Source organism: Catellatospora sp. TT07R-123 (assembly GCF_018327705.1).
Lineage (GTDB): Bacteria > Actinomycetota > Actinomycetes > Mycobacteriales > Micromonosporaceae > Catellatospora.
The window spans coordinates 230,687-288,357 of sequence record NZ_BNEM01000001.1 but is presented as its reverse complement, the minus strand read 5'-3'; the positions used below and the strand labels follow the sequence as shown (position 1 = coordinate 288,357).

44 protein-coding genes and 3 rRNA genes (2 of these 47 running past the window's edge) are annotated in these 57,671 nt (G+C 71.0%); 31 read left to right on the top strand and 16 right to left on the bottom strand.

Annotation, left to right across the window (positions count from 1 at the left end):
- From Cs7R123_RS01180 to Cs7R123_RS01115, 14 genes are all read left to right on the top strand, one after another.
- A protein-coding gene (locus Cs7R123_RS01180) for a phosphopantothenoylcysteine decarboxylase (protein ID WP_212822760.1) crosses the window boundary here: on the top strand, positions 1–502 show its 3' portion. 443 nt of this gene lie to the left of the window's left edge; 502 of the gene's 945 nt are visible here — the last part of the coding sequence; its start codon lies off the left edge, out of view; the stop codon is at positions 500–502.
- A gap of 82 nt (positions 503–584) precedes the next feature.
- A complete protein-coding gene (locus Cs7R123_RS01175; RefSeq protein ID WP_212822758.1) occupies positions 585–1,634 on the top strand; it encodes a hypothetical protein in 1,050 nt (349 codons plus the stop codon).
- On the top strand, positions 1,631–3,859 hold the full coding sequence (locus Cs7R123_RS01170; RefSeq protein WP_212822756.1) for a pyridoxal-phosphate dependent enzyme: 2,229 nt from the start codon (positions 1,631–1,633) through the stop codon (positions 3,857–3,859). Before Cs7R123_RS01175 ends, Cs7R123_RS01170 begins: the two co-directional genes overlap by 4 nt.
- Positions 3,856–5,481, top strand: a complete 1,626-nt coding sequence (locus tag Cs7R123_RS01165; RefSeq protein WP_212822755.1) for an FAD/NAD(P)-binding protein — start codon at positions 3,856–3,858, stop codon at positions 5,479–5,481. The genes Cs7R123_RS01170 and Cs7R123_RS01165 overlap by 4 nt, the downstream gene beginning before the upstream one ends.
- Positions 5,478–7,004, top strand: coding sequence for an amino acid adenylation domain-containing protein (locus Cs7R123_RS01160; RefSeq protein ID WP_212822754.1), 1,527 nt, complete (start codon positions 5,478–5,480; stop codon positions 7,002–7,004). Before Cs7R123_RS01165 ends, Cs7R123_RS01160 begins: the two co-directional genes overlap by 4 nt.
- Before the next feature lie 26 nt (positions 7,005–7,030).
- A complete protein-coding gene (locus tag Cs7R123_RS01155) occupies positions 7,031–8,398 on the top strand; it encodes a diaminobutyrate--2-oxoglutarate transaminase family protein (RefSeq protein WP_212822753.1) in 1,368 nt (455 codons plus the stop codon).
- A 30-nt stretch (positions 8,399–8,428) separates the two neighbouring features.
- Positions 8,429–8,833: an aspartate 1-decarboxylase gene (gene panD / locus Cs7R123_RS01150; protein WP_212822746.1), complete on the top strand. Its 405-nt coding sequence runs from the start codon at positions 8,429–8,431 to the stop codon at positions 8,831–8,833.
- Between the two features lie 2 nt (positions 8,834–8,835).
- Positions 8,836–9,609: a type III pantothenate kinase gene (locus tag Cs7R123_RS01145; RefSeq protein ID WP_212822744.1), complete on the top strand. Its 774-nt coding sequence runs from the start codon at positions 8,836–8,838 to the stop codon at positions 9,607–9,609.
- Entirely contained in the window at positions 9,609–10,667 is a 1,059-nt protein-coding gene (locus tag Cs7R123_RS01140; protein ID WP_212822742.1) for a thioesterase domain-containing protein, read from the top strand. Before Cs7R123_RS01145 ends, Cs7R123_RS01140 begins: the two co-directional genes overlap by 1 nt.
- On the top strand, positions 10,664–11,908 hold the full coding sequence (locus Cs7R123_RS01135; RefSeq protein ID WP_212822740.1) for an MFS transporter: 1,245 nt from the start codon (positions 10,664–10,666) through the stop codon (positions 11,906–11,908). The genes Cs7R123_RS01140 and Cs7R123_RS01135 overlap by 4 nt, the downstream gene beginning before the upstream one ends.
- A gap of 1 nt (position 11,909) precedes the next feature.
- Positions 11,910–12,743, top strand: a complete 834-nt coding sequence (gene panB / locus Cs7R123_RS01130) for a 3-methyl-2-oxobutanoate hydroxymethyltransferase (RefSeq protein WP_212822738.1) — start codon at positions 11,910–11,912, stop codon at positions 12,741–12,743.
- A 10-nt stretch (positions 12,744–12,753) separates the two neighbouring features.
- Entirely contained in the window at positions 12,754–13,983 is a 1,230-nt protein-coding gene (locus Cs7R123_RS01125) for an acetyl-CoA carboxylase biotin carboxylase subunit family protein (RefSeq protein ID WP_212822736.1), read from the top strand.
- Positions 13,958–14,755 (top strand): NRDE family protein, encoded by a 798-nt coding sequence (locus tag Cs7R123_RS01120; protein ID WP_212822734.1) that lies wholly within the window; start codon positions 13,958–13,960, stop codon positions 14,753–14,755. Before Cs7R123_RS01125 ends, Cs7R123_RS01120 begins: the two co-directional genes overlap by 26 nt.
- The gene (locus Cs7R123_RS01115) at positions 14,704–15,633 is read left to right on the top strand and encodes a Rossmann-like and DUF2520 domain-containing protein (protein WP_244871941.1); all 930 of its coding nucleotides are present in this window, start codon (positions 14,704–14,706) and stop codon (positions 15,631–15,633) included. Before Cs7R123_RS01120 ends, Cs7R123_RS01115 begins: the two co-directional genes overlap by 52 nt.
- A 10-nt stretch (positions 15,634–15,643) precedes the next feature.
- Here the strand turns inward: Cs7R123_RS01115 and Cs7R123_RS01110 are convergent, their stop codons facing one another.
- Positions 15,644–15,994: a hypothetical protein gene (locus Cs7R123_RS01110; protein ID WP_212822730.1), complete on the bottom strand. Its 351-nt coding sequence runs from the start codon at positions 15,992–15,994 to the stop codon at positions 15,644–15,646.
- A 60-nt stretch (positions 15,995–16,054) separates the two neighbouring features.
- On the opposite strand from Cs7R123_RS01110, the gene Cs7R123_RS01105 reads away from it, so the two are divergent.
- Positions 16,055–16,537: a nucleoside deaminase gene (locus Cs7R123_RS01105; RefSeq protein ID WP_212822728.1), complete on the top strand. Its 483-nt coding sequence runs from the start codon at positions 16,055–16,057 to the stop codon at positions 16,535–16,537.
- Positions 16,538–16,546: 9 nt separating this feature from the next.
- Here the strand turns inward: Cs7R123_RS01105 and Cs7R123_RS01100 are convergent, their stop codons facing one another.
- Entirely contained in the window at positions 16,547–16,918 is a 372-nt protein-coding gene (locus Cs7R123_RS01100) for a hypothetical protein (protein WP_212822726.1), read from the bottom strand.
- Positions 16,919–17,161: 243 nt separating this feature from the next.
- Here Cs7R123_RS01100 and Cs7R123_RS01095 point away from each other — a divergent pair, with 243 nt between their 5' ends.
- The 3 genes from Cs7R123_RS01095 (at position 17,162) to Cs7R123_RS01085 (ending at position 20,880) form a co-directional block, all read left to right on the top strand.
- A complete protein-coding gene (locus Cs7R123_RS01095) occupies positions 17,162–17,899 on the top strand; it encodes a hypothetical protein (protein ID WP_212822724.1) in 738 nt (245 codons plus the stop codon).
- Between the two features lie 109 nt (positions 17,900–18,008).
- A complete protein-coding gene (locus tag Cs7R123_RS01090; RefSeq protein ID WP_374706975.1) occupies positions 18,009–19,523 on the top strand; it encodes a ricin-type beta-trefoil lectin domain protein in 1,515 nt (504 codons plus the stop codon).
- Between the two features lie 220 nt (positions 19,524–19,743).
- Positions 19,744–20,880, top strand: coding sequence for a hypothetical protein (locus tag Cs7R123_RS01085; RefSeq protein ID WP_212822722.1), 1,137 nt, complete (start codon positions 19,744–19,746; stop codon positions 20,878–20,880).
- Between the two features lie 21 nt (positions 20,881–20,901).
- On the opposite strand, the gene Cs7R123_RS01080 is transcribed toward Cs7R123_RS01085, so the two are convergent.
- The 3 genes from Cs7R123_RS01080 to Cs7R123_RS01070 form a co-directional block, all read right to left on the bottom strand.
- Positions 20,902–22,920: a phage holin family protein gene (locus Cs7R123_RS01080; protein WP_212822720.1), complete on the bottom strand. Its 2,019-nt coding sequence runs from the start codon at positions 22,918–22,920 to the stop codon at positions 20,902–20,904.
- Entirely contained in the window at positions 22,917–23,675 is a 759-nt protein-coding gene (locus Cs7R123_RS01075; protein ID WP_244871536.1) for an MBL fold metallo-hydrolase, read from the bottom strand. Before Cs7R123_RS01075 ends, Cs7R123_RS01080 begins: the two co-directional genes overlap by 4 nt.
- Positions 23,676–23,846: 171 nt before the next feature.
- Positions 23,847–24,173: a hypothetical protein gene (locus Cs7R123_RS01070; RefSeq protein ID WP_212822714.1), complete on the bottom strand. Its 327-nt coding sequence runs from the start codon at positions 24,171–24,173 to the stop codon at positions 23,847–23,849.
- A 135-nt stretch (positions 24,174–24,308) separates the two neighbouring features.
- Between Cs7R123_RS01070 and Cs7R123_RS01065 the strand changes: the two genes are divergently transcribed.
- Positions 24,309–25,241: an aminoglycoside phosphotransferase family protein gene (locus Cs7R123_RS01065; RefSeq protein ID WP_212822712.1), complete on the top strand. Its 933-nt coding sequence runs from the start codon at positions 24,309–24,311 to the stop codon at positions 25,239–25,241.
- A gap of 51 nt (positions 25,242–25,292) precedes the next feature.
- Here the strand turns inward: Cs7R123_RS01065 and Cs7R123_RS01060 are convergent, their stop codons facing one another.
- Positions 25,293–26,018, bottom strand: coding sequence for a PIG-L deacetylase family protein (locus tag Cs7R123_RS01060; RefSeq protein ID WP_244871535.1), 726 nt, complete (start codon positions 26,016–26,018; stop codon positions 25,293–25,295).
- A gap of 90 nt (positions 26,019–26,108) precedes the next feature.
- Between Cs7R123_RS01060 and Cs7R123_RS01055 the strand changes: the two genes are divergently transcribed.
- Together Cs7R123_RS01055 and Cs7R123_RS01050 are read left to right on the top strand one after the other, a co-directional pair.
- Complete coding sequence (locus tag Cs7R123_RS01055; protein WP_212822711.1) at positions 26,109–26,669, top strand: DinB family protein; 561 nt, start codon at positions 26,109–26,111, stop codon at positions 26,667–26,669.
- Between the two features lie 22 nt (positions 26,670–26,691).
- A complete protein-coding gene (locus tag Cs7R123_RS01050; protein WP_212822709.1) occupies positions 26,692–27,762 on the top strand; it encodes a hypothetical protein in 1,071 nt (356 codons plus the stop codon).
- 8 nt (positions 27,763–27,770) lie between these two features.
- Here Cs7R123_RS01050 and Cs7R123_RS01045 read toward each other — a convergent pair whose 3' ends face one another.
- From Cs7R123_RS01045 to Cs7R123_RS01035, 3 genes are read right to left on the bottom strand one after another with little or no spacing between them, the layout of a single operon-like run.
- The gene (locus tag Cs7R123_RS01045) at positions 27,771–28,136 is read right to left on the bottom strand and encodes a hypothetical protein (RefSeq protein ID WP_212822707.1); all 366 of its coding nucleotides are present in this window, start codon (positions 28,134–28,136) and stop codon (positions 27,771–27,773) included.
- A 34-nt stretch (positions 28,137–28,170) separates the two neighbouring features.
- Positions 28,171–29,115 (bottom strand): acyltransferase domain-containing protein, encoded by a 945-nt coding sequence (locus Cs7R123_RS01040; protein ID WP_212822704.1) that lies wholly within the window; start codon positions 29,113–29,115, stop codon positions 28,171–28,173.
- 10 nt (positions 29,116–29,125) lie between these two features.
- Positions 29,126–29,647, bottom strand: coding sequence for a pyridoxamine 5'-phosphate oxidase family protein (locus Cs7R123_RS01035; RefSeq protein WP_212822702.1), 522 nt, complete (start codon positions 29,645–29,647; stop codon positions 29,126–29,128).
- Positions 29,648–29,783: 136 nt separating this feature from the next.
- On the opposite strand from Cs7R123_RS01035, the gene Cs7R123_RS01030 reads away from it, so the two are divergent.
- Together Cs7R123_RS01030 and Cs7R123_RS01025 are read left to right on the top strand one after the other, a co-directional pair.
- A complete protein-coding gene (locus Cs7R123_RS01030) occupies positions 29,784–31,232 on the top strand; it encodes a hypothetical protein (protein ID WP_212822700.1) in 1,449 nt (482 codons plus the stop codon).
- Between the two features lie 198 nt (positions 31,233–31,430).
- On the top strand, positions 31,431–32,984 hold the full coding sequence (locus tag Cs7R123_RS01025) for a hypothetical protein (RefSeq protein WP_212822698.1): 1,554 nt from the start codon (positions 31,431–31,433) through the stop codon (positions 32,982–32,984).
- An 18-nt stretch (positions 32,985–33,002) separates the two neighbouring features.
- Here the strand turns inward: Cs7R123_RS01025 and Cs7R123_RS01020 are convergent, their stop codons facing one another.
- On the bottom strand, positions 33,003–33,386 hold the full coding sequence (locus Cs7R123_RS01020; RefSeq protein WP_212822696.1) for a RidA family protein: 384 nt from the start codon (positions 33,384–33,386) through the stop codon (positions 33,003–33,005).
- Positions 33,387–33,875: 489 nt separating this feature from the next.
- Between Cs7R123_RS01020 and Cs7R123_RS01015 the strand changes: the two genes are divergently transcribed.
- The 4 genes from Cs7R123_RS01015 to Cs7R123_RS01000 all read left to right on the top strand — a co-directional run bounded on the left by Cs7R123_RS01015 (position 33,876) and on the right by Cs7R123_RS01000 (position 40,784).
- Positions 33,876–35,392, top strand: a 16S ribosomal RNA gene (locus Cs7R123_RS01015).
- Between the two features lie 351 nt (positions 35,393–35,743).
- Positions 35,744–38,856, top strand: a 23S ribosomal RNA gene (locus Cs7R123_RS01010).
- A gap of 115 nt (positions 38,857–38,971) precedes the next feature.
- Positions 38,972–39,088, top strand: a 5S ribosomal RNA gene (gene rrf, locus Cs7R123_RS01005).
- Together the 16S, 23S and 5S rRNA genes form the textbook arrangement of a ribosomal RNA operon.
- A gap of 913 nt (positions 39,089–40,001) precedes the next feature.
- Positions 40,002–40,784, top strand: coding sequence for a phosphotransferase (locus tag Cs7R123_RS01000; protein WP_212822694.1), 783 nt, complete (start codon positions 40,002–40,004; stop codon positions 40,782–40,784).
- 68 nt (positions 40,785–40,852) lie between these two features.
- Here the strand turns inward: Cs7R123_RS01000 and Cs7R123_RS00995 are convergent, their stop codons facing one another.
- The 6 genes from Cs7R123_RS00995 to Cs7R123_RS00970 all read right to left on the bottom strand — a co-directional run bounded on the left by Cs7R123_RS00995 (position 40,853) and on the right by Cs7R123_RS00970 (position 47,788).
- Entirely contained in the window at positions 40,853–41,590 is a 738-nt protein-coding gene (locus tag Cs7R123_RS00995; RefSeq protein WP_212822693.1) for a dienelactone hydrolase family protein, read from the bottom strand.
- Positions 41,591–41,738: 148 nt separating this feature from the next.
- On the bottom strand, positions 41,739–42,908 hold the full coding sequence (locus Cs7R123_RS00990; protein WP_212822691.1) for an ROK family transcriptional regulator: 1,170 nt from the start codon (positions 42,906–42,908) through the stop codon (positions 41,739–41,741).
- Positions 42,909–43,043: 135 nt separating this feature from the next.
- Positions 43,044–44,540 (bottom strand): glycoside hydrolase family 36 protein, encoded by a 1,497-nt coding sequence (locus Cs7R123_RS00985; RefSeq protein WP_212822689.1) that lies wholly within the window; start codon positions 44,538–44,540, stop codon positions 43,044–43,046.
- A 91-nt stretch (positions 44,541–44,631) separates the two neighbouring features.
- Complete coding sequence (locus tag Cs7R123_RS00980) at positions 44,632–45,975, bottom strand: sugar ABC transporter substrate-binding protein (RefSeq protein WP_212822687.1); 1,344 nt, start codon at positions 45,973–45,975, stop codon at positions 44,632–44,634.
- 32 nt (positions 45,976–46,007) lie between these two features.
- Positions 46,008–46,892, bottom strand: a complete 885-nt coding sequence (locus Cs7R123_RS00975; protein ID WP_244871534.1) for a carbohydrate ABC transporter permease — start codon at positions 46,890–46,892, stop codon at positions 46,008–46,010.
- A 14-nt stretch (positions 46,893–46,906) separates the two neighbouring features.
- The gene (locus tag Cs7R123_RS00970; protein WP_212822685.1) at positions 46,907–47,788 is read right to left on the bottom strand and encodes a carbohydrate ABC transporter permease; all 882 of its coding nucleotides are present in this window, start codon (positions 47,786–47,788) and stop codon (positions 46,907–46,909) included.
- 258 nt (positions 47,789–48,046) lie between these two features.
- Here Cs7R123_RS00970 and Cs7R123_RS40635 point away from each other — a divergent pair, with 258 nt between their 5' ends.
- The 4 genes from Cs7R123_RS40635 to Cs7R123_RS00950 all read left to right on the top strand — a co-directional run.
- Positions 48,047–50,926 (top strand): fibronectin type III domain-containing protein, encoded by a 2,880-nt coding sequence (locus tag Cs7R123_RS40635; RefSeq protein WP_212822683.1) that lies wholly within the window; start codon positions 48,047–48,049, stop codon positions 50,924–50,926.
- A 91-nt stretch (positions 50,927–51,017) separates the two neighbouring features.
- Entirely contained in the window at positions 51,018–52,370 is a 1,353-nt protein-coding gene (locus Cs7R123_RS00960; RefSeq protein WP_244871533.1) for a DUF4832 domain-containing protein, read from the top strand.
- 47 nt (positions 52,371–52,417) lie between these two features.
- Positions 52,418–55,090 (top strand): fibronectin type III domain-containing protein, encoded by a 2,673-nt coding sequence (locus Cs7R123_RS40630; RefSeq protein ID WP_212822679.1) that lies wholly within the window; start codon positions 52,418–52,420, stop codon positions 55,088–55,090.
- Positions 55,091–55,155: 65 nt separating this feature from the next.
- Positions 55,156–57,671 carry the 5' portion of a DUF4832 domain-containing protein gene (locus Cs7R123_RS00950; RefSeq protein ID WP_212822677.1) on the top strand. It continues 1 nt past the right edge of the window, so the window shows 2,516 of its 2,517 coding nt (coding positions 1–2,516); it begins with the start codon at positions 55,156–55,158; its stop codon straddles the right edge of the window (only 2 of its three bases are visible, at positions 57,670–57,671).

The window sequence follows — 57,671 nt, the reverse complement described above, 5'->3', positions numbered from 1 at the left end:
CGCCACGTCGGCTCAGGTCCCGGCCCCGGCCGGAGTCCGGGTCGTGCTGGCCCCGTCGGTGGCGCAGCTGCGTGCGGCCGTGCTGGAGGCGACCGGCTCGGCGCACGTGCTGGTGATGGCGGCGGCGGTGTCGGACTTCCGGCCCGCGGCGGTCGCCAGCGGCAAGATCAAAAAAGGCCCGTCCGGGATGTCCCTGGCGCTGGAGACGGTCGCCAACTTCGTGCCCGAGGTGCCCGCGGGCGTGCTGCGGGTGGGGTTCGCCGCCGAGACGGACAGCGACCTCGACCGGGCCGCGGCCAAGATGCGCCAGCGCGGCTTCGACCTGCTGTGCCTCAACGACGTGTCACGTCCCGGCGTCGGTTTCGAGGTGGACACCAACAAGGTGTGGATCCTCGACGGCACCGGTGTCCGGGTCGAGACAGACGTCCTGCCCAAGAGCGCCGTCGCCCACCGCATCCTCGACGAAGTTGAAGCTTTCCTTCATGTAGATGCGACTTTGTGAAGTTTGCCACTCTTGCCCCATCTTGAGTAATTCACCTACCGTCCACTTCGCTCCCACCAATCGATTACGGGGTTGATCTGCCGTGTGCCTCGCCGTGTTCTCCTTCTGCCCGCAGCGCGACGCCGCGCTCGTCGTCTACGAGACCCGCGACCAGTCCATCCACCTGCCCCACGGCCGTCCGGCCGCCGCCGGCTTCGGCATCGACACCGCGTCGTACGCCTGCCACTGGCGGGACAACCCGCAGCTGCTCGACCGCGTGTGGACGTTCCGCATCGGACACGACCGGGACCTGCTCGCCGAGCCGATCATCGGTGGCCTCGACGCCGGCGGCGGCACCTGGATGGCCGTCAACCAGCGCACCGGCGTGTACGCCCGCATCCTCATCGCGCCCATGGCCTCCGGCGAGCTGGGCGAGAGCGCCTCCGACGAGCTGCGGGCCCGGCGCGCCTCGCTCGGCTACGTCACCCGCAGCGGGCTGTGCCTGGACGCGGTCAGCTACCCCAGCGCCGCCGCGGCCGCGAAGGGGCTCCAGACCGACCTGCCCGCCGCGCTCGACCGCGACCGCAAGCTCATGCTGCCGCTGTTCCTGCTCCTGGCCGACGCCTCCGACGCGTACGTCGTGCGCCTGCACGAGGACGGCCGGGTCGAGGTCACCCCGATCACCGACTGCGGCACGCACGTGCTGACCGTCCGGGGGCTCGACACCCCGGCCGCCGCCCTCAGCCAGATCCTGCTCGACCGGCTGGCGGAGCAGCCGCGCCCCGACACCGACCCGGCCAGCTGGGACGGCTGGCTGAGCGCGTTCGCCATCGACGGGCGCATCAGCGACGACGACTACCGCGACCCGTCCTGGCGCGCCCACCGCAGCACCGCGCTGCAACCGCCGTACCTCAACACCCTCGGCCAGACCCGCCACCAGCGCGCCCCGTGGCCGTCGCAGGCGGACGCGGGCGAGGTCGAATGGACCAAGAGCACCACCTGCGTCGTCATCGGCCAGGACGGCCTGCGCACCTTCCTGTACGAGGAGCGCCACGTCACGCCCGGTCAGCCGTGGCCGCAGACGATCTCGGCAGCGGCCTTCCCGGCCAGCTCCGCCGACTACACACTGGTCACGGAGCTGGCCGCGCGATGAACCAGCCATCGCCGGCGCAGATCCTCGACGCGCTGCGCAACCGCCCGCTGCACCCGGCGCTGGCCGCCGCGGTCGCCGCGGGCGGGGACCGCGCGCCGGAGCTGCTCACCCTGGCCGCACGGGAGCTGCGAAGCCATGACGGCCAGGTCCGCGACGAGGCGGCCTACGCGTGGACCCGCGCGCTGGTCGCGGCCCTCGGGGGCACCGACGACGTGCCGTACGCCGCGCACGTCAGCCTGGCCGACCGCGACCGGTTCCTGGCCGGGCACCACCCGCAGCCGCGGACGGCCGCGGTCGCCCTGCCGATCGTCGGCGACACGCTGCTGGTCAGCGCCCGCACCACCGTCAACGGTCACACCGGCGGGCCGATGCTGCACGCCGGTGAGGTGGTCCTGTTCGGCGGCGGCGTCGAGCCGGGCGAGACCACGACCGCCGCGGCGCTGCGGGAGTTCGGCGAGGAGGCCGGTCTGCCGCGGGCGGCGGACCTGACCGACACCCGTTTCGACGCCTGGCCGGTGCTGACCCGCTGGACGACCGAGAGCGGGCACCGCGCGTCCGCGCACGTGGTGGCCGTCGCCGACGGCGCCGCCGACGGGATGCGCCCGCAGGCCCAGGAGGTCGCCGCGATCGGCCGGCTCGCCCTCGACGACGTCTTCGCCGCGCCCCTGGCCGTCCGGCCGCACCTGCGGGTGGGCCTGGGCCCCGGCCGCACCCCGCGCTATGTCGGCTGGTTCGACTCGCCCACGGTCACCGTCACCGATCCCGACGGACGGCGCTGGGAACTGTTCGGGCTGGCCGGAGCGGCCGTCGCCGCGCTGCGCACCCGCTACGGCACCGCCGCCCGCCTGCGCGCGGCACTCGTCGAGCGCCGCCAGGAGCGGGCCCGGTGGCGCCCGACCCGGGACGCCGCCGCCGACCTCGCGCTGCGCGCCCCGCGGGTACGCGCCCTGATGGACACCATGCTCGACGTCAACCGGCCCCCGATCGTGCCCGCCGGGCTGCTGGGCACCGTGTTCGGCGAACCGTCGCTGCTGGTCGTCGACGCGGCCCTGCCGCTGGGCGGCTCCAGCAAGGCTCGCGTCGTCGCCGGTCTGGTGCAGGCCGCGGCGGAGGCGCACACGGCACGCACCGGCCGCCCGGTCGGCGACCTGCGGGAGCTGTTCGACGGGGTGACGCTGCTGGCGGCGTCCACCGGGAGCCACGCCCGCGCCGTCGCCGCCCTGGCCGAGCTGCTCGCCACCAAGCACAACGCCCAGGTCACCTGCGAGTTCTTCGTCTCGCGCGACATACCGGACGGCAAGCTGGCCACGCTGGTGGCCGCCGGACCCGTCATCCGCTGCGCCGACTTCAACGACGCCACCGCCGCCGCCCACCGGCGCGAGCGGGAACTGGCCGGGCGCGGGCTGCGCGCTGTGTTCCTCGCCTGCGACCCCGACGAGCAGCTCAACGCCCAGTTCGGGCTGTCGGGGATGGACGGCGCGGCCGGGTTCGCCACCCTGCTGCTGGACGTGTGCGAGCGGCTGCGCCACCACTGGACCGAACTCGGCCTGCCCGGCCCGTCAGTCGACGAGCTGCGGATACCCACCTCCGGCGGAGCCACGTTCGCCGCCTGCACCGCGCTGCACGGCCACGGCGCCGCCACCGCCGTGCGCTCGCTCAGCGCCGTGTACGACGCCGCCGCGCCCTGCCTGCCCGCGGGCCTGGCCGCCCGCGACGCCGGGCACGCGGTCGAGGTCGACTGGCCCAGGGCCATCAACGGCCTGGCCCAGCCGCAGATGGCCCCCGGCGCGCTGCCCCTGCTGGCCGGTGCCGCCGTCGACCTGCACCCGGTGACCCTGGCGGCCGCCGACCTCGCCCAGCTGCTCATCGCCCTGGACACCGGGCTGCGCCCGGAGCGGGCCGGTGCCGCCAGCGCCGGCGCCCGCCTGCTCCAGCAGCTCGCCGCAGACGGACCGGGCCGGTTCACCGAGCGGGTCACCGCGGCCGTCGCGGCGCACCCGCTGCGGCGGCACGCCACCGCACTGCCCACACTGCTGGACCAGGTCACCCGGGCCGCGCTGCCCGCCGGCACCCACCCCGCCGCCCCGGCGTCCCGGGCGTACGTCGTCAGCGGCGCGGCCTGCCCGCAACTGCCGGGGCTCGCCGCCGACGTGCTCGCCGCGAACCCGTCCCCGGAGACGGCCCGCTGCGCCGAGGCGGCCGAACGTGCCCGGGGCGAGCGATGACCAGCGACCACTACGTCATCGTCGGCGCGGGCGCCAGCGGCACGGCCGCGTTCATCGCCCTGGTCCGGGAACTGGAGCGGCTGCCCGCGGGGGTGGCCGCCCGCACCGTGGTCAGCATCGTGGAACGCAGCGGCGACTTCGGCCCCGGCCTGCCGTACGGAGCCGGCACCGACCCGCTGCACCTGCTGAACATGCGCGCCGCGACGATGTCGCTGATCGCCGACGAGCCCGCCGACTTCACCGGCTGGCTCGCCGGCCAGGGCCCGGTCCCCGAGACCTACCCGCGGGCGCCCGAGGACATGCTCGCCTCCCGCCACCGCTTCGGCGTGTACGCCCGGCAGCGGCTGGCCGAGTACACCGGCCGCGCCCGGATGCTCGGCGCCTCGGTCCACCTGCTGTCCGACACCGCGACGGGTGTCGTGGCCGAGGCGGCCGGGACGCTGCGGGTGAGCCTGGCCTCCGGCTCGATCCTGTGGGCCGACCGCCTGGTGACGGCCACCGGCCACTGGCATCCGTCCAGCACCGACCACTGCCGTGACCTGGGCGAGCGCCTCGCGGCCGACGGCAGCGGCGCGCTGCTGTTCCCCTGGCCCGCCGCGCGGCTGGCCGCGTCCGTGCAGCCCGGTGCCATCGGGCTGCTGGGAACGTCGCTGACCGCCGTCGACGCGGCGCTGACCATCGCCGCCCGGTTCGGCGAGTTCGAGCGGATCGAACCGGGCCGGTACCGGTACCACCCGCGCGAACCGTTCACGATCACCGCCTGCTCGCGGCGCGGCCTGCTGCCCGCGGTCCAGGTCGACCGCGCCGCGGCCCGCTCGTGTGAGGACAACCCGTACCTGGTGACCGAACCGCTGGCGGAGCTGGGGGAGGGGGCCGGGCGATTCACCGCCGACGCCGTCGCCCGCCGCTACGAGGCGGCCCGCCGGTGGCTGCGGCCGAGCCCGGGGCCCGCCGCGGCCGACGGCGAGGACGGCGACGTCACCGGTCGCGAGCACCTGGCCCTGCGACGCTCCATCGACGCCTGGCGCCACCGCGACCCGGCGACGGCCACCGGGCAGGAGCTCGCCCGGGTCTTCTTCGGCACGCTGTGGTGGATCTACAAGCAGCTGCCGGCTGCCGAGCGGCGCGCCGTGTGGCGCGAGTTCATGACGCCGTACCTGGTGGACTCCGCGGCGATCCCGATCGAGAACGCCGCCCGGATCGAGGCCCTGCTCGACGCCGGGGTGCTGCGGGTGCGCTCCGGCGCGACCGGGGTGCGGCCGCAGGAGCGCGGGTTCGCCGTCACCTTCGCCGACGGTGCACCGCTGCACACCGCATACCTGGTCAACGCCATCGGGCGGGAGACCGGGCTGGGCGAGGGCACCGGCTTCGCGCGGGCCGCGCTGGCCGCCGGGGTGCTGGTCGCCGACCCGGTGGCCGGGATCGGCGTCGACCCGGAGACGTCGCTGGCGCTGACCGACGACGGGGGCACCTACGGCCGGGTCGGGGTCCTCGGGCAGCTCACCATGGGCTCCCACATCGGCGCCAGCGCCGTCAGCAGCTGCGTGAAGCGGGCCACGGCGCTGGTCCGCGCATGGACGGCCGACCTGCGGGTCGCGCCCACGACAGGAGAGACGAGATGAGCACACCCCTTGCCGCAGCGCAGTCGCTGACGCGGCTGTTCGACGAGGCCGCCCGCCGGTGGCCCGACGCCGTCGCCTGCCGCGACGAGTCCACCACGCTGACCTACGCCGGGCTGGCCGCCCGCGCCGACGCGCTCGCCGCCCATCTGGCCGCCCGCGGGGTGCGGCCAGGCGAGCGGGTCGGGCTGCTGCTGGACCGTACCGTCGACGTCGTCGCGGCGATCCTGGGCGTGCTGCGCGCCGGTGCCGTGTACGTGCCGCTGGACCCGGCCTACCCGGCGCAGCGGCTGGCGTTCATGCTGGCCGACGCCGGGATCGGCACCCTGGTCGGCGATCCGGCGCTGGCCGGGGGGTTCGCGCTGGACGGCGTGCAGCTGGTCGACCCCGCGCGGGTCCCGCCGGGCACCGCGCCCGCGGCCGCCCCGGCCGAGGCGGCGTACGTCATCTACACCTCCGGGTCCACCGGCACCCCGAAGGGCTGCCTGGTCAGCCACGGCAACGTGCTGGAACTGCTGCGGCACACCCTGCCGCTGTTCGACGTCGGGCCGGGCGACGTGTGGAGCCTGTTCCACTCGTACAACTTCGACTTCTCGGTGTGGGAGATGTGGGGGGCGCTGGCCACCGGCGGGACCGTGGTGATGGTGCCGCGCGCGGTGGCGCAGTCGCCCGCGGACTTCCTGGTCTTCCTGTGCAAGCAGGAGGTCACCGTGCTCAACCAGGTGCCCTCGGTCTTCCGCTACCTGGCCGAGCACTACCGCGAGGCGGGCACGCCGCCGCTGCCGGTGCGCCACGTCGTCTTCGGCGGCGAGAGCGTCGACCTCGACGTGGTGGCCGACTTCGTCGCCGCGGTCCCCGACACCCCACCCGTGATGATCAACATGTACGGCATCACCGAGATCACCGTGCACGCCACGATCAAGGTGCTCACCGCCGCCGACCTGGCCGGACCGGCCCGCTCGCCGATCGGGCGCCCGCTGCCGCACCTGCGCATCGACCTGCTCGACGAGGACGGCATCCCGGTGCCCGACGGGCAGACCGGCGAGATCTGGGTGGGCGGCACCGGCGTCGCGCTGGGCTACCTCAACCGGCCCGACCTCACCGCGCAGCGGTTCACCGAGCGCGACGGCCTGCGCTGGTACCGCGCCGGCGACCTGGCCCGCCGCCTGCCCGACGGGGAGCTGGACTACCAGGGGCGCTGCGACGCCCAGGTGAAGCTGCGCGGATACCGCATCGAGCTGGCCGAGGTCGAGGCCGTGCTGCGCGCCCACCCCGGCGTACGCGACGCGGGCACGGGCGTGGTCGTCAACCGCCACGGCGTGCAGCAGCTGGTCGCCTGCTACGTGCCTGCGGGCGAGGTCACCCTCGACGAGCTGCGCGACCACGCCCGCACCCGGCTGCCCGGATACATGGTCCCCGACCGCTTCGCCGCGATCGGGGCCCTCCCGCTGACCCCCTCCGGCAAGCTCGACCGCTCCGCGCTGGACGACCTCTGCGCGGCCGCGATCGTGCGCCGCCGCTCCTGACCGCAACCACGGCGAAAGGCCAACCAGTGAACGCCAACCTGACCGGGCCCTCGGTGCACACACCGATCCCGGGTCCCCGCAGCGCCGCCTACCTCGACCGGCAGGAGCGGCGGGAATCCAACGCGCGCACCTACCCGCGCAACCTGCCGATCGCGATCAGGCGGGCGCAGGGCAGCTTCGTCGAGGACGTCGACGGCAACGTCTTCCTCGACTTCCTCGCCGGCGCCGGCGTGCTGTCGCTGGGCCACAACCACCCCGACGTGGTCGCGGCGATCAGCGCGCAGCTCGGCGAGTTCGTGCACGGCCTGGACTTCCCGACCGTCGCCAAGGACGAGTTCACCAGCGCCCAGCTGGGCATGCTGCCCGGCGACATGGGCCAGCGGTACAAGGTGCACTTCTGCGGCCCGACCGGCGCCAACGGCGTCGAGGCCGCGCTCAAGCTCGCGAAGATCGCCACCGGGCGCGGCGACGTCGTCGCGTTCTCCGGCGGCTTCCACGGCAGCACCGCCGGGGCCATGGCGGTCACCGGCAACCTCGGCCCCAAGACCCCGGTGGCCAACGGCATGCCCGGCGTGCACTTCTTCCCGTTCTCGCACTGCCGCCGCTGCCCGCTGGGCCTGCGCCCGGACAGCTGCGAGACCAACTGCGCCACCTACCTGGAGCGCGTGCTCAACGACGCCAACGGCGGCATCGCGAAACCGGCCGCGGTGCTGCTGGAGCTGGTGCAGGGCGAGGGCGGCACCATCCCGGCCACCCGGGCCTTCGTCCGCCGCGTCCGCGAGATCACCGAGGCGCTGGACATCCCGCTGATCGTGGACGAGGTGCAGACCGGCTGCGGGCGCACCGGCACCTGGTTCGCCTTCGAGCAGTACGACATCGAGCCCGACATCGTCATCGCGTCCAAGGCGCTCAGCGGTGCCGGCCTGCCCATCTCGCTGCTGTTCTACCGCCGCGAGCTGGACCGCTGGAACCCCGGCGCGCACATCGGCACGTTCCGCGGCAACCAGCTCGCCTTCGCCGCCGGGGTCGCCGCCGTCAAGGTGGTGCGCGAGCAGCGGGTGCTCGACAACGTCCAGGCCCGCCACGCCCAGATCACCGCGCACCTGGCCGCGGCGCTGGACTGCCACCCGTACGTCGCCGACGTGCGCGGGATCGGGCTCATGTGGGGCATCGAGCTGACCGACCCGGCATTGGCGCGGGCCGTGCAGGCCGCCGCGCTGCGCCGGGGCCTGATTATCGAGCTGGGCGGGCGCGACGACGTCGTCATCCGGCTGCTGCCGCCGCTGACGCTGTCCGAGCAGGAGTGCCGCGACGCCCTCGACATCCTCGTCGCGTCGCTGGCCGAGGCCGTCGGCGCCGCACACGGCACGACGCTGCTGACCACCGCCGCCTGACCACACCGCACTGATCCAGGAGAGACATCCATGCTGCGCACCATGTTCAAGTCCAAGATCCACCGTGCCGTCGTCACCCAGGCGGACCTGCACTACGTCGGCTCGGTCACCATCGACGCCGACCTCATGGACGCCGCCGACCTGCTGCCCGGCGAGCAGGTCGCCATCGTCGACATCACCAACGGCGCCCGCCTGGAGACCTACGTCATCGAGGGCGAGCGCGGTTCGGGCGTCATCGGCATCAACGGGGCCGCCGCGCACCTGGTGCACCCCGGCGACATGGTCATCATCATCGCGTACGCGATCCTCGCCGACGCCGAGGCGAAGGTCTTCGAACCGAGGGTCGTCCACGTGAACACCGACAACCGGATCGTGCACGTCGACGCCGACCCCAGCCACGCCGCGCCCGGCGTCGTCCTGTCGGCGGGCCGCTGACCATGCTGCTCACCGTTGACATCGGCAACACCAACACGGTGCTGGCGCTCTTCGACGGCGACCGGGTGCACCACACCTGGCGCATCGGCACCGACCGGCGCACCACCGCCGACGAGCTGCACCTGAAGCTGGCCGGGCTGCTCGGCCCGCGACTGGCGGACATCAGCGGCGTGGCCGCCTGCTCGACCGTGCCCGACGTCAAGCGCGAGCTGCGCACCATGCTCGCCCGCTACCACGGCGACCTGCCGGCGCTGGTCATCGAGTCGGGGGTCACCGGCGGGCTGGCCCTGCGCGTGGACCACCCGCACGAGGTCGGCGCCGACCGCGTCGCCAACGCCCTGGCCGCCCACCGCCTCTACGGCGGCGCCGCGATCGTGGTCGACTTCGGCACCTCGACCAACTTCGACGTGGTCGGCGACGACGGCGCGTTCCTGGGCGGGGTGCTCGCCCCCGGCATCCAGATCTCCATGGACGCGCTGGCCACGTACGCCGCGCAGCTGCGCAAGGTCGAGGCCCGCCGCCCCGCCACCGTCATCGGCAAGAACACCATGCACTGCCTGCAGTCCGGCCTGGTCTACGGCTTCGCCGGGCAGGTCGACGGGATCGTCTCGCGCATCCTCGACGAGCTCGGCGGCAGCGTGCAGGCCGTCGTCGCCACCGGCGGGCTCGCGCCCCTGGTCACCGCCGAGTGCAAGACCGTCACCCACCACGAACCGCACCTGACCCTCATCGGACTGCAGACCGCGTTCGCCCACTCCGCCCTGGTAGGACAGTGATGACCGACCCGATCGCCGCCAGACTCGCCCAGATCGCCGCCGACCTGCTCGACTACGACGTCGAGCCCGAGGACAACTTCTTCGACGTCGGCGGATACTCGCTGCTGGTCGTCAAGCTGGTCAGCGAGGCCCGCAAGGCCGGCATCGACCTGGCCGCCAGCATCGTCTTCGAGCACCAGACCTTCACCGGCATCGCCGCGGCCCTGGCCGGCACGGCGACCGCGGCCGCCACCGCCGACGAGACCTTCGACGACCTGTGGAAGAACACGGTCAGCCCGTGGCAGCAGCCGCCGGCCCAGACCGTCCTGCCGCTCACCGAGGGCGAGGGCGCGCCGTTCTTCTGCGTGCACTGGGGCAGCGGCAACATCGAGTTCCTGGGCCGGTTCGCCGAGCAGTTCGGCTACCGCCGCCCGCTGTACGGCATCCGCTCCGGCATGCTGGCCCGCCGCGAGCGCCCGCTGCTGACCATCGGCGACCGTGCCGAACGGCACCTGGCCGAGATCCGCGCGATCCAGCCGCACGGCCCCTACCACCTGGGCGGCCTGTGCTCCGGCGGCCTGGTCGCCTACGAGATCGCCCAGCGGCTGACCGCGCAGGGTGAGACCGTCGCCGACCTGGCTCTGATCAACTGCGCCCCGGCGACGGCCCCGCACGGGTTCGACTTCGGCTGGGGCCTGGCCGACTTCTACCGGTTCCGGCTGGCCTGGCTGAGCAAGCGGTACGGCGTCGAGGACCTGTCCGCGGCCGCGCCCACGATCATGCCGGAGCTGACGTCGTGGGACTGGTACGACCAGGACGCCAAGGTCGAGGACTGGAACTGGCTGCACCTGGTGTGGGCGTCGCTGGCCTTCGCGCAGATCCACTACGAGGCCCGCCCCTACACCGGCCCGACCCGGGTCTTCCAGCAGGCCGAGTACGCCGCCGACCCCCGCCTCTCCTGGGCGCCGCTGGCCGCCGACCTGGTCGAGCACGTCTACCCGCACGCCGACACCTGGGACATCGTCAAGGACGCCGGGTTCTGGGAGGCGCTGGGCAAGACCTCCGACGGTGCCCGGTGACCTGGCTGCGCAAGCTGCTGCCGCCGCCGGGGCCGCTGCGGGGCTACTCGGTGATCAGCCTGGTCGCCGCGATCGGCACCGGCGCGTTCGTCACCGGCAGTGCCGCGTTCTTCATCAACTACGTGGGCCTGTCCGCGGGCCAGGTCGGCGCGGGTCTCACCGCCGCCGGCCTGGCCGGGCTGGTCGCCTCCGTCCCGGCGGGCGTGCTCGGCGACCGGTTCGGCCACCAGCGGGTCCTGATCGTGCTCAACCTGGTCCGTGCCGCGGGCTTCGCCGGGTACCTGCTGGCCGGCTCGTTCTGGAGCTTCTTCGCGCTGGTGACGGTGATCGCGCTGGCCGATTGCAGCGAGTCGCCGAACCGGCGGGCGTACCTGTCGGCGATCTCGTCCAAGGAGGACCGGGTCCGCGCCAACGCGTACAACCGGACCGTCTTCAACATCGGGTTCGCGCTCGGCTCCGCCGGGGCGGGGGTCGTCCTGGCCCTGCGCGACCCCCGCCTGTACGCGCTGCTGGCCGTGGCCTGCGCGGCCGCGTACGCCGTGTCGACCCTGGTGCTGCTGCGCCTGCCCGCCGCCCGGGTCCCCGTCGCGGCCGGGCAGGCCGCACCCCGGGCCGCGCTGCGCAACGCCCCGTTCATGGCGATGGCGCTGGTGGCCGGGGCGGTCTACATGCACACCCAGCTGCTCAACGTCGGCCTGCCGCTGTGGGTGCTGCAACGCACCAGCGCCCCGCCGTCACTGCTGGCCGCCCTCATGATCAGCAACACGGTGCTGGTCATCGTGCTGCAGGTCCGGCTGAGCCGCGGCGCCGACACCGTCGGTGGATCGGCGCAGCTCAGCCGCCGCGCCGGGTTCGCGCTGCTCGGCGGCTGCCTGCTGTGGGGCCTGTCGTCCGGGCGGCCCGCGCTGCCCACCGCGATCCTGCTGTTCGCCGGGATGCTGCTGATCACCCTCGGCGAGATCTACTGCTCGGCCGCCAACTGGGGCCTGTCCTACGCCCTGGCGCCCGAGCACGCCCAGGGCGAGTACCTCGGCGCGTGGAGCCTCGCGGTCCAGTTCATGCAGGCGCTCGGGCCCGTCCTGTTCGCCATGCCGCTGCTCGGCCTGGGCCTGCCCGCCTGGCTCGGCATCGGCGCGCTGTTCGCCGTGGCCGGGCTGGCCACCGTCCCCCTGTCGGCCTGGTCGCAGCAGCGGCTGGCCGTCCCCGAATCCGTGCTCGAACCCGCACCCGCGAGGAGCTGACATGACCACCGCCATCCCGACCCTGTACGGCACCAAGGCCAGCGGCCGCATCCGGACCCGCGACCTGATCGCCGCCAAGCACGCCGGCGAGCGCTGGGCCATGCTCACCAGCTACGACCAGTACACCGCGGCCATCTTCGACGAGGCCGGGGTGCAGGTCCTGCTCGTCGGCGACTCCGCGGCCAACAACGTCTACGGCCACCAGACCACCATCCCGGTCACCGTCGACGAACTGCTGCCCCTGGTCCGCGCCGTCGTCGGCGCGACCAGCCGCAGCCTCGTCCTCGGCGACATGCCGTTCGGCTCCTACGAGGACGGCCCCTCCCAGGCGCTGGCCACCGCCGTGCGGTTCATGAAGGAGGGCGGCTGCCAGGCCGTCAAGCTCGAAGGCGGCCGCCGCGTCGCCCCGCAGATCGCGAAGATCACCGGTGCGGGCATCCCCGTCGTCGCCCACATCGGCTTCACCCCGCAGAGCGAGCACCAGCTCGGCGGATACCGGGTGCAGGGCCGCGGCGAGGCCGCCGCCGAGGTGCTGGCCGACGCCCGCGCCGTCGCCGAGGCCGGGGCGTTCGCGGTCGTGCTGGAGATGGTGCCCGCCGACGTGGCCAAGCAGGTCACCGCCGAACTCGACATCCCCACCATCGGCATCGGCGCCGGCCCCGACTGCGACGCCCAGGTGCTCGTCTGGCAGGACATGGCCGGGCTGCGCACCGGCAAGGGCCCCCGGTTCGTCAAGCGCTACGCCGACATCGCCGCCGCCATCGGGCAGGCCGCCCGCGACTACGTCGCCGAGGTCCGCCACGGGCAGTTCCCCACCTCCGAGCACAGCTTCTAGGAGCCGCATCGTGTCCCGCATCGTCGTGCTGTTCGACCGCGGCGCGGTCACCCCCGGCGAACTGCTCGTCGGCCTGGCCGGGTACGAGGTCCTCGTCGTGCTCGGCGACTCCGATCACGCCGCCGAGTACGAGCCGCTGCTGGCCGGGTCCACGCGGATCGAGCCCCTGGCCCAGCCCCGCGAGAACCTGCTCGCCGCGCTCAAGCGGTGGCGCCCCGACGGCATCGTCACCTACGCCGAGAGCCTCGTCGCCGACACCGCCGACCTGGCCGCCGCCCTCGGACTGCCCTACCACGACCTCGCCACGGTCACCCTGCTGCGCGACAAGCACGCCCAGCGCCGCCGGCTGGCCGAGGCGGGCGTGCAGGCCACCGCCAGCCTGCTCGCCCGCGACCCGGCCGAGCTCGCCGCGCACGCGCACGCCGTCGGGCTGCCCGTCGTCGTCAAGCCCCGCCGGGGCGAGGGCAGCCGCCACACCTACCTCGTCGAGAGCCCCGAGCAGCTCGCGGCACTGCCGTGGACCGGGGAGGCCGTCGTCGAGGAGTACCTGCGGGGCCGTCCCAGCCTGCCCTTCGGCGACTTCGTCTCGGTCGAGAGCGCCGTCAGCGGCGGCACGGTCACCCACCTCGCGGTCACCGGCAAGTACCCGCTCCAGCCGCCGTTTCGCGAGAGCGGGCACTTCTGGCCCGCGCCGCTGGCCGCCGACGAGGACCAGCAGGTCCGCGACCTGGCCACGGCCGCGCTGGGGGCGCTGGGCGTCACCACGGGCATCACCCATACCGAGATCAAGCTGACCGCCGACGGACCGCGCGTCATCGAGGTCAACGGCCGTGTGGGCGGCCAGATCAACGCCCTCGCCGTACGCGGCTGCGGCGTCAACCTCGTCACCCTGGCAGCCCGGCTCGCGCTCGGCGAGGACGTGCGGCCGGAGCCGCTCGACGTGGCCGGGCGGGTGGTCTTCCAGTACCACAACATCCCCCCGCTCGGCGCGACCCGGCTGCTGCGCGTCGACGGCGCCCGCCAGGCCCGCGCCGTGCCCGGCGTGGCCGCCTACAACCTGTTTCTACGGCCGCCCGCGGAGCTCGTCGGCGGCGTCATGACCGAACTCGTCGACGCGATCTTCGGCGTCGCCGCCGACCACGCCGAGATGCTCGCCGTCATCGCACGGGCCTGCGACGCGCTGACCTTCACCTACGAGCACCCGGACGGGACCGATGTGCACCGCGATCATCAGCGTTGATCCCGGGGCGCGGGTGCCGGTCCTGCTCGCCGCCGTACGCGACGAGCTGGCCGGGCGCGCCTGGGACCTGCCCGGCGCCCACTGGCCCGACCGGCCCGGGATCGTCGCCGGCCGCGACCGCGCGGCCGGCGGCACCTGGCTCGCCGTCCAGGCTGCCGACGGCCGGGTCGCGTGCCTGCTCAACGGCTTCGGCCGCGGCTGCCCCGGCGCGGCCCGGCGCTCGCGCGGGGAGCTGCCGCTGGCAGTCGCGGCGGGGGAGGGCCTCGACCGTGCCCGGCTGCCCTGCTACGACCCGTTCCACCTGGTCACCGCCGACACCGACACCGTCGTGCTCAGCTCCTGGGACGGCGCCGCCCTGCGCACCCGGCGGCTGGGCGCGGGATTGCACCTGATCGTCAACAGCGGTCTCGAAGGCCGCGACGACCAGCATCCCGGCAACCCGACCTCACCCGCCGACATGGCCGCCCGCGTCGCCCACTTCCGGCCGCTGCTGCTGGCCGCGCCGCGACCGGACCCCGACGACGGCACCACCGCCGAGGCCTGGGCCGGGTGGCTGCCCGTCGTCGAGGGCGGCGGCCTGGCCCCGGCGGACCCCCGCGCCCTGCTCATCCGCCGGACCGACCGCGAGCGGCGGGTCTTCCGCTCCCAGTCGGTGTCGCTGCTGGCGATCGGCGACGGCACCGTCCGCTACGACTTCACCGCCGCCCCGGCCACCGGCACCTGGCACCGGGTGCCGGTGGATGCCGCACTACCGATGAGGAGCAGACGTTGAGAACAGGGGTGATCGCCGCCGGCCGTGTCGGCGCCGTGCTCGGGGCCGCCCTGGCCGCGGCCGGATACGACGTCGGGGCCGCCTCCGGCGCCTCCGACCAGGCCCGCCATCGCATCCACACCATGCTGCCCGGCACCCGGCACCTGCCCACCGACGAGGTCGCCACCGCCGCGACGGACCTGCTGGTGGTGGCCGTGCCCGACGACGCCCTGGCCGGTGTCGTGTCCGGACTGGCCAAGATGGGCGTCCTGCGCCCCGGCCAGGTCGTCGCGCACACCTCCGGCGCCCACGGGCTGGGCGTGCTCGCTCCCGCCGCGGCGGTCGGCTGCCGTCCCGTGGCGCTGCACCCGGCGATGACGTTCACCGGCACCCCGGCCGACCTCGGCCGGCTGCCGGGGATCTCCTACGGGGTCACCGCCCCCGACGGGGTCCGCGAGGTCGCGGCCCGGCTGGTGGCCGACCTCGGCGGCACCGCCGAGTGGATCGCCGACGAGGCCCGCGCCCTCTACCACGCCGCGCTCGCGCACGGCGCCAACCACCTGGTCACGCTCGTGAACGAGGCCGCCGACCGGCTGCGCGAGGCGGGGCTGCGCGACCCCGGGCTGGTGCTGCGGCCGCTGCTGACGGCCGGGCTGGCCAACGCGCTGTCCATGGGCGACGGTGCGCTGACCGGACCGGTGTCGCGCGGCGACGCGGGCACGATCGCCCGCCACCTGCGGGCGCTGGCGGGCACGCCGACGCTGGCCGCGTACGTGGCCCTGGCGCACCGCACCGCCGACCGCGCCATCGCCGCGGGCCGGCTGCGCCCGGCCGACGCCGCGGTGCTGCTGGAGGTGCTGGGCTTCGCCGAGCAGGCGACCGCCCGCCAGCTGCTGTGAACCCGCCCGCTCACCACATGCCGAGGGCCTTGCGCATGGCGATCTTCTGCTCGCCCCAGGCGTTGCCGGTGCCGATGCAGGCCTCGCCCGACTCGTCGCAGCGCAGCACGGTCAGGTGATCGCCGTCGCCGTCGGGGGTCATCGGGTCGGTGCTCATGCCCGGACTCCCGGCGTACATGCCGACGACGCCGGGGCGCCGCTCGGGGCCGAAGCGCATGCGCAGCTGCTGCTCGTACAGGTCGACGAGCACCTCGGCGGCGGCTTCGGCGGTCGGGTAGTCGATGTCGACCTGCCGCACCCGGTAGGTGCGGCCGCTGCCGTCGCGCACCACACGCAGCATCACCACATGCCAATGTGTCATCCGGGCAAGGCTAGTGTCTGTACCCTCGCCGTGGGGGCGTGGGAACCGGGGGAGACTGCCGTGATCGACGAGATGGACCTCGCGCACCTGCGCCGCTGCGTGCAGCTGGCCGAGCTGGCGCTTTCGGTCGGCGACGAGCCGTTCGGATCGGTGCTGGCCGGCGCGGACGGCGAGGTGCTGTTCGAGGACCACAACCACGTCGCGTCGGGCGACGAGACCCGGCATCCGGAGTTCGAGATCGCCCGCTGGGCCGCCGCGCACCTGTCGCCGGAGCAGCGGGCGGCCGCCACCGTCTACACCTCGGGCGAGCACTGCCCGATGTGCGCGGCGGCGCACGCCTGGGTCGGCCTGGGCCGCATCGTGTACGCCAGCTCGTCGCAGCAGCTCACCGCGTGGCGCGACGAACTGGGGCTGCCGCCGGGGCCGGTCCGGCCGCTGGCCGTCCAGCAGGTCGCGCCGGGGGTGCCGGTGGACGGACCCGTTCCCGACCTGGCCGACGAGATCCGCGCGCTGCACCGCCGGCGGCACGGCCGCCGGCCCTAGCGGCCCGGATCAGCGGAAGCCGTCGCGCAGCCGGCGGAAGAAGCCGCCCTCCATCGGCAGCGGGGCGGCCGGCGGGGGCGCCGCACTGCGCTGCCGGGCGATCGGCTGGTCGTAGTCGGTGCGCGCGATGGCGTCGACGACCTGCTCCTCGGTGAAGTCCTCCGAGCCCGGGATGTGCGGCACGAAGCCGACCAGCATGCCGTCGCGCAGCACCTGGGCCTCCAGCCCGGCGGTGCCGTCGGTGTCCCACAGCGCCTCGCGGCCGTCGGGCAGCGCGATGCGGACACCGACCCGGCGGTGCCCGCCGGCCAGGGACAGGTGGGCGGGCACGCCGCGCTCGCGCAGCACGTCCACCACGCGCCGGGCTCGGTTCTCGTCCATGTGCCCACGTTAGCCAGCGAGACTGGGCACAGGCTGGGAATCCGCCGCGCGCCACGCCAGCCGACCGTGCCCGCGCGGCCGCCCGGCCGGGCGTTCAGTCGTAAACCCGTCGGTTCCGCCGCGTGATCGACACCAGAGCAGGGTCCTAGGATGAACAGCAGAAGTGCAACGGGCCACCGGGTGGTGACCGCGCTCGGCGAACGCTCGTTGCGACCACATGTGACCCCTGACTCCGGACAGCTGATGACCGACGCACCCGCCGACCCGGCGTTCCTCGTCGCCTGCGACACCGTCGAGCTGAAGGCGGCCCTGGCCGAGGGGGAGGGGCGCGACGCGGCGGCGGCACTGGGCCTCGATCTGGGCGCGGCGCGGACCCGGCAGGTGTACTACCTGGACACTCCGTGCCTGAAGCTGGAGGCGGCCGGGCTGATCGTCCGGATCCGCCGCACGGGCGACGGCCGGGCCGACGCGACGGTGCGGCTGCGCCCGGCCGACCCCGCCACGCTGGACCCGGGGCTGCGCCGCCGCAAGGGGTTCGCGGTCGAACTGGACATGTTCGGTGACGCGTTCGTCTGTACGGCCTCGCTGAAGGCCCGGCCCGCCGACACGGCCGCCGCCGCGGTGGTGGCCCGCCGGATGCCGCCCGGTGTCCTCTTCTCGCCGTGGCAGCGGCGGCTGTTCCAGGCCCACGCGCCGCAGGACGTCACGCTGGACGGGTTGTCGCTGTTCGGGCCGGTGCTCGTACGCCGGGCGCTGGGCGCCGCCCCCGGCTGGCGGCACCCGCTGGCAGCGCAGCTGTGGGAGTTCCCGACCGAGCCGGTGCTGGAGCTGTCCAGCAAGATCGCCTCGGCCCACGCGGCCGCCGCGGTGGCGCGATGGCCGTCGTTCCTGGCGCGCCACCAGGTGGTTCCGAGGCAGTCGCGGCACACGAAGGCGCAGACGGCGCTGCGGGTGTCGGTGCCGCAGCCCGCGTACGGCTGACCGCGCCGCAGCCCCGCATATACATGAACACCTATTGACATATGTGTGCGTAACTGTAAAGTCTCTTCAGAGAGCGCTCTCACGCATCGTTCCGTCCCCCTGAAAGAGGATCGACGTGAGACTCCCCGCCCTGACCGGCGCGGCGCTGCTCGCCGCTGCGCTGGTCATCCCCGCCCCTGCGGCGGCCGCGCCTGTGCCCGTACCCCCGGCGGCGCCGACCGCGACCACCATGGACCAGGCGCTGCGCCGCGACCTGGCCCTGACCGAGACCCAGGCGCGCCTGCGCCAGGCCCACGAGGCCGCCGCCGCCAGCACCGAGCAGCGCCTGCGCGTGAGCCTGGGCGACCGGTTCGCCGGAGCCTGGTACTCCACGGCCGACAGCCGCCTCACCGTCGGCGTGCTGACCGGCCGCGACGCCGACGTCGTCCGGGCCGCGGGCGCGGTCCCGGCCGTCGTGGCGCGCAGCGAGAAGCAGCTGACCGACGCGAAGAACGCCCTGGACCGCGCGGCCCGCGCCCGCACCGGCGCCTACGGCTGGTACGTCGACGCCGCCACCAACAGCGTCGTCGTGTCGGCGCCCGACACGGCCACCGCCGAGCGGCTCATCGCCGCGGGCGCGATCGACCGGTCGGCCGTCCGCATCGTCACCGGCGCCCAGGCGCCCCGCCCGCTCTACGACATCCGCGGCGGCGACCAGTACGTCATCAACGGCAACACCCTGTGCTCCATCGGCTTCTCGGTCAACAACGGCGGCTTCGTCACCGCCGGGCACTGCGGCGGCGCCGGCAGCCCCACCCTCGGCTACAACAACGTCAGCCAGGGCACCTTCGCCGGATCGTCGTTCCCCGGCAACGACTACGCCTGGGTCCGCACCAACGGCAACTGGACCCCGCGCCCGTGGGTCAACAACTACGCCGGCGGCAACGTGGTCGTGGCCGGCTCCACCGAGGCCGCGGTCGGCAGCTCCATCTGCCGGTCCGGTCGCACCACCGGCTGGCGCTGCGGCGTCGTCCAGGCCAAGAACGTCACGGTCAACTACTCCGGCTCGCTGGTGTACGGCCTGACCCAGACCAACGCCTGCGCCGAGGGCGGCGACTCCGGCGGCGCCTGGATGAGCGGCAACCAGGCCCAGGGTGTCACCTCCGGCGGCTCCGGCAACTGCTCGACCGGCGGCACGACCTTCTTCCAGCCCGTCAACGAGATCCTCGGCGCCTACGGCCTCACCCTGACCACGACCGGCGGCGGCACCAGCCGGATCATCGGGTACCAGAACAAGTGCATCGACGTGCCCAACTCCAACTTCGTCGACGGCCAGCGGCTCCAGCTGTGGGACTGCAACGGCACCAACGCGCAGAGCTGGAACTTCCCCGGCGACGGCACCATCCGGACCGTCACCGGGCTGTGCATCGACGTCGCGTGGGGGTCGACCGCCAACGGCGCGGCCATCCAGCTCGCCACGTGCAGCGGCAACCCGGCCCAGCAGTTCGTCCTCAGCGGCGCCGGTGACCTGGTGAACCCGCAGGCGAACAAGTGCGTCGACGTCACCGGCTGGGGCGGCACCGGCACGCCCCTGGAACTGTGGGACTGCACCGGCGGCGCCAACCAGAAGTGGTGGCGCGGCTGAGGCACAGACCGCTTGCACGCTGCCCGGGGCGGACGGGCTGGGACGCACTCGTCACCAGCCCCGTCCGCCCTGGGCAGCGCCCAGGCCGACGGAAGGTGCGGCTGGGTGCCGCCTGCTACCGTGTGCGGCCACCGTCCAGGTGTGGCGGTGGCAGACGGACCGGGCGCCGGAACACGGCGGCCAGGGCTGTCTTGCGCGTACGGACCACGGGGAACTGCTCATGTTCGTTTTGCCACCGAGGGCGCCCTCGCCCGCCGAGCCGCCGGCCGACGCGGAACGCAGGCGGCGGCACCGGCGCTGGTTGGCGTGGTCTGCGGCCGCCTCGGCGCTGCTGGTGCTGCTGTCCAACGTCGCCGCCTATGCGGCCGACCGGTTCGGGCAGGTCGCCAGGGTCGACACCCTTCACCGCGCCTGCCAGGCGGCCTACACGGCCGAGGCGGCCAGGACGCTGCACGTGGAGCAGCTGCCGACCACCCTCGGTGCGCCGTTCATCGACGTGAGCGGCGGCGGCGACGCGCGGTTCCGGGTCTACTCCGCCCCGCCCGGCCCGCTGCGGTCGATGACCTTCGACTGCTCGCGTACGGCCGGGGGCGTGGTCACCGGTCGCCTTGCGTACGGAATGACCAGTAGGTCCGAGGTCCCGCAGCCTGTCGCAGCATACCGGGACTGGCTGCCGGACGGGACCGTCGTGGTCGTGGCGCGGCTGCGCGACCCGCATGTCGAGGTGCAGATGACCGTAACCGGCGGGGCCCTGAAGTACTCGCGGCACGACGACCTGGTCGTGCTGTGGGGCGAGCGGTCCGCCCTGACCACCGCGAAGCTGACCGCCGACGGTGCCACCCTGGACCTGGCCCGCGACGACCTGACGGTCACCGCGACCTATCAGGAGGAGGAGTTCGCGGCCTACTGCCAGCGGCATCTCGACAGGCAACCGGCGCTGTCCGGCGCGACGCTGCGGACGACCGCGTCCTACGGGAACAGCGAGGTGGTGCGCGTCTACCGGTCCGCGCACGGCTTCGCGCTCTGCTCCTGGGCGGCGCGGTCGGGCGATCCGGCCAAGGGGATCTCCTACCGCAGCCCGGTGCTCGACCTGTCGTCCGCCGACGGCACCGGGGTCGGCATGACCCTGTCGAGCAGCTGGCCCGGCGGCGGATCCTGGATCGTCGGCCCCGTCCCGGCGCACACCGAGCGCGTGGCGGTCGTCGGCAGCGACGGCACCGTCGTGCAGGCGCAGCTCGGCGACGGGGTCTACGTGGCACAAGGGGTCGACTTCGACAAAGCAACGAAGATCGTCATCACCACCGCGACGACGGTCTACACCCTGGCGGACGCCGAGTTCACCCAGCGGCCCCGCTGAGCCCCGCCCGGCCCCGCGGGGTCAGGGCTGGTCCGGCGGCGTGAGACCGGTGCGCTGCCCGAGCTCTTCCAGCCAGCGTACGAGCTGCCCGTGCACCGCGTCCGCGCCGACCAGCGGCCCCGGCGCCGACCAGCCCGCCGGATGGATCAGCACGGGCCGGGTCTGCCAGCCGCCCAGGCCGCCGTGGCAGCCGACCAGCTCCTCGAACGCCGCCACCTCCCCGGTCGAGGCGTCCAGCAGGCTGTTGAGCACGATGTCGCCGACGTGCGGCAGCGTGTCATGGCGCCGCAGGTCGGCGGCCGCGTGCGGCCCGAACCCCGCGAGCGGGTCCGTGCCGTCGATCCGCCCGTCGGCCAGGTGGTGCACGCCGTCGCGGCCCAGCACGACCGGACCGCCCGCCCGCGAGCGCACCAGCGCGAATCCGACGCCCGGGTGGGTGACCAGGCCGGTCAGCAGGCGCGGGTGCCGGGACTCGATCTCCTCCAGCGTCAGCCGGCGGCGCTCGCCCGGCAGGTAGACCATGCCCAGGTTCCCGGACGCGACGACGACCAGGTCGTCGCTTTGGGGCGGCCGGGTCGCGTCCGGTCTGTCGCGGGCGTCCAGCACGGCGCCGGTCAGCCTGCCGACGGCCTGCTGCTCACCGCTCACCTCGGCGAGCAGGGTGCGGACGCGGCCCCACTGCTCGCCGTCGTGTTCGGTGACGACATCGCCGCCATCGGCCGACATGAGGCGGCGGACCAGGGCCTCCAGGGTCGTCCCGTACCGCTGCCGGAAGGTCGCGCCCTGGCTCTGCCCGTGGTCGGACAGGACCACGAAGTGGTACGGGCGGGCCGCGCCCGCCGCGAGCTGCTCCAGGGTGCCCAGCACCCAGTCGATGCCGTCCAGCGACGCCAGCGATTCGGCTCGGGTGGGTCCGGCGTGGTGGGCGATCTCGTCGTAGTCGACGAAGTCGCAGTAGACGGCGGGTGCGCCGCGCATCATGTGCTCGGCGACCAGGTTGAGGTTGAGGTCGCGCAGCAGCACGTTGGTGACCCCGCGCAGCGCGACGTACGACGCGGGCCGGTGCACCCGGGGTTCGATGCCGCGGACCCGCTGCCGCCGTGCCTGGAACACCTCCTTGACCATCTCCCCGACCGTCAGCACCAGGGACCGGGTGAGGCCGAACGGGTCGACGAGATACGTGCTGACCTGCCGGGACGGGCCGCGCCGGGTGCCCTTGCGGTCGGCGGTGCTCATGGTCAGCAGGCTGATCGGCGCGTCGCCGGAGAAGACGTTGCTCAGGCTGACCCCGCCGTCGGCGAGCAGGCCCCGGCCGTCGCTGAACCCGCGCTCGACGTACTCGGCGTCGCGGGGGTGGTTGGTGACGACGAGGCGGCCGGTCTCCTTCTCCAGCCAGCGGAACGCGGGCACGTGCCCGCTGGCGCCGTGCAGCAGCCCGGCCTGGCTGGCCGGGGTGGTCGCGGGCAGGCAGGCGTGCCACTCGCGCAGGGTGTGGCTGCCCGAGCGGATCCAGCGGGTCAGCGTCGGCAGGTTCCCGGCCTGGATCGCCCATCGCGCCAGCGGTGCCGACAACCCGTCGATCTGGATCATCACGACGCCGGGGGCGGTGGTGGCGGCCGCCTGGCGGCGGCTGTGCCGGGTGGTCCGCAGTAGATGCGCCAGCACCGCGCTGTCGTCGCCCGCGGTGACGACCCACATACCGGCGCTGACCAGGATCGAGTAGAGCCACGAGGCCCAGAACGCGGGCCAGAAGCCGCTGACGTGGATGTGCGGGGTGACCGACAGGGCCAGGTAGACCAGCGTCGCCTGGGTCAGCAGCCAGCCCGCCACGACACCGGCCCAGCCGAGCCGGGCGGCGAATGCCGCCAGCAGCGGGCGCAGCAGCGCGGCGGCGACCGCGAGCAGGACGGCGGCGAGCAGCACGTCCCAGCCGGTGGCGGCGGACAGGCCCGGCGTGAGCGCGATGGCGATGCTCAGCGCCGCCCAGCCCACCAGCAGGACGGGCAGCGCCAGGCGCAGCCGGGCGCCGCGGTCGCTCATGGCTGCCACGCCATGCCCCGGCCGGGTGCCAGCACGGTCACCCGGGTGGGCAGCGCCCTGGCCGCGACGGCGTCGGCGAACGCACGGGCCGGTGTCCGCAGCCGGTGCCGGTAGAGGCCGCTCAGCCCGTACGGGAACAGGGTGCCCCAGTGGATCGGCACGGCGAGGCGGGGCCGCAGCAGGGCGACGGCCTCGGCGGCGCGGCCGGGGTCGAGGTGTCCGGGGCCGAGGTTCGGCCCCCAGCCCCATACCGGGACCAGAGCCAGGTCCAGGTCCGGGCCCAGATCGGCCATCCCGGGGAACAGGTCGGTGTCCCCGGCGAAGTAGACCGCCGTGCGCGGGGACGCGATGCGGTAGCCCACGGCCGCGGCCCGGGGGCCGAACGGCTCGCGGCGGCCGTCGTGGACGGCGGGGGTCGCGGTGACGGTGACCGCGCCGACCCGGTGGGACTGCCCGGCCGCCAGCGTGACCACCTGGCGGAAGCCGCGCCGCCGCAGGAAGTCGCCGGAGCCGTCGGGCGCGATGAGCGGGATGTCGCGGCCGAGCAGGGCCAGCGACGGCAGGTCGCAGTGGTCGTGGTGCAGGTGCGACAGCACGACGGCGTCGACGCCGCCGTAGTTGCCCGGGGCCGGTGGCGCGACCACCCGGCGCAGGAACAGCAGCCGTCCGCGCAGGACCGGGTCGGTGAGCACCCGTACCCCGCCGAGGTCGAGCAGGACCGTCGAATGTCCCAGGAACACCAGCGACGCTGTCACATTCGGGGCCTTCCGGCGGGCGAGCATTCACGTCGAATGTCGCATCGTCGGCGGCATACTGGGCGGAAAGCGCAGAATTCGGTCGGTGGCCGGGCCCCCGCCCGAGGCCGGCCGCGTCCGGCCTCGGGCGGGTCAGGACGTGGCGGCGCGAAACCGCCCGTACCCGCGCGCTCAGCAGTTGCCGAGCTGGTCGCTGCGGGTGACGACGAGCGTGGCCAGGGGTTGCACGGGAGGAGCCGTGACGAAGTAGGCCGTTCCGTCGTGCTTCTGGAACTCGGCCACCGCCTGCGCGGACAGCGGCACCAGCACCAGGTGGAAGGTCCTGCCCACGTCTGCCGGTTCGCCGATCACGACCCGCTGCACCCGCCAGCCGGAACCCTCGAAGCTGAGCGTCCGCTCCCAGAAGTACTTCGGATCGCCCGGGACCTGCACGAACATGCCGACCTCGCGCCCGGTGATGTCGGAGCACTGCGCCACCGTGGCGGGAGGAAGCCCCACTGGGCGGGGGTGAAACGGGGGCCGAGCGACCGGGTGTTCTCAGGCATCCTTTGTAGATAGCGCACCCGGGCAACACCGTCACCGGCCTGCGACCCGATCAGGTGACGGCCGCCAGCGGCAGGACAGGAGCACACGTTGAGCGACACCCCGCAGCTGGGCCCCCCGCCCGAGCGCGTCACCGTGCCGGTCGAGGTGGTGCACCAGCTCGTGGCGGAGCAGTTTCCCCGGTGGGCCGGCCTGCCGATCCGGCCGGTGGCCGGTGGCGGCTGGGACAACCAGACCTTCCACCTCGGTCCGGAGATGTCGGTACGGCTGCCCAGCGCCGCCGAGTACGCCCTGGCGGTCGACAAGGAGCAACGGTGGCTGCCGGAACTGGCCCGGCGGCTCCCGCTGCCCGTGCCCGTCCCCCTGGCCACCGGGGAACCCGGCGCGGGCTACCCGTTCCGCTGGTCGGTCTACGCGTGGCTCGACGGCGATCCGGCCACCGCCGATCGGATCGGCGACCCGGTCGGGTTCGCCCTCGACCTGGCCGGTTTCCTGGCCGCGCTATGGAGCGTCGACCCCGCCGACGGCCCCGGCCCCGGCCTGCACAACTGGTTCCGGGGCGGCACGCTGCGCACCTACGACGGGCTGGCCCAGGCGGCACTGGCGAAGCTGGACGGGCACGTCGACGTCGCCCTGGCCCGACAGATCTGGCAGGACGCCCTGGACGCGCCCTGGAACGGCACGCCCACCTGGTTCCACGGCGACGTCGCCCCGGGCAACCTGCTGCTCGACGACGGGGGCAGGCTGGCCGCCGTCATCGACTTCGGGACCTGCGGCGTCGGCGACCCGGCCTGCGACCTGGCGATCGCGTGGACCCTGCTGGACGCGCCGGGCCGCCGGGCGTTGCGTTCCCGGCTGCCGACCGACGCGGCGACCTGGCGGCGCGGGCGCGGCTGGGCCCTGTGGAAGACCCTGACCACCTGCGCGCACACGCTCGGCGAAGCCGATGAGCACGCAGTCGCCAGGCACGTCCTCGACGAGATCTTCACCGAGTACGCGGTGGCCACCGCAGCCAGGTCATGACCCGAACCTGGTCGGCGAGGTGTTCCCGGCCGCGATCCGCTTGCCCCGGTGCTACGACCGGTACAGCTCGAACGCCGTGGCGCGGCGGCCGCCGAACCGGGGCGCGACCGTGTCGGCCATCCACTCCAGGAACTCGCGTGCCGACGCCATCGGCTGCGTGCCCAGCGCCTCCAGGTAGGCGCGGTGCGCGCTGAGCGAGGCGACGGCGCGGTCGAGGCTGCCGGTCACGTCGACGGCATGGGTGGGCTGCGGCGACCCACCGATCGCCACGTACCGCACCCCGTTCCACGGGGCCAGGCCCTGCTCCGCCAGCTCGGGGAAGATCCACCGGTTGCCCGCGTCGCCGACCGCGTCCAGCACGGCCCGGCCGACATGGCGGTGGTCGGGGGAGTTCCAGCCGCCACCGGGCCAGCTGTCGTGGAGATTGGTGGTGACGACCAGCTGCGGCGTATGGCGGCGGATCGCGGCGGCCAGATCCCGGCGCAGGTCCAGCCCGTACTCGAGGACACCGTCGCGGTGGTCGAGGAACTCCACCTGCGACACTCCGACCTCGGCGGCCGCGGCGCGCTGCTCGGCCTCGCGCAGCGGCCCGCACTCCTGCGGCGGCACCGTGTCGATCCCGGCCTCACCGCGCGTCACCAGCAGGTACGACACCTGCTTGCCCGCCTCGGTCCAGGCCGCGACCGCACCGGCCACGCCGTACTCCAGGTCGTCGGGGTGCGCGGCGATCGCCAGCGCCCGGGTCCAGTCCTGCGGCATCGGCTCCAGCTGCTCCACCAGCCGACCATAGTCCGGCCCCGCCGCGCCGCACCGTCGGCGAGCCGAATCCGGTTGCCAGACACCGCGCGGTCGGTAAGGCTGTCGGCCATGACCGGTCAGCAGCCCGTCGGCTTCGACGGCATGTGGGCGAAGCCCGAAGACGACCCGCGTACGGTGGGCAGCCCCGTCGGCGAGCTCGCGACCATCCGCGAGTACCTCAGCAACTACCGGCTCACCCTCGGGATGAAGTGCGACGGCCTCACGCCGGAGCAGCTGGCCACGCGCTCGGTGCCGCCGTCGACGATGAGCCTGCTCGGGCTGGTGCGCCACATGGCGCGGGTGGAGCACAACTGGTTCCACCGCACGTTGCAGGGCAACCGGGAGGTCCCGCGCCTGTACTGGTCGGTCGACGACCACGATCTCGACTTCACCGAGGCGGTCGCGGACCCGGCCGTGGTCGCCGACGCCTTCACCGCCTGGAAGGCGCAGATCGCCGCCGCCGACGCGTGGCTGGACGAGCTCACCGACCTCGGTGCCGTGATCGTGACGCCCTGGGGCGACGAGGCCGGCGTCCGCGACATCCTCATCCACATGGTCGAGGAGTACGCCCGCCACTGCGGCCACGCAGACCTGCTGCGCGAATGCATCGACGGCCGCACCGGCCAGTAGCCCGCAGGTCCCCGGCCGGGCCGTGACCGCCGCGCTGACGCTCGCCGACGTCCCGTACTGGCTGGACCGCCTGTCCGGCCGCGTCGCCGCCAGCGACCTGCCCGGCGCCATCGACTGCGCGGCGACGATGGCGCTGGTGAACAATGGTGCCTGGGGATTCGCCGGATCCGTGCCCGACATCATCGCCAGGTTCACGGCAGCCGACCGGGAGCGGTTCGCCTTCGGACTGGCCGAACTCGCCGCCGCGACCCCGGCCGAGCGGACCGCGGCCAGCCTCGGCCGGCTGGCACACCGGCTCGTGGAAGACCTGGACTCGGCCAGCGAAGCCGAGGCGGTGCTGCGGCAGCTGCGGTTGCAGGCCTACGGCTGGACCTGGCAGGGCTGGCGGCCGACGCTGCCCGAACAGGTCGCCACGGTGACCGGCGCCGGGCTCACCCTGCCGCCCGAGGTGGTCGCCCTGATCCGCCGCACTGCCACCACGCCCCGGTCCGGCGAGGGCGGCCTGATCCAGCTCGTTGCGGAACTCGGCGGGCCCGCACTCAACGTCGGCGAGTCCTGGAGCGAGCACGCCCTGGCCGACCTGCCCCGGTTGGGCAGGCCGTGGCCTGAGGTCGTCATCCACGTGCTCGGCTCCAGCGCGAGCGGCTCGGCCGAGGAGTGGGAGGCCCGTGGCCGGCATCTGCTGTCCGAAGCGGGCGAGGGTCCGGCCCGTGCTGTGCTGACCGACTGGCTCGCCAAGGTCGGCGAGCCGCGCACCCAGCGGTTGCTGCCGCCGAGGATCCGCCTGGACGTCAACGCGGCGTTCGACCCGTACAACGCGATCGCCGTCCGGGGGCTGATCCGGTTGCTCGCACTGCTGCCGCAGCACCCGGACACCGACCGGCTGCTCGGCGCCGTGGCCGACCGGTCTCTGCACTGGATCGCGGGGGCGGGGCCGCGCAGCCCGAAGACGGCGGTGGCGGCGGCCAGGGCGCTGGCCCGGATCGGCTCCGACACCGCGTTGGCGGAGTTGTCCCGGTTGTCGAAGCAGGTCACTCACGCGGGCACCAGGAAGAGGGTTCGGCTGGCGCTGGCGGGTGTCCGGCGCTCATGACCGCCGCGTCAGCGCTGCGGTCGGACGAGCTTGACCAGCAGCTCCGTGTCGTTGTGGTGGCCCTCGTACTCCGAGAACCCGCCTGCGGCGAAGGTCCAGCCGCCGTCGGCGATGACCGCGCGCAGTTTGTCGATGGGCAGCCGGGCGGCGGCCGCAGGCATCTCCCATTCGCCGACCAGGACGTCTTCGACCTGCTGGGCCAGGGCTTCGACCGTGTCGAACTCGTCGGGTTCGGCGGCGTCCGGGGCCTCCTCCCACTGGCCGTAGGTGGCCCGGCGCAGCAGTTCCGCCTCCGCCTCCACCGCCCAGTCGAGCTCGTCGTCCCAGTCGTGCTCGTGGTAGGAGAAGCAGAGGAGGAGGCGCTGCTCGGTCATCGGTGGATCGTACCGGTGGGCGGCGCGGCCAGGTTCAGATCGGGAAGCTGCCGCGGCACCAGCGCCAGTGGCGCCCGGCCCTCAGGTGGTCGGCGATCGCGCGTTCGAGCACGGTGCGGCGCGGCAGCTGGTCCAGCGGCGTGGTCAGGCTGCGGAACACGAACCGCAGCGCCTCGACGTCGGGGTCCAGCCCTTCCGGCTCCTCGTACGGCTCCAGCTCGAACCGCCGCTGGAAGCGGGCGATGTTGGAGTCCTCGGGCAGGTATTCCAGCAGCTGCGGGTCGAGCAGCCACGAGCCGCAGGAGAACGCCGTGTACCGCTCGTCGGGGAAGTGGCGGGGGAAGAACGCGCGGGCCTGGTCGAGCGAGGCGTCGATCGCCTGCGGGGTCAGCGGCCCGGATTCGGGGATGTGCAGGTTGATGGCGGTGTCGCCGCGGTGGTGCTGCAACCGGCCCAGCTCGTACAGGCCGCCGCGCGCGTGCAGGGTCAGCCAGCTCTGCATGACCGGCCAGCCCTCGCGGTTCATCCGCCGGTCCACCGCCAGATTGCGGCCCAGGTCCGCGAGGGTCACCCAGGTCACGTCAGCGGCGATGCCGTGGTCGCGGTGGTATCCCGTGGCGACGTCGACCAGCGCCAGGTACGCGTACACGTAGAGGTGCCGCCAGGCGGGGCCGCGTTCGCGCGGCAGCTCCGGACCGGGGGACAGCCAGCCGTACCCGCCGAGATCGGCGCGGACCAGGGCGATCGAGCGGTCGAGCAGCCAGCGCAGCTCCGGCGTCCACAGCGGAGAGCCGGGATCGGGCCAGCCCGCCATGATCTCGGCGGCGTCGTCGGGCCGCACCGCGAGCCGCTGGAGGATCGCGGGCGCGTCGGCTTTGGCGGGCAGCGGCGCCGACGGCCGGTCGCCGGCGAGCCGGTGCACGCGCTCGACGTCCTCGACGGATACCCCGAGCCTGGCGGCGGTGTCGTCCAGATCCACGCAGGCGATCCTACTGGCCGGCCAGCAGCTTCGCGGGGTCCGGTGCGTACACCGTCATCCAGTGTGGACGCAGCCGGTAGTAGACCACGTCGCGGTCCCAGTCGAACGCGTCGGCGCCGTAGCAGTCCTTGAAGTAGGCGAGCAGGTCCGGCCAGTCCGCGGCGGCCGGGCCGTCGGCCGGGTTGAGGATCTCCACGGTGCCGTGGGTGAAGACGCCCAGGTCCTCGCCGCGCAGGTGCGAGACGCTGGCAGCGGGCCGGGCGGCCAGGTGGCGGGCCTTGGCGGCGGTGCGCGCGGTGCCGAAGTGCCAGCTGCCGTGCAGGAAGTGGCCGTCGGCGCCGCTGATGCGCGGCTCGCCCTTGGCCGTGACCGTGGCCAGCGAGAGGACGCACATGCCGGTGAGGATCTGCGTGAGCTCGGGCGCCGTGACGGTGCGGCCGGTGACTATCGATCGCAGGTGGGCGGTCGAGCCGGACAGCGAGGCGTCCAGCAGGGCCTGGAGTTCGTCGAGCTCGTGGCGCGTCTCCCGCATCGGGTCAATATATCCGGCGGTCGAGGTCCGTCGGTCCATGTGGCGCCGTTGCGAAGCGCGATCACGTTCGTACAAAATCGTACTTGTATGTCCGAATTTTGACACGATGAGGCCGTCCCGACCCAGGAGGCTTCCCATGACACCCACCGCGACGACGTGGTCGCCGGTACGCAAGACCCTCGCGGCAGCGGGCCTGTCCGCGCTCGCCCTGTTCACCGCCGCGATGGACACCCCGGCCGGCGCGGCACCACCGCCACGGCCCCAGGTCGGCGCGGGCACCCTGGACCCGGCCTTCGGCACCGGCGGCACCGTGGTGACCCTGTTCCCGGACGTCGCCTCCGGTGCCAGCGGTGCCGCGCGGCAGGGTGACGCGATCATCGCCGCGGGCGGCGCGCTGTCCGGCGCCAACGCCGACTTCCTGCTCGCCCGCTACCGCGCCGACGGCCGGCTCGACCGCACCTTCGGCACCGGGGGACAGGTCGTGACCCCGTTCAACGACGTCCAGGGGGCAGACGGTGCCGAAGCCGTGGCGGTCCAGCCCGACCGGCGCATCGTCGCGGTCGGCACCGCCGGTCTCGGCACCGACAGCGACATCGGGTTCGCGGTGGTGCGGTACCGGGCCGACGGCCGGCTCGACCAGACGTTCGGTGGCGACGGCGTCGTGGTCACCCCCGTCGGGGTGGACGGCGACGCCGGGGCCGACGACGTGGTGATCCAGCGCGACGGCAGGATCGTCGTGGTGGGCGGGGCCAAGGACGGCTCGGGCGACGCGGTCTTCGCCGCCGCGCGGTACCTGCCCGGCGGTGCCCTCGACCCGGCGTTCGGCACCGGCGGCACCGTCCTGATCAACATCTCCGGCGGCGACGCCATGGCCACCGCCGTCGCCCTCCAGGCCGACGGGAAGATCGTCCTGGCGGGCACCGCGATCGGGCCTGGCGACACCGGTCAGCAGTTCGCGGTCGTACGGCTCACCGACACCGGCCGACCCGACCCGGACTTCGGCGGCGGCACCGGGATCGTCGTCGCCCAGAACGTGCCCGAGCAGGGCAAGGGCGGCGCCCAGGACGTCGTGATCGACGCGCTGGGCCGGATCGTGGTCGCCGGGCTCGGCCAGACCGCCGCCGGCAAGGGCGCGTTCGGGCTCATGCGGTTCCTGCCCGCCGGCACGCTCGACCCGTCGTTCGGCGGCGGCACCGGCAAGGTGCTCACCGAGTTCGCCGAGGGCGATTCCGGCGCCGCCAGCCTGGTGCTGCGGCGCGACGGGCGCATCGTCGCCGCCGGCAGCGCGGGCTTCCCGTCCCGGTTCGCCCTCGCCGGCTACCTGGCCGACGGCAGCCTCGACCCGGCGTTCGGCACCTGCGGGCGCACCACCACGCCGATCGGCGAGAACTCAGGCGCGGCCAAGGCCCTGCTGCAGGGCAAGGGAGGGCTGGTGCTCGTGGGGTCGACGTACAACTCCACGCTGACCAGCGGCGGCTTCGCGCTGGCCCGGTACTTCGCCGGACCCGGCGTGGCGCCCGGCACCGCCGCGGCGTCGTCGGCGGCGCTGTGCCCGGCCGCGGCCCCGTCGACGGTGTCCCGGTAGGCACTCCGGAGGCCGCCCGGTGCCGACCGGGCGGCCTTCACTCTGCTCAAGCGCGCGGGGGTACGCCCCACGTGCCGGCTTGACCCCGCCCGACCGGAGCCATGCCCCTGCGACGGCACAGGCAGGGCTGCGGTCCGGTCCCGGCGAGCCGGACGAAACCCGGTGGCGCCGACCCGTCCGGCAGGGCAGCCTCACTCCATGCAGCAGCCGCACGACTGGTGGAACGCCGCAGCCCCGGCGCAGGCGAACCGCATCGCCGAGCTGTGCCGGGGACTGGCAGCCAACCCCGCGCTGCCACCGGCCGTCGTCGATCAGCTCATCGCCCTCGACGACCACGACATACGGTGGCAGCTGGCCTCCCGCGACGACCTCGGCGACGGCCAGATCCACCGTCTCGCCGCCACCGGCGACACCCTGGCAGTCGGCCGGCTGCTCCGGGACGGGCGGCTGCCACCCGGCACCGTCACCGACTTCGACCCGGCGGTCGCCCTCGTCCTCGCCGACCTCGGCCCCATCCACCCCGACTGGGCCCGCCGTCTGGCCACCGACCCCGACCCGGCCACCCGGGCGGCGTTCGCCACCGCCGACCACGTGCCCGCCGACGCGCTGGACACCCTGGCCGACGACCCCGACCTCGACGTCGTCACCGAGACCGCCCGGTGGGCACGGCTCACCGCCGCGCAGGCCGAGCGTCTGGCCGCACACCCGCACCTGACCGTGCGCAGCTGCGTAGCGGTCAACGAGTACACGCCCCCACACGTCCTCGTCGCCCTGGCCGGGCGCCGCCAGCCCGCCGCCCGCCACTGCGCGGCCTGCGCCGGCACCCCCGCCTGGCAGTTCCACGACTGGAGCTGCGACGGCACCCATGCCGACGCGCTGCTCGCCCTCGACGGCTCGCTGGCAGGCAACCCGAGCACCCCGCCCTACCTGCTCCGCGAGCATGCCGCCCACCCCTTGCTCCAGGTGCGGTGGGCGCTCGCCGGTCGCCAGGACCTGCCCCGGGCGACCTACCTGGCTCTGGCCCAGGACCCCGTCGCCGGCGTGCGCGGCGACCTCGCCGAGAACCCCGCGATCGGTGAAGACCTCATGCGGGCGATGGCCGAGGACGACACCCACGACGTACGCCGCCGGCTCGCCCACAACCCCGCCGTCCCCCTCGACGTCCTCATCCGGCTCGCCGAAGTCGTGAAGGTCGGGGCTGCCATGCTGCCGCGTATCGCCGCCGCGACCCCGGCAGAGCTGCGCGAACTCGCCGCCTCGGCAGCCGGCGGGGCCCGGATGCTGGCCGCTGCCCACCCCGGCCTGCCCCACGACCTCGTCGACCGGTTCGCCACGGATCGCGACGCCAGGGTCGTCAAGGCGGTCGCGCCCAACCCGGCGCTCACCGAACTCCAGTTACGCGCCATGCTCACCGAGCACGGGCCGCGGGTCGCGGCGGCGGTCGCCCGCAACCCGGCCTGCCCGCCGTCGGTGCTGACCGACATCGCCCGGCGCACACCAGCCGTGTCCAAGGCCCTGCGCAACATCGCGGTACACGACGGCGCCCCGGCCGACGCGCTGCTCGCCTGCCTCACCGACGAGCGGGCCCGATGGCTGGCCGCCGGTCATCCTGCCCTTCGCGCCGAGACCGTCATCGCGCTGCTCGCCGACGACGACCTCGGGGTGGCAGCCCGAGCCGCCGCGAACCCGGCACTTCCAGGGCGCGTCATGAGCGAGCTCGCGGCCGCGGCCGCGAGGATCCGGCGCGGGTGATCGCGCCGGACGGGTGCGCTAACGCCGGGGGAGATACGCGATCGCCTCGACCTCGACCCGCAGGTCGGGGTTGGCCAGCGACGCCAGGACCGTGGACCGGGCCGGGAACGGGTCGGTGAAGTATTCGCGGTAGACCGCGTTGAACCGGTCGAACAGCGCGGCGTTGACCAGGAACGCGTTCACCTTGCACACGTCGCTGAGGTCGCCGCCCGCGGCGCGGCACACCGCGCGCACGTTGTCCAGGACGGTGCGCACCTCTTCCTCGAAGTCGCCGAGGACGATGACACCGTCGGGGCGTATCGGGATCTGGCCCGAGATGAACACGTAGTCGCCGGCGCGGATCCCGTGCGACAGCGGGGCCGCGGAGGACGCGATCTGTTCACTGTGGATCTTCTCGATCACGGCGGTCAATGTAGCACGGCGGCGGTCGGCGACCGGGGAATGAAGCCACCATCCGGCGTCGTCGGGGCGGATTCCGCGCGGGTCACGCTGGAGTGTGGCCGTCATCGATCGTGTGACCGGCGACAACCCACCCCGATTTGTGTCCGGCGGGTGGGGCCGCGTAATGTTCTCTCTGCCAGCGAGGAACGGACAGAAACGCCGGAGCGGATAGCTCGGGCGGAGGCCGGATCGCTGAGCCGCCCCGAGTGGTGCGGACCCCGGTTAGGGGGACGCGAAACCGGTCGGGTAAGCTTTGACGAGTTGCCCCGCGAACTTCCCGCAGAGATGTGGTGGGTTTCGGTGTGTGCTTGTTCTTTGAGAACTCAACAGGGTGCTAGATATGCCAGTGCCAATTTATTGATCACCTCGTCGTGGTCATTCCTTTGGTATTAAGCAAACATTCGGACATTTTTTATGTCGGTGGTTGTTTTTTGCCGGGTTTTTGAATTCTTTTTGGAGAGTTTGATCCTGGCTCAGGACGAACGCTGGCGGCGTGCTTAACACATGCAAGTCGAGCGGAAAGGCCCTTCGGGGTACTCGAGCGGCGAACGGGTGAGTAACACGTGAGTAACCTGCCCCTGGCTTTGGGATAACCATCGGAAACGGTGGCTAATACCGAATATTCACTTCTGGTCGCATGGCTGGTGGTGGAAAGTTTTTCGGCTGGGGATGGGCTCGCGGCCTATCAGCTTGTTGGTGGGGTGATGGCCTACCAAGGCTTTGACGGGTAGCCGGCCTGAGAGGGCGACCGGCCACACTGGGACTGAGACACGGCCCAGACTCCTACGGGAGGCAGCAGTGGGGAATATTGCACAATGGGCGGAAGCCTGATGCAGCGACGCCGCGTGAGGGATGACGGCCTTCGGGTTGTAAACCTCTTTCAGCAGGGACGAAGCGAAAGTGACGGTACCTGCAGAAGAAGCGCCGGCCAACTACGTGCCAGCAGCCGCGGTAAGACGTAGGGCGCGAGCGTTGTCCGGATTTATTGGGCGTAAAGAGCTCGTAGGCGGCTTGTTGCGTCGTCCGTGAAAACCTGGGGCTCAACTCCAGGCTTGCGGTCGATACGGGCAGGCTAGAGTTCGGTAGGGGAGACTGGAATTCCTGGTGTAGCGGTGAAATGCGCAGATATCAGGAGGAACACCGGTGGCGAAGGCGGGTCTCTGGGCCGATACTGACGCTGAGGAGCGAAAGCGTGGGGAGCGAACAGGATTAGATACCCTGGTAGTCCACGCTGTAAACGTTGGGCGCTAGGTGTGGGGGGCCTCTCCGGTTTCCTGCGCCGTAGCTAACGCATTAAGCGCCCCGCCTGGGGAGTACGGCCGCAAGGCTAAAACTCAAAGGAATTGACGGGGGCCCGCACAAGCGGCGGAGCATGCGGATTAATTCGATGCGACGCGAAGAACCTTACCTGGGTTTGACATGCACTCTAAAACTGGAGAGATTCAGTGTCCTTCGGGGGGGTGCACAGGTGGTGCATGGCTGTCGTCAGCTCGTGTCGTGAGATGTTGGGTTAAGTCCCGCAACGAGCGCAACCCTCGTTCCATGTTGCCAGCACGTTATGGTGGGGACTCATGGGAGACTGCCGGGGTCAACTCGGAGGAAGGTGGGGATGACGTCAAGTCATCATGCCCCTTATGTCCAGGGCTTCACGCATGCTACAATGGCCGGTACAATGGGCTGCGATACCGTGAGGTGGAGCGAATCCCAAAAAGCCGGTCTCAGTTCGGATCGGGGTCTGCAACTCGACCCCGTGAAGTCGGAGTCGCTAGTAATCGCAGATCAGCAACGCTGCGGTGAATACGTTCCCGGGCCTTGTACACACCGCCCGTCACGTCACGAAAGTCGGCAACACCCGAAGCCCATGGCCCAACCCGTAAGGGAGGGAGTGGTCGAAGGTGGGGCTGGTGATTGGGACGAAGTCGTAACAAGGTAGCCGTACCGGAAGGTGCGGCTGGATCACCTCCTTTCTAAGGAGCACCTACCTGCGAAAGCGGGTCAGGACCCAGCTGCTGCGAGTGTCAGCAGTGGGGCTCATATGGCGGAGACGCTGGCAGAGAAGTATCGGCAACGGCCGGATCCCTAGTACTGCATCTTCGTGTGCGTGGAACGGCCCGGTGCGGCTGATGGCTTCGTATAGCACCCTGTTGGGTCCTGAAAGAACAAGCTCCGAGTTCGGGGCGGGTTTTTTCTGGATCGCCGATCGCATCTTCTGATTCAAACTGCCGCGTGTGTGGTGTGTGTTTCGGGTGTGGGTGTGGGTTGGTTGTTTGTTGAGATGTGCATAGTGGACGCGAGCATCTTTGTTTTCTGCGTATTGTAGGTAAGTTTTTAAGGGCAGACGGTGGATGCCTTGGCACCAGGAGCCGATGAAGGACGTGGGAGGCCGCGATAGGCCTGGGGGAGCTGTCAACCAAGCTGTGATCCCAGGGTGTCCGAATGGGGGAACCCAGCCCGAGTCATGTCGGGTTACCCGCACCTGAATTCATAGGGTGTGTGGAGGGAACGCCGGGAAGTGAAACATCTCAGTACCGGTAGGAAGAGAAAACAACATGTGATTCCGTGAGTAGTGGCGAGCGAAAGCGGATGTAGCCTAAACCGTGTGCGTGTGATACCTGTCAGGGGTTGCGTACGCGGGGTTGTGGGACCCTGCAGATCCAGCTGACACTGGGTGACACAGTTATAAAGTCGTGGGCTAGGCGAATCCTCTGGAATGAGGGACCGTAGAGGGTGAGAGTCCTGTAGCTGAAAGTTTACGACCTGTGGTGGGTGTTCCCGAGTAGCGGCGGACTCCTGTAATCTGCCGTGAATCTGCCAGGACCACCTGGTAAGGCTGAATACTCCCTGGTGACCGATAGCGGACTAGTACCGTGAGGGAATGGTGAAAAGTACCCCGGGAGGGGAGTGAAATAGTACCTGAAACCGTCTGCCTACAATCCGTCGGAGCTGAGGACTTGTTCTGAGGTGACGGCGTGCCTTTTGAAGAATGAGCCTGCGAGTTAGTGGCATGTGGCGAGGTTAACCCGTGTGGGGAAGCCGTAGCGAAAGCGAGTCTGAATAGGGCGCTTTAGTCGCATGCTCTAGACCCGAAGCGGGGTGATCTAGCCATGGGCAGGTTGAAGCGACGGTAAGACGTCGTGGAGGACCGAACCCACCAATGTTGAAAAATTGGGGGATGACCTGTGGTTAGGGGTGAAAGGCCAATCAAACTCCGTGATAGCTGGTTCTCCCCGAAATGCATTTAGGTGCAGCGTCGCGTGTTTCTTGCCGGAGGTAGAGCTACTGGATGGCCTAGGGGGCCCACAAGCTTACCGAAGTCAGCTAAACTCCGAATGCCGGTAAGTGAGAGCGCGGCAGTGAGACTGCGGGGGATAAGCTTCGTAGTCGAGAGGGAAACAGCCCAGATCACCAGCTAAGGCCCCTAAGCGTGTGCTAAGTGGAAAAGGATGTGGGATCGCATAGACAACCAGGAGGTTGGCTTAGAAGCAGCCACCCTTGAAAGAGTGCGTAATAGCTCACTGGTCAAGTGGTTCCGCGCCGACAATGTAGCGGGGCTCAAGCACACCGCCGAAGCTGTGGCATTCACACAATGACTCGGCCAGCGTGAGCTGGTCCAGGTGTGTGGATGGGTAGGGGAGCGTCGTGTGGCGGGTGAAGCGGCAGAGTGATCTAGCCGTGGACGCCACGCGAGTGAGAATGCAGGCATGAGTAGCGAATGCAGGGTGAGAAACCCTGCCGCCGGATGACCAAGGGTTCCAGAGTCAAGCTAATCTGCTCTGGGTGAGTCGGGACCTAAGGCGAGGCCGAGAGGCGTAGTCGATGGACAACGGGTTGATATTCCCGTACCCGCAAAGCAGCGCCCGCGACGAACCTGGCTGTACTAACCTTCATGGACGTGGATCACCTTCGGGTGGGAAGCGCGAGTGCTGGGATCTTGGCTGGTAGTAGTTGAGCGATGGGGTGACGCAGGAAGGTAGTCGAGCCCAGGCGGTGGTTGTCCTGGGGTAAGCGTGTAGGCCGTGGTGTAGGCAAATCCGCACCACAACAGGCTGAGACGTGATGCCGAGCCGTATCAGGTGAAGTCGATGATCCTATGCTGCCGAGAAAAGCCTCTAGCGAGCTGTGCGCGGCCCGTACCCCAAACCGACACAGGTGGTCAGGTAGAGAATACCGAGGCGATCGGGCGAACTGTGGTTAAGGAACTCGGCAAATTGCCCCCGTAACTTAGGGAGAAGGGGGGCCTCGTCTGGTGAAGGCCTTCGCGGCTGGAGCTGGGTGGGGTCGCAGAGAGCAGGGGGAAGCGACTGTTTACTAAAAACACAGGTCCATGCGAAGTCGTAAGACGCTGTATATGGACTGACGCCTGCCCGGTGCTGGAACGTTAAGGGGACCTGTCAGCCTTTCGGGGTGAAGCGGAGAACTTAAGCGCCAGTAAACGGCGGTGGTAACTATAACCATCCTAAGGTAGCGAAATTCCTTGTCGGGTAAGTTCCGACCTGCACGAATGGCGTAACGACTTCCCCACTGTCTCAACCACAGGCCCGGCGAAATTGCAGTACGAGTAAAGATGCTCGTTACGCGCGGCAGGACGGAAAGACCCCGGGACCTTCACTATAGCTTGACATTGGTATTCGGTTCAGATTGTGTAGGATAGGTGGGAGGCTTTGAAGCTGTGACGCCAGTCATGGTGGAGCCATCGTTGAAATACCACTCTGTTTGATCTGGGTATCTAACCTCGGACCGTGATCCGGTTCAGGGACAGTGTCTGGTGGGTAGTTTAACTGGGGCGGTTGCCTCCTAAAGGGTAACGGAGGCGCCCAAAGGTTCCCTCAGCCTGGTTGGCAATCAGGTGTTGAGTGTAAGTGCACAAGGGAGCTTGACTGTGAGACTGACGGGTCGAGCAGGGACGAAAGTCGGGACTAGTGATCCGGCACTGGCATGTGGAAGCGGTGTCGCTCAACGGATAAAAGGTACCCCGGGGATAACAGGCTGATCTTCCCCAAGAGTCCATATCGACGGGATGGTTTGGCACCTCGATGTCGGCTCGTCGCATCCTGGGGCTGGAGTAGGTCCCAAGGGTTGGGCTGTTCGCCCATTAAAGCGGTACGCGAGCTGGGTTTAGAACGTCGTGAGACAGTTCGGTCCCTATCCGCCGTGCGCGCAGGAGACTTGAGAAGGGCTGTCCCTAGTACGAGAGGACCGGGACGGACGAACCTCTGGTGTGCCAGTTGTCCCGCCAGGGGCATGGCTGGTTGGCTACGTTCGGAAGGGATAACCGCTGAAAGCATCTAAGCGGGAAGCTCGCTTCAAGATGAGGTCTCCCACCCAGAGATGGGGTAAGGCCCCCGGCTAGACCACCGGGTTGATAGGCCAGAGATGTAAGCACAGCAATGTGTTCAGTCGACTGGTACTAATAGGCCGAGGACTTACCTAACTATCTTTACGTCAGAAGCTGCGCAAAGAAACGCTCGCGTCCACCATGCACATCACGGCATGCAACCGCCTCCACCGTTCGGTGTCGTAGGCAAGGGTTGATATGTTGATAGTGTTACGGCGGTCATGGCGGAGGGGAAACGCCCGGAAACATTCCGAACCCGGAAGCTAAGCCCTCCAGCGCCGATGGTACTGCAACGGGGACGTTGTGGGAGAGTAGGACACCGCCGGACAAACATCGCTGTCAAGGCCCACCCCCCAGGGGTGGGCCTTGACGCGTTTCCGGCCCCCCTTTCCCACCGCCGGACAACACCAGCCACCCCGCCCACACCGCCCCGGCAACCGGCCGGCACCAAGCCGACCCCGGGCCGGCTCAGGCCAGCCCCCTCGGCCTGGGCCTGCTGCCAGCACCAGCCGACTGGCCGGCCCCCGGGTCCTGGCCTGCTGCCAGCACCGGCTGGCCTCCAGGGCCTCCGGGGCCGGGGTCTGCTGCCAGCCCGGCCCGCTCTTCCGCGTCGATCATGAACTTGTGGACGTGTTCGGCGGCGTGTCCCCACCCCACCACCGTGATCAACCACCGGCCACCGACCCGATAGCGCAACACCACAGACACGGCACCAGCTGCGGTGGATGCGGGTCACGGGGACCTGAAGTCCGGGATGTGATCGCCGTCCTCGGTCACAATCTCACGCCTCAGGCCAGATCCCGACCGCAACCAGCGATCACGAGCCCAGGACCGCCGACACACCACCGCGACACCGCCAGCACAACCACGATGCACCAAATCACCGCACCCTGCCTCCCCAAACGGGAAGCGTGCCTCCCCACGGGCAGCGTGCAGTTTCGGGGAAAGTGCTGGAATCCGAAGCCTGATTCCAGCACTTTCCCCGAAACTGCAGAGTCTCGAGCCTTGTCGGAGGCTCGGGCCTCGTCACGGAGCTTTTTGGAACCGCCGCGTGGCTGTGGCGGCATCTCGCCGGTCATCGATCTCGGCCGTAGCGACGGCGGTCCTGGCGATCGTCATGTGCGCTGTGGCCGTGCTCTGCGTACGGTGGCTTGGCGACACTGTCTCAGCTGAGTTCCCAGGATGTCGGCGGGGTCGAGTATTCGGTCGCCCCGGAAGGGTGATCGCGGTAGAACCTGGGGATGACTGAACAACGGCTGCCCGGCGGGCGCAGTTTCGGAGCTGTACGCGTCGGCGAAGAGGTCCGTCGCCCCGGGCAACCGTGGACCGCGACGGTCCACTCGGTGCTGCGGCATCTGGAGGACGTCGGCTTCGGCGGCGCCCCGCGCGCCCGTGGCGTCGACGACCAGGGCCGCGAACGCCTGACGTACCTGCCCGGTGAGACCCTTGGCGAGACCTCGCCCTGGCCGGACTGGCTGCGTTCCGACGAGGCGCTCCGGCAGGTCGGTGCGTGGCTTCGGCGGCTGCACGATGCGACCGCGACGTTCCGGCCAACCGGCGATGCCGTCTGGTTCACCGGTCGGCCGTGGCAGCCGGAGCTCCTGATCGGTCATCTGGACGCGGCGCCCTGGAATGCCGTGTGGGACGACGGGACCCTGGTCGGTTTCGTCGACTGGGACACCGCGAGCCCGTCGCGGCGGGAGGACGATCTGGCGTTCTCGGCGCTGACCTGGGCGCCCCTGCTCACGCCGGAACTCGCGGAGCAGGTCGGATTCGCTGACGCACGCGACCGTCACCGGCGTTTGCACCTGCTGCTGGACGCGTACGGATACACCGGCGACCCGACCGCGATCCGTGACGCGATCCTCGGCCGCGTCGAGCGCAACGTCGCCGTGATCCGGCAGCTGGCCGGCGGCGGGGAGCCGACGTTCCAGCGCATGCTGCCGTGGGCTGCGGACCTGGAACGGTCCGGGGCCGAGGTGGCCCAGCTGCCGGACGACTTCTGGGTCGCGCCGAGCCGCTGACGGACCTGGCCGAGCAGGCAGGCCCGGCGCAGCGAAGAATCGCGGCACCTGGCCTGCCTGCGCGACGGTCAGCCCAGGTGTCTGGCGAAGAAGCGCAGCGCTTCGTCCGTCTCGTACGCGGGGACGTCGCCGTGCCCGCCCGGGTTGGCGCTCAGCGTCTTCTCGGCAGATCCGAACGCGTCGTAGAGCGCCAGGCCCTCGGGCCGGGGTATGCGCTCGTCGTCCCACTGGAGCACGAACCGCACCGGTACGGTGATCCGCGCCGCGGCCTCGGCCAGGCCCAGCGCACCGAACAGGCCCAGCACCGCGGCCCGGATCCGGGGTTCGGCCGCGACCAGCGGGACGCCCAGCCCGCAGCCCAGTGACATGCCCAGGTAGCCGACCGGTCCGGCGCCGACGTGGTCGAGTGCGGTGACGGCGTCCAGCACCGCACGCCAGTCCGGCACGGCCTGCTCGGCCAGCATGGTGTGCAGTCCGGCTACCAGCGCGAACGCGGGTTCGCCCGCCGCCATCCGGGTGCGCAGGTCAGTGAAGGCCTGCTCCAGCTCGGGGGTCTTGGGCCGGTCGCCGTGGCCGGGGGCGTCGATCGCCACCACGGCGTAGCCGCGTTCGGCGGCGTAGCGGCGGGCACCGGCCACGACGCGCGGGGCCGTCTTGTGCTGGCCGCCGCCGTGTCCGAGCAGGACCAGGGGCCGGGGGCCGGCCGCGCCGCCCGGCGTCCACAGGACACCGGGGATCTGGCCGACGGTGAAGTGTTCTTCGCTGACGCCGTCGGCCGACGTGGCGGAGGTGATGGTGAAGCGCATGGCGTCCACACCCTTTCAGGGTGTCGGGGCGGGCGCTCCCTAGGCCATGCGGAGGAGGGAGTCCCGACTGGTCGTGGTCACAGCGTTGATCGGACTCACCTCCTCAGGTCGTCGTGGTGCACGGCGGCGTCGAACATACCACGCGGGTTCAGTTGCGCCGGGGCGCGACCGGAGCGGAGAGACCGGCACTGAACAGCCGGTCGTCGACCTCGTTCAGGGACAGTTTCAACGCTCCGAGCGCGACGGAGTCGGCGCCCAGGGTGGAGGCGCGCACCTCCGGCATGCGCAGGCACAGCCGCTGCATCTCGTGGCGCAGCGGCTCCAGGATCAGGTCGGCCGAGCGGGAGAAGCCGCCGCCCAGGACGACGACCTGCGGGTCGAGGGTGAGCACGAGCGCGGCGGCGCCGACGGCCAGGTCCTTGACATAGCGGCCGACGGCGGTGCGGGCGGCCTTGTCGCCTTCGCGGGCGGCGTTGAAGACCCAGGCGGCGGCGTCGTCCGGGCTGACGGTGTCGGGCACGCCGGGGCAGTTCTGCAGGTGCTCGGGGGCGTTGAGCCAGCGGACGTGCTTGAGCGCGCCGATCTCGCCCGCGGCGCCGCCGAATCCGCGGCGCAGCACGCCGTCGAGGATGAGCCCGGCACCGGTACGCATACCGGCGAGGAGGTAGACGATGTCGTTGGCGTCGCTGGCCGCGCCCTTCCACTGCTCGGCGACGGCGGCGAGCTTGCAGTCGTTCTCGACGACGATGGGGCAGGGGAACCGGGTGCTGAGGTGGCCGGTCAGGTTGACGCTCTTCCAGCCGGGCAGCGGGCTGAAGAAGCTGGTGCGGCCGGAGGCGTCGACGGCACCGGTGACCGCGACGGTGACGGCCCAGATGTCGGCGGGCGCCTTGCCGGCCGTGGTCAGGCACTCGCTGATGACCTTGTCGAGTTCGGCGAGCCGGTCGGCGGGCGGGGCCTCGGCGGCGACGCTGTGGCGGACGGTGTGCACGATGTTGCCGTCCAGGTCGCACAGGAGCGCGAGGATCTTGTGTACGCCCACGTCGATGCCCAGCACGTGCCCGGCGGTGGCCCGGAACTGGTACCGGCGGGCCGGGCGGCCGACGGCGCTGTTGGCGCCGGGCTCCAGGACCACGGCCCAGCCGTCGGCGACCAGCCCCTGGGCGATGACGTCGACGGCTGGGCGGGACAGGCCGGTGCGCTGGGAGAGTTCGGTGACCGTGGACGGCGGCTGGTTGCGCAGGGCGCGCACGATGCTCAGCGAGTTGAGTTCGCGCAGCCGCGGCAGATCCGTTCCGGTGGTGGCCAGGTCTGTCACGGTATGCCCCTTGCAGGCGCGTGGATGCACATGATGAATACGCTACGATCTTTACAAAATGCTGGGTGGATGGCAAGTCGATGATCGGATGCCGACCGGTCGGCGGACGGCGCCGCCGGCCGGCCCGATCGGCGTTCAGGAGATCGGGTACAACTGCTCGCCGGGCGTCACCGCGGCCGTGAAATCGACCGCCCTGCCGTCGACGGCGTACCGGTAGCGGTCGAGCCGCTCGATGCCCGGACGCGCGGTGAGGTAGGCGGTCATCGCGTCGAGCTCGGCGCCGGTCAGCCAGCCCGGCGGATCCGACACCGCCCGGAACCGGCAGATGTCGGCCAGGTCCCGCAGCCACGCCAGCTGCTGGTCGGTGAGCAGGTTGAGCCGGCTGCGGAAGTAGATGACGTCCGGGTCCACCTCGATCAGCGGCTGCTGCCACAGCCGGTGCAGCGTGTTGACCACGGCGTTGCGGGCCATCGCGTCCGACGGGTCGTCGCTGGCGTAGTTCTGCCACATCGGCGCGACGTCGGGGCCGCTGCGCATCCCGTCCAGGATCCCCAGCGACGGCAGCAGGATCCCGCCGCTGCCCAGCAGATACACGTCGTCCCCGGCGGCCCGGCGGATCACCGCGAGCGCGTCGCGGTAGCACTGCTCGCGCTCGCCGCCGTCGGCGCGCGCTCCGGGCGCGGCACCGGCGTTGATGAAGTCCAGCTTGAGGTACTTGAACCCCCACTCGTGCACCACCCGGTGGGTGAGCTCGGCGAGGTACTCGTGCGCGGCCGGGGTGGACAGGTCCAGGGCGTGGTAGCCGGTGCCCCAGTTGTGGCCCGCGATCACCTTCTCGCCCCGGCTGTCGCGCAGCAGCAGCTGCGGCTGCCGCCGTGCCAGCTCGGAGTCGGGCAGGGCGATGAACGGGGCCAGCCACAGCCCGGCCGTCATACCCGTGTCGGTGATCCGCTCGGCCAGCGCCTTCATGCCGGAGGGGAACTTCTCGTTGGGCTCCCAGTCCCCGACCAGGCGCTCCCAGCCGTCGTCGATCTGCACGACGTCGAACGGCAGGCCCCGCAGCGCGGCGACGTCCTTGGAGAGCTGCTGCTCGGTGATGGTCTCGTAGTAGGCGTACCAGGAGCACCAGACGTTGCCGGCGCGGCGGTCGCTGCTGCCCAGCCGGGCCGCGAGCTCGCGGCTGTACGCGCCGAACACCTCGTCCTCGGGCCCGAGGGCCAGGAACCAGGGCTGTGCGCCGTGCTCGTACCAGCCGGCGAGGGTGTCGCGGTCGGCCGTCAGGCGCGGCACGCCCAGGCCGAGCGCGCCCAGCAGCAGGACGTTGCCGTCCCCGGCCTCCAGCGCGGCGACGGCGGAGGAGTGGTGCCGCGCCGGGTCGTCCCACGCGTCGTCGTCGGCGGTGACGCGGCGGACGGGATTGGCGATGCGCAGCGGCGGCTCGGACAGCCGCCGCCAGCCGCACGGGCTCCACGAGTTCTGCCCGTGCCGGTAGAACGGCACGTCCCCGAGTCCGTGCAGGAGCGCGACGCGTCCCGGTGGAAGAATCAGGCCCCCGTCGGCTGCGTGCGGGCTGCCGGGTCCGTCGTGTTCGAGGGCGAGGGTGTGGCCGGCGAGCTCGATGAGCAGTGCCATGGTTCTCCTTGACAGGGTTGCGGTGCGACGAGGTACGGGGTGCGGCGGGCCGGCTGTCCGGCCCGCCGCACCGGTGCGATGGACGGTCGGGTTACTTGAACAGGCCGTTGACCTGCTCGTTGGCCTTCTTCAGCGCGGTGGCGGAGTCGGCGCCGAGGACCGCGGACTGGATGGCGTCCTGCACGATCTGGCTGACCTCGTTGCCGTGGTCGGTGATCGGGACGAAGAACGTGCCACCGGGGGCGGCGGCCTCGTCGACGAAGACCTTCACGTCACGGCCCTTGGCGGTGTGCGCGGCCAGGGCCTTCTCGCTGGCGGACTTGATGGCCGGGAAGACCACGCCGTTGCCGCCGACGATGTTCTGGCAGTCGGCCGACGCCAGGAACTTGACCCACTGCCAGGCCTCGTCCTTGTGCTTGGTGCCCGACCAGATCGCGTCGGACAGGCCGTTGATCGCGGTCTTGCGGCCCTGCGGCCCGGCCGGCAGCGGCGCGAACCCGAACTTGACCTTCGCACCGTCACCCAGGTAGCTGTTGATCATCCAGGAACCCGCCAGGGTGATCGACCCGGTGCCGGCGTTGAGCAGGGAGTCGCGGCTGAGCGTGGACGCCTTGTCCAGCGCGGGGCTGTAGCCCTTGGCGATGATCGACTTGAACCAGTCGATGGTCTCGGCGAGCTTGGGGTCGTCGTACTTGTACTGGGTGCCCCAGGGGTTCTTGTCCAGGTAGGTGAAGCCGTTGCTGGCGGCCAGGTCGCCCCAGCCGTTCTGGCCCTGCGAGCCGTCGCCCCACTCCGGCAGGAAGCCGAAGACCTTGACCTTCTTCTTGTCGAAGGCCGGGTCGAGGCCGTTCTTGCCGTTCGCGTCGACCGTGGCCTTCGCGATGATCTGCTCGAACGTGCCGCCGTCCTTGGGGTTCCAGGTCAGGTCCTGCAGCGCGGCCGCGTCGATGCCCTGCGCCTTGAGCTGGTCGACGTTGTAGACCAGCGCCATGGTGTCCCAGTCTTTCGGCAGGCCGAAGCGCTGGTCGCCCTTGGTGAACAGGTCGGCCAGACCGCCCTGGTACTGCGACAGGTCGACCTTGTCGGCCGTCACGTACGGCTGGATGTCCAGGATCTGCCCCGAGGTGACGAACTGCGGGTAGTACGAGCCCTGGTTGGTCCACACGTCCGGGGCGTCACCCGAGGCGATCTGGGTGGTCAGGTTCTGCCAGTACTCGTTCCACGCCGCCTGGCTGATCTTGACGGTGACGTTCGGGTTGGCGGTGTGGAACGCGTCGGCGCACTGCTGGTAGGAGGCCTTCTGGTTGTCGTCCCACAGCCAGTAGTTGAGGGTGACGGGGCCGCTGCTCTCCTCCTCGGCCTTGCTGCACGCGGCCAGGCCGGCCGCGACGGTCAGCGACAGCAGCGCTGCCGCGACCCGTGAGGTGCGGTTCATCGGATCCTTCTTTCTCAGGGGGTGGTGGTGTTTCACTTGCTTCCGGTGAAGTTCAGGGACTGGACCAGCCGCTTGCCCATGAAGACCAGCAGCAGCAGGACGGGCAGGACCGACAGCGTCGAGGCGGCCATCAGCCCGGTCCAGTCGGGTTGGGTGTTGGGCGACTGCTGGAGGAACACGCCGAGCGCGACGGTGACCAGGCGGTTGTCGTCGTCCCGGCCCACCAGCAGCGGCCACAGGAAGTCCTTCCAGGCCCACACGGTGGTGGTCATCCCGATGGTGATCAGCGGGCCGCGGCTCATCGGCAGCGCGATGCGCCAGAAGATGCCCCAGGGTCCGGTGCCGTCGAGGATGGCCGCCTCCTCCACGTCGCGCGGCAGCGACAGGAAGAACTGGCGCAGGAAGAACACCGCGAACGGGGTCATCAGGATGGTGGGGGCGACCATGCCGGCCATCGTGTTCACCAGGCCGAGGTCCTTGACCAGGATGAAGTTGGGCAGCAGCGTGAAGATCGGCGGCACCATCAGCGCCGCGATCACGATGCCGAAGACCAGGTCGCGACCGGGGAAGCGCAGCCGGGCGAAGGCGTAGCCGGCCATCGCGCAGAACAGGGTCTGTAGCGCGGCGATCAGCCCGCAGTAGATCACCGAGTTCCACAGGTAGGCGGCGAAGTCGAGGTGGGCGCCCGAGCCGCCTGCGGCGCGGGCCTCGGCCTCGCTGGTCAGGCCCAGCACCCGGATGAAGTTGATCAGAGTCGGGTGCGCGGGGAGCAGGCTGGAGTTGTCGCTGTAGATGTCGGCGGCCGGGGTGAGTGCGGTGCGGATCATCCACCAGAAGGGGAAGAGGGTCACCAGGACGACCAGTGCCATCGCCACCCAGGCCACGATCCGGCCGGGGTTGAGAGTCCTGCGTTTCATGTCGGTCGACCCCTTCACGCCAGATCCGAGCGCGACGCGCGCAGCAGGCGCATCTGTATCGCGGTGAGCACGCCGAGGATCAGCGCGAGGCAGATGCCCGCCGCGGCGGCGTAACCCATGTGGAAGAACTTGAATGCCTGCTGGTAGATGAAGTAGTAGATGACCCGGGTGGCGGCGACGGGGCCGCCCTTGGTGGTGACGGCGATGGTGTCGAAGATCTGGAACGAGCCGATCATGGACACCACCAGCACCAGGGCCAGCACCGGGCGCAGCAGCGGCAGGGTGATGCGGCGGAACATGCGCCACTCGCCCGCGCCGTCGATGGCCGCACCCTCGTACAGGTACTGCGGGATCTGCAGCATCCCGGCGTAGAGCAGCAGCGCGGTGTAGCCGGTGTAGGCCCAGGTGTTGATGGCCGCGACCGACGGCATCGCCCAGGTCTCGTCGGTGAAGAAGCCGATCCGGCCCAGGCCCATGGTGTCGAGCAGGTGGTTGACGAAGCCGAGGTTGGTGTCCAGCAGCCACATCCACAGCAGGCCGATGGTCACGTTGGGGACCAGCCACGGCAGCAGCAGCATCGCCCGCAGGGCGACCGAGCGGGTCAGCCGGTGCATCAGCGCCGCGATACCCAGCGCCAGCAGCGTCTGCGACCCGATGTTGAGCACCACGTACCAGGCGGTGACCAGCAGCGAGTTCCAGAACTGGTCATCGGCGAACAGCTTGGCGTAGTTCTCGGTGCCGACGTAGGTCGGCGTGTTGAGCATCGTGTAGTCGGTGAGCGAGTACCAGATGCCCCGGGCGGCGGGGTAGCCGTAGAAGACGGCGAATCCGACCAGCACCGGCAGCAGGAACCACCATGCCGCCCGCCGGTCGTCGCGCTGTTTTGTCGAGCTCATCCACGTCCTCAGATCCATCTCTCGGTCGGCTCTTGCCAGCCGCCCCGCTCTCGAATAATGATGTAGACCTTCGAAATTTTGTCAACACCTCTTCGTATTGCTTCGGTAACGGAGCCCGACGGGGTGGGGGCGCGATGCACCGTACCCGCGTCCTGAACAGCACATGAACGTCGCACCACCGCACGAACGCCGCGCAGCCCGCTGCGCGAGCGCCGCACCGCCAGGAGATCTGCCCGAACTCTTGCACCGGAGAGCGACATGAATTCACGTAACCGCAGCAGGAATCTGCTCGCCGCACTGGGCGCCGCCGTGCTCAGTGCGGCCCTCGTCCTGACCGCTCCGACCGGCGCCCAGGCGGCGCCGGCCGGTCCGCCCGCCCGTCCTGCCGCACCGGCCACTCCCGATCCGGCCCTGCAGGTCCACGCGCTGAGCTCGGCGCCCGGCCCGGTGGACAACCCGCTGAAGGGCTGGGCCCGGTTCTACTCCCCGGGCGGGGACCAGAACAACGGCTTCCCGCACTCGCTGACCTGGGGCTACTTCGGCCTTTCCGAGATCATGACCAATGCCTCGAACTGCGGCAGCTACAACTGGGCGATCTTGGACAGCATGCTGGCCGAGACCGCCGGCTACGGCAACCAGGCCGCCATCCGGATCTACATGACCTACCCCGGCGGCACCGGCAACCACCCGGCCAACGCCATCCCGGCCTGCTTCAACGGCAACGTCGCCACCCGCGCCGACGCCACCTGGAACGTCGTCCATCCCGACTACGACAGCCCGTTCCTGATCAACGCGCTGAAGAACTTCATCGCGGCGTTCGGCGCCCGCTACGACGGCGACCCGCGCATCGGGTTCATCCACCTCGGCCTGGTCGGGCTGTGGGGTGAGTGGCACACCTGGCCCTACGACACCGACACCGCCGACGGGCTGCCCAACTACATGCCCACCGACGCCAACGGCGCCCAGATCGTGGCCGCGTTCGACACCGCGTTCAACAAGACGAAGGTCGAGATCCGGTACCCGGACGCGGCCGGCGGCGCGGCCAACTCCCGCGACATCGGCTACCACGACGACTCGTTCTGCTTCCGCGAGGGCTCGCCGCTACAGGGCGTGACCCTGCCCGCCTCGCTGGGCGGCGCCTCCTACGCGCAGCTGCAGCGCAACATCGCCACCGGCACCGAGAACAAGTGGATCACCAGCTCGATCGGCGGCGAGCTCCGGCCCGAGATCCAGGTCTCGGCGTTCCAGTCCTGGCCCAACGGCTCCGGCACCGTCGACAACCTCAAGGCGTGCATCGAGCTCACCCACGCCACCTGGATGATCAACGAGGGCAGCGCCGCCTACTCGCCCACCGACGCGAACGTCACGGCCGGGGTGCAGCTCATGGGCTACAACCTGACCGTCAACAACGCCTACTACCAGAACACCGCCTCCGGTACGACCAACGTCGGCGTGCAGATCAGCAACACCGGCGTCGCCCCGTTCTACTACCCCTGGACCATGACCCTTGGGCTCAAGAACAGCTCCGGCACCGTGGTGCAGACCTGGGACACCCCGTGGGATCTGCGCACCGTCCAGCCGCTGAACATCCGGGCGTTCCCGGACTGGAACGTGGGATCCGATCCCACGTACCGCGCGTTCGGCTACCCGCAGTACTTCCAGACCAGTGTCAACCTCGGCGCGGTGCCCCAGGGTGCCTACCAGTGGGTGCTGCGTGTGAAGAACCCGCTGGAAGCCGTCGACACCGACGCGAAGAAGCTGCGGTTCGCCAACGCCACCCAGAACGCGGACGGCTGGCTCGGCATGGGTGCGGTGACCGTGGGCACCTCCGGCGGTGGTGACACCACCGCGCCGTCGGTTCCGGCCGGTCTGACGTCGACTGGCCAGACGTCGTCGTCGGTGTCGCTGTCCTGGTCCGCGTCCACCGACAACGTCGGGGTGACCGGCTACGAGGTGTTCCGCGGGTCGACGCTGGTCGGCAGCCCGACGGCGACCTCCTTCACCGACACGGGTCTCACCGCCTCGACCAGCTACAGCTACACGGTCAAGGCCCGGGACGCGGCCGGCAACCGGTCCGTGGCCAGCAACACGGTCACGGCGTCCACCACCTCCGGCGGCGGCACGTCCACCACCTACGAGGCCGAGGCATCGACCAACACGCTGTCCAATGGCGCCGTCGTGGCGTCATGCAGCGCGTGCTCGGGCGGGTCGAAGGTCAGCTCGCTCGGCAACGGAGCGACGATGGCGTTCAACAACGTCGCCGCCGGCTCCGGCGGCATGCAGACCGTGACGATCTACTACCTGTCGGCCGAGGCGCGCACCGCCGTGATCAACGGGCAGACCGTCAGCTTCGCGTCGACCGGCGGCTGGAACACCGTCGGTTCGACCACGGTCGTGCTCAACCTCGGTGCGGGCAGCAACACCATCAACGTCGTCAACCCCACCGGCGGGGCTCCCGACATCGACCGCATCACCCTGCCTGGGGCTGGCGGCGGCGACACCTCGGCACCCAGCATCCCGTCCGGCCTGGCCTCGCCGAGCAAGACCTCCACCTCGGTCTCACTGACGTGGAACGCCTCCACCGACAACGTCGGGGTGACCGGCTACCAGATCCTGCGTGGGGGAAGCCCCGTCGGAACGTCGTCGACCACCGGCTTCACCGACACCGGGCTGACCGCGTCAACCGCCTACACCTACACGATCAAGGCATATGACGCCGCCGGGAACTACTCTGCGGCATCGAGCTCGCTGATCGTGACGACCAGCGCAGGCAGCTCGCCAGTCAGCTACGAGGCCGAAGCCTCCGGCAACACCCGTACCGGCGGGGCCGTGACCGCCTCGTGCGCCGCGTGTTCGGGCGGGTCGAAGGTCGGCTACATCGGCAACGGCGCCACCCTCGTCTTCAACGGCATAGCCGCAGGATCCGGTGGCGCCAAGACCATCACCATCTACTACAGCTCGGCGGTCGCCCGCTCGGCTGTGGTGAACGGCCAGACGGTCAACTTCTCGCCCACCGCCGACTGGAACACCGTCGGCTCCACCAGCGTGACCCTCACCCTGAGTGCCGGCAGCACCACCATCACCATCGCCAACCCCAGCGGCTGGGCTCCCGACATCGACCGCATCGTCGTCAGCTGATCCCGATCCACGACACCGGCCGGGCATCCGCCCGGCCGGTCCCTCACCCTGCGCAAAAGAAGGCCTCCAGATGAGACTAACCGGACGAAGAGTGCGATTCGCCGTCGCGCTGCTGGCCACCCTGACCCTGGCCACCGGGACACCCGCCGCGGCGACACCCGCGCCGAGCACCCCGCAGTGGACCCCGCTGACCTACACCTCGGCCCCCGCCGACAACCCCCTCAAGGGCTTCATCCCGTACGCGGGCAGCTACCAGACCTTCCCGTACAGCATGGAATGGTTCTACCTTCCGCTGAACGCCGTGATGACCGGCCCGCACCAGTTCCGCTGGAACGCCCTGGAGAAGCAGCTCAACGACATCGCCTCCAGGGGCCACCAGGCCGTCTTCCGCTTCTACCTCGACTATCCGGGCAAGCCCACCGGCGTCCCGCAGTACCTGCTCGACCAGGGCCTGGCCACCCACACCTACGACGACTTCGGCAACAACGGCGTCAGCGTCGCCCCCGACTACAGCGACCCGCGCCTGGTCTCGGCGCTGGAGAACTTCATCGGGGCGTTCGGCCACCGCTACGACGGCGACCCGCGCATCGGGTTCATCACCCTCGGCCTCATCGGCTTCTGGGGCGAGTGGCACACCTGGCCCTACGACGGCTGGACCAACCCCGAGAACTGGATGCCCGGCACCGACGTGCTCACCCGCATCCTGACCGACTACGACGACGCGTTCGACCGCACCCGGCTGCTGGCCCGCTACCCGAGCCCGCAGAACAAGGACCTGGGCATCGGCTACCACGACGACTCGTTCGCCTTCGAGACCCTGCCGCCGACCTCCTGGCACTTCGTGCAGCGCCTCATCGACGAGGGCGTCACCGACAAGTGGCGTACCGAGCCCGTCGGCGGCGAGCTGCGCCCCGAGATCCAGTCCTGCCTGTTCGAGGAGCCCGTCAGCTGCGGCCAGTACGAGGACTACGCCGCCTCGGTCGAGCAGACCCACGCCTCCTGGCTGATCAACCACGCCGCCTTCGCCCCGACCGGCTATACCGGCGACGAGTACTTCCGCGCCGTGCAGGCGGCGAAGTCCCTCGGCTACGAGCTGACCGTCACCGAGGCCGCCGTCAGCGCGCAGCGCGTCTCGGTCCGCATCGCCAACCGGGGTACCGCGCCCTTCTACTACCCCTGGAAGGTCGAGCTGGCCGCGATCGACGACCAGGGCCGCGTCGCCGCCCGCTGGCAGACCGGCTGGACCGTCACCGGCATCCAGCCCGGCGCCGACCCCACTGAGCTGACCACCGCCGTCAACACCCACGGCCTGAAGCGCGGCAGCTACGACATCGTCCTGCGCATCGCCAACCCGCTGCCCCAGGGCATCCCGCTGCGCTTCGCCAACACCAGCCAGGACACCCACTCCGGCTGGCTGCGGCTGGGCACCGTCACCACCCGCTGACGACGCCCGAGATCTGTTCCTGCCACCCGTCCATGAAAGGAACATCAGTGCCCAAGCTACGCAGACTGCTCGCGGCCACCGCGACAGCGCTGACGCTCTCGCTGACCGTGGCCGTCCCGGCCACGGCGGCACCGGCGGGACCGCCGCCGCGCCCGGCGGCCGGTCCCGGCCCGGACACCAGCCTCACCACGCACACCTACACCTACGCCGACGCCCCGGTCGGCCAGCCGCTCAAGGGTTTCGCCCCGTACCTGTTCCCGGGCGACAACCTGTCCACGAAGTACCCCGGCGGCCTGGTGTGGAGCTACTTCGCCCTCAACGAGGTGATGAAGGACCCCGCCAACTGCGCCAACATCGACTGGAGCGTGTTCGAGAAGGCCCTCGACGAGGCGGCCGTATGGAGCCGCCAGGTCGCGTTCCGCTTCTACCTCGAATACCCCGGCGGCAGCGGCACCCACCCCGGCAACGGCATCCCGCCGTGCCTGAACGGCAAGATGGCGCTGCGCACCAACGGATTCTGGGGCACCGTCAGCCCCGACTACGACGACCCCGACGTGATCGCCGCGCTGACCACGTTCATCAACGCGTTCGCGGCGAAGTACGACCACGCGGGGCCGGGCGGCACCGCCGACCCGCGCATCGGCTTCATGACCCTGGGCCTGGTCGGCCTGTGGGGCGAGTGGCACACCTGGCCGTACGACCGCGACACCGCCGACGGCTACCCGAACCTGATGCCGACCGACGCGACGATCCGCACCATCATCGGCGCGGCCGACGCGGCGTTCTCCAACATCCAGGTCGAGGTCCGCTACCCGCTCGCGGGCACGGAGGGCACGGCGAACATCGGGTTCCACGACGACTCGTGGCCGTACAAGGAGATCCGCAACGGGCAGCTCAAGGGCATGACCCTGCCGGTGTCCATGAACGGCTGGGACGACGCGTTCCTCCAGTTGCAGCTCAACACCGACACCGAGAACCGGTGGATCACCCAGTCCATCGGCGGCGAGGCCCGCCCCGAGATCCAGGGCAGCCTCTACACCGACTGGCCCAACGGCGCCAACCAGGTCGACAACGTCCTGGCCGCGACCGAGCTCACCCACATCAGCTGGATGATCAACCAGACGGGCGCGGGCGGGTACAGCCCCACCGACCCGAAGGTGTCGGCCGGGGTCCGCAAGATGGGCTACAACCTGCACATCCCGCAGGCCAACTTCAACGCCGTCGCCTCGGGCAGCTACAAGGTCGGCGTCACCGTGCAGAACAACGGCGTGGCACCGTTCTACTACCCGTGGACGGTCCAGCTCGGTCTGCGCGACGGCGCGGGCAACGTCGTCAAGACCTGGGACACCAGCTGGGACCTGCGCACCGTGCAGCCCCTGCAGATCCGGGCCTTCCCCGACTGGAACGTGGGCGCCGACCCGAAGTACCTCGACTTCGGCCGTCCGGTGAACTTCTCGACCACGGTCAGCACCGCGGGCGTGCCCGCGGGCGACTACAGCCTGGTCCTGAAGGTGCGCAACCCGCTGGAGACGGTGACCGCCGACGTCCTGCGGGCCCGCCCGGCGGCCAGCCGGCTCACCGACTGGATCATCGACCAGTGGCGGCCGCGCCTGCCGCTGTCGTTCGCCAACGCCAACCAGGGCGCCGACGGCTGGGTCAACCTCGGCGCGGTCAGCACCAGCTCCTGCACCGGTGACTGCACGGCGCCGTCGGTGCCGTCGGGCCTGGCGGTGACCGGGGTGACGAACACGAGCGTGTCGCTGTCGTGGTCGGCGTCGACGGACAACGTCGGCGTGACCGGCTACCAGGTGCTGCGCGACGGGGTGGTGGTCGCCTCGCCGACCGGCACGACGTTCACCGACACCGGCCGGAGCCTGGGCACCACGTACCAGTACACGGTCCGGGCGCTGGACGCGGCGGGCAACGTCTCCAACCAGTCCGCGGCCGTCTCGGCGACCACGACCGGCTGCTCGGGCGACTGCGCCGCGCCGTCGGCGCCGACTCTGTCGACGACCGGCAAGTCCGACACGACGGTGTCGCTGTCGTGGACGGGCTCGACGGACAACGTGGGAGTGACCGGGTATGAGGTGTTCCGGGGGTCGACGCTGGTCGGCAGCCCGTCGGGCACCACGTTCATGGACACGGGGCTGACGGCGTCGACTGCTTACGCGTACACGGTGAAGGCCCGTGATGCCGCAGGTAATCGGTCGGCGGCCAGCAACGCGGTGTCGGTGACCACCGATGCGGCGCCGCAGCCGCCGACGGGTCTGGTGCTGGACAACTTCGACGGCACCCCCGCGTACCCGTCGTCGAACCTGAACGACCTGGGTAAGTGGACCGGCGGCAACTGCTTCCTCGACGGCGGCGGGTCCGGTGTCGTCACGGGTGGGGCGCTGAGCCTGCGCTACAACAACTGCGGCTGGTTCGGCTCCGACGTCGGGGTGGACCTGAGCGCCTACACGTACCTGGTGGTGCGGGTGAAGGGCGCGGCCGGAGGCGAGCAGACCCACTTCAACCTGGGTCTGGGCGGTGTGACGAAGGTGTTCGGGGACTTCACCCTCGACGGCGGGGCGCACCCCGTCATAACGACGGCGTACCAGGACATCAAGATCCCGCTCGTGGCGAACGGGATCAGCCGCAACTCGCCGTCGCAGCTGGCCATGGGCTTCTGGTACGGCGGCAACTCCACCATCACGATCGACCACATCACCTTCCAGTAGCAGTCCGGCCGCCTGGCCGGGCGCTATCCGATCAGGCGGCCTTCCGTCCCGACAGGAAGGCACCCATGAAGTTCCGCTCACTGCGCCTGTTCACCGTGACAGCGCTGGTGGCGGCGCTCGGCACCGTGGCGATCGACGCCGCGCCCGCCCACGCCGCCACCGTCACCTACGCGGCCGACCTGGCCACCGCGTTCGCCAACCCCGAGCGCGGATTCCACAACCGCTACGAGATCATCAACGACCCGGCGGTCAACGACTACGTCAACGCCGCCACCATCCCGGGATTCAACCCCGACCTGCTCGACCGCACCTTCGCCCGCGCCAAGGCCGACGGCGACACGATCGTCCACAGCTACGTGCACCTGGACAAGTACAAGACCGAGGCCCTGCCGCAGGCGCTGCTCGACAACCTCGCCTCCGGCCTGGCCGCGGTCCGCACCGCCGGTATGAAGATCGTGCTGCGCCCCGCCTACACCTGGGACGGCTACGCCAGCGTCGCCGAGTCGCAGATCCTGGCCCACATCGCCCAGATCAACGCGGTCGTCTCGGCCAACGCCGACGTCGTGCTGCACCTGGAGACCGGCTACCTCGGGGCGTGGGGGGAGTGGCACACCGGCACGCTCACCAACTCGTCCTCGGTCGAGGAGGCGCCCGCCCGGTACCGGATCGTCAAGAAGATCGCCGACACCACCCCGGCGACGATCCCGATCGTGATGCGCTACCCGATCTACATCAAGGAGGTCACCGACCCGACCGCATGCGTGGTGCCCGAGGGCTGCACGCTGACCCAGGCGCAGAAGGACCGCATCGGGTTCCACAACGACTGCTTCCTGGCCGACGCCAACGACATGGGCACCTACGACAACCCGTCCTGGATGGGCTGGTACTACATCGAGCAGAAGAAGCAGTGGATGTACGACCTGGCCACCTCGACCGGCGTCAACAAGATGGTCGGCGGTGAGACCTGCGGCGCCGACGGCTACAACGACGCCGCCTGCGTCAACGCCCAGGCGGAGATGAGCAAGCTCAACTTCACCGAGATCAACGAGGACTACGCGGCGGTCAACACCGACAAGTGGAAGGCGGCGAACCTGGCCGCCGTCGGCAACGACCCGGCCGAGACCTGCTTCGTACGCATCAAGCGCAAGCTCGGCTACCGGCTCAGACTGCTCGACGCGACGTTCCCGACCAGCGTCGCGCCGGGGGCGAACCTGGGCTTCACCGCGCACCTGAACAACGACGGCTGGTCCGGCCTGATCAAGAACCGGCCGGTCTACCTGGTGCTCCAGAGCGCGAGCAACCGCTACAACCTGCCGCTGTCCGGCGTCGACCCCCGGACCTGGCTGGCCGGGGCGAGCACCGTCACGGCCAACGCCGCCGTGCCGGGCAACGTCGCGGCCGGGACGTACAAGCTGGCCCTGTGGCTGCCCGACCCGGTCGCCGCGCTCCAGTCGCGCCCGGCGTACTCGGTGCGCCTGGCCAACACCGGCACCTGGGACGCGACCAACGGGTACAACGTGCTGTCCACCGCCGTCACCGTCGGCACCTGCACCGGTGACTGCACGGCGCCGTCGGTGCCGTCGGGCCTGGCGGTGACCGGGGTGACCAACACGAGCGTGTCGCTGTCGTGGTCGGCGTCGACGGACAACGTCGGGGTGACCGGCTACCAGGTGCTGCGCGACGGGGTGCTCGCGGGCTCGCCCACGGGCACGACGTTCACCGACACCGGGCGCAGCCCGGGGTCGACCTACCAGTACACGGTCCGGGCCGTGGACGCCGCGGGCAACACGTCCGGGACGTCGACCGCGGTCTCAGGCACGACAACCGGCTGCTCGGGCGACTGCACCGCGCCGTCGGCGCCGACCCTGTCCACGACCGGCAAGTCGGACACGACGGTGAGCCTGTCGTGGACGGCGTCCACCGACAACGTAGGTGTGACCGGGTATGAGGTGTTCCGGGGATCGACGCTGGTCGGGAGCCCGTCGGGCACCACGTTCACGGACACCGGGCTGACGGCGTCGACTGCTTACGCGTACACGGTGAAGGCCCGCGACGCGGCGGGCAACCGCTCGGCGGCCGGTAACACGGTGTCCGTGACCACCGACGCGACTCCGCCCCCGCCGACCGGTCTGGTGCTGGACAACTTCGACGGCACTCCCGCCTACCCGGCGTCGGCGCAGAACGACCTGGGTAAGTGGACGGGTGCGAACTGCTTCCTCGACGGCGGCGGCTACGGCGTCCTGACCGGCGGGGCGCTGAGCCTGCGCTACAACAACTGCGGCTGGTTCGGCTCCGACGTGGGCGTGGACCTGAGCGCCTACACGTACCTGGTGGTGCGGGTGAAGGGCGCCGCAGGCGGGGAGCAGACCCACTTCAACCTGGGCATGGGCGGTGTGACGAAGCTGTTCGGGGACTTCACCCTCGACGGCGGGGCGCACCCGGTGATCACCACGGCGTACCAGGACATCAAGATCCCGCTCGTGGCGAACGGGATCAACCGCAACTCGCCGTCGCAGCTGGCCATGGGCTTCTGGTACGGCGGCAACTCCACCATCACCATCGACCACATCTCCTTCCAGTA

Coding starts and splice junctions, on each gene's coding strand:
- Cs7R123_RS01170 (WP_212822756.1), top strand. CDS start 1,631: ATGAACCAGCCATCGCCGGCGCAGATCCTCGACGCGCTGCGCAACCGC.
- Cs7R123_RS01165 (WP_212822755.1), top strand. CDS start 3,856: ATGACCAGCGACCACTACGTCATCGTCGGCGCGGGCGCCAGCGGCACG.
- Cs7R123_RS01160 (WP_212822754.1), top strand. CDS start 5,478: ATGAGCACACCCCTTGCCGCAGCGCAGTCGCTGACGCGGCTGTTCGAC.
- panD (WP_212822746.1), top strand. CDS start 8,429: ATGCTGCGCACCATGTTCAAGTCCAAGATCCACCGTGCCGTCGTCACC.
- Cs7R123_RS01145 (WP_212822744.1), top strand. CDS start 8,836: ATGCTGCTCACCGTTGACATCGGCAACACCAACACGGTGCTGGCGCTC.
- Cs7R123_RS01140 (WP_212822742.1), top strand. CDS start 9,609: ATGACCGACCCGATCGCCGCCAGACTCGCCCAGATCGCCGCCGACCTG.
- panB (WP_212822738.1), top strand. CDS start 11,910: ATGACCACCGCCATCCCGACCCTGTACGGCACCAAGGCCAGCGGCCGC.
- Cs7R123_RS01120 (WP_212822734.1), top strand. CDS start 13,958: ATGTGCACCGCGATCATCAGCGTTGATCCCGGGGCGCGGGTGCCGGTC.
- Cs7R123_RS01110 (WP_212822730.1), bottom strand. CDS start 15,994: ATGACACATTGGCATGTGGTGATGCTGCGTGTGGTGCGCGACGGCAGC.
- Cs7R123_RS01100 (WP_212822726.1), bottom strand. CDS start 16,918: ATGGACGAGAACCGAGCCCGGCGCGTGGTGGACGTGCTGCGCGAGCGC.
- Cs7R123_RS01095 (WP_212822724.1), top strand. CDS start 17,162: ATGACCGACGCACCCGCCGACCCGGCGTTCCTCGTCGCCTGCGACACC.
- Cs7R123_RS01085 (WP_212822722.1), top strand. CDS start 19,744: ATGTTCGTTTTGCCACCGAGGGCGCCCTCGCCCGCCGAGCCGCCGGCC.
- Cs7R123_RS01080 (WP_212822720.1), bottom strand. CDS start 22,920: ATGAGCGACCGCGGCGCCCGGCTGCGCCTGGCGCTGCCCGTCCTGCTG.
- Cs7R123_RS01055 (WP_212822711.1), top strand. CDS start 26,109: ATGACCGGTCAGCAGCCCGTCGGCTTCGACGGCATGTGGGCGAAGCCC.
- Cs7R123_RS01045 (WP_212822707.1), bottom strand. CDS start 28,136: ATGACCGAGCAGCGCCTCCTCCTCTGCTTCTCCTACCACGAGCACGAC.
- Cs7R123_RS01035 (WP_212822702.1), bottom strand. CDS start 29,647: ATGCGGGAGACGCGCCACGAGCTCGACGAACTCCAGGCCCTGCTGGAC.
- Cs7R123_RS01030 (WP_212822700.1), top strand. CDS start 29,784: ATGACACCCACCGCGACGACGTGGTCGCCGGTACGCAAGACCCTCGCG.
- Cs7R123_RS01025 (WP_212822698.1), top strand. CDS start 31,431: ATGCAGCAGCCGCACGACTGGTGGAACGCCGCAGCCCCGGCGCAGGCG.
- Cs7R123_RS01000 (WP_212822694.1), top strand. CDS start 40,002: ATGACTGAACAACGGCTGCCCGGCGGGCGCAGTTTCGGAGCTGTACGC.
- Cs7R123_RS00995 (WP_212822693.1), bottom strand. CDS start 41,590: ATGCGCTTCACCATCACCTCCGCCACGTCGGCCGACGGCGTCAGCGAA.
- Cs7R123_RS00985 (WP_212822689.1), bottom strand. CDS start 44,540: ATGGCACTGCTCATCGAGCTCGCCGGCCACACCCTCGCCCTCGAACAC.
- Cs7R123_RS00980 (WP_212822687.1), bottom strand. CDS start 45,975: ATGAACCGCACCTCACGGGTCGCGGCAGCGCTGCTGTCGCTGACCGTC.
- Cs7R123_RS00975 (WP_244871534.1), bottom strand. CDS start 46,892: ATGAAACGCAGGACTCTCAACCCCGGCCGGATCGTGGCCTGGGTGGCG.
- Cs7R123_RS00970 (WP_212822685.1), bottom strand. CDS start 47,788: ATGAGCTCGACAAAACAGCGCGACGACCGGCGGGCGGCATGGTGGTTC.
- Cs7R123_RS40635 (WP_212822683.1), top strand. CDS start 48,047: ATGAATTCACGTAACCGCAGCAGGAATCTGCTCGCCGCACTGGGCGCC.